55 protein-coding genes and 1 tRNA gene (2 of these 56 only partly in view) are annotated in these 56353 nt (G+C 66.0%); 26 read left to right on the top strand and 30 right to left on the bottom strand.

The window, feature by feature from the left end; genetic code table 11:
* The 3 genes in view from ASG11_RS12050 to ASG11_RS12040 are tightly spaced (each overlapping or abutting the next) and all read right to left on the bottom strand, a layout consistent with a single transcriptional unit that may run on beyond the window.
* Positions 1-12: the 5' end (the start) of an HPr kinase/phosphorylase gene (locus ASG11_RS12050; protein WP_055779471.1), read on the bottom strand. 423 nt of this gene lie to the left of the window's left edge; the window shows 12 of its 435 coding nt (coding positions 1-12); the start codon lies at positions 10-12; its stop codon lies beyond the left edge, outside the window.
* Positions 9-1568, bottom strand: a complete 1560-nt coding sequence (locus tag ASG11_RS12045; RefSeq protein WP_055779468.1) for a sensor histidine kinase — start codon at positions 1566-1568, stop codon at positions 9-11. Before ASG11_RS12045 ends, ASG11_RS12050 begins: the two co-directional genes overlap by 4 nt.
* Entirely contained in the window at positions 1565-2272 is a 708-nt protein-coding gene (locus ASG11_RS12040; RefSeq protein ID WP_055779465.1) for a response regulator transcription factor, read from the bottom strand. Before ASG11_RS12040 ends, ASG11_RS12045 begins: the two co-directional genes overlap by 4 nt.
* 187 nt (positions 2273-2459) lie before the next feature.
* Here ASG11_RS12040 and ASG11_RS12035 point away from each other — a divergent pair, with 187 nt between their 5' ends.
* The 3 genes from ASG11_RS12035 (at position 2460) to ASG11_RS12025 (ending at position 5483) form a co-directional block, all read left to right on the top strand.
* Positions 2460-4067 carry a phosphoenolpyruvate carboxykinase gene (locus ASG11_RS12035; protein ID WP_055779463.1) on the top strand — a complete coding sequence of 536 codons (1608 nt, stop codon included), beginning with the start codon at positions 2460-2462 and terminating at the stop codon, positions 4065-4067.
* Between the two features lie 331 nt (positions 4068-4398).
* Positions 4399-5037 (top strand): hypothetical protein, encoded by a 639-nt coding sequence (locus ASG11_RS12030; RefSeq protein WP_055779460.1) that lies wholly within the window; start codon positions 4399-4401, stop codon positions 5035-5037.
* A gap of 77 nt (positions 5038-5114) precedes the next feature.
* Positions 5115-5483 carry a hypothetical protein gene (locus ASG11_RS12025; protein ID WP_055779457.1) on the top strand — a complete coding sequence of 123 codons (369 nt, stop codon included), beginning with the start codon at positions 5115-5117 and terminating at the stop codon, positions 5481-5483.
* A 10-nt stretch (positions 5484-5493) separates the two neighbouring features.
* Here ASG11_RS12025 and ASG11_RS12020 read toward each other — a convergent pair whose 3' ends face one another.
* Both ASG11_RS12020 and ASG11_RS12015 read right to left on the bottom strand, forming a co-directional pair.
* Positions 5494-5952, bottom strand: coding sequence for an NfeD family protein (locus ASG11_RS12020; RefSeq protein WP_201781312.1), 459 nt, complete (start codon positions 5950-5952; stop codon positions 5494-5496).
* Positions 5952-6932 (bottom strand): SPFH domain-containing protein, encoded by a 981-nt coding sequence (locus ASG11_RS12015; protein WP_055779451.1) that lies wholly within the window; start codon positions 6930-6932, stop codon positions 5952-5954. The genes ASG11_RS12020 and ASG11_RS12015 overlap by 1 nt, the downstream gene beginning before the upstream one ends.
* Before the next feature lie 375 nt (positions 6933-7307).
* Here ASG11_RS12015 and guaB point away from each other — a divergent pair, with 375 nt between their 5' ends.
* The 3 genes from guaB to ASG11_RS12000 all read left to right on the top strand — a co-directional run bounded on the left by guaB (position 7308) and on the right by ASG11_RS12000 (position 10644).
* On the top strand, positions 7308-8765 hold the full coding sequence (gene guaB, locus ASG11_RS12010) for an IMP dehydrogenase (RefSeq protein ID WP_055779449.1): 1458 nt from the start codon (positions 7308-7310) through the stop codon (positions 8763-8765).
* Positions 8766-8922: 157 nt separating this feature from the next.
* A complete protein-coding gene (locus ASG11_RS12005; protein WP_055779446.1) occupies positions 8923-10098 on the top strand; it encodes an RsmB/NOP family class I SAM-dependent RNA methyltransferase in 1176 nt (391 codons plus the stop codon).
* Between the two features lie 33 nt (positions 10099-10131).
* Positions 10132-10644: a tetratricopeptide repeat protein gene (locus ASG11_RS12000; protein ID WP_055779444.1), complete on the top strand. Its 513-nt coding sequence runs from the start codon at positions 10132-10134 to the stop codon at positions 10642-10644.
* Between the two features lie 72 nt (positions 10645-10716).
* Here the strand turns inward: ASG11_RS12000 and rsmA are convergent, their stop codons facing one another.
* The 4 genes from rsmA to ASG11_RS11980 form a co-directional block, all read right to left on the bottom strand.
* Entirely contained in the window at positions 10717-11565 is an 849-nt protein-coding gene (gene rsmA / locus ASG11_RS11995; protein ID WP_055779441.1) for a 16S rRNA (adenine(1518)-N(6)/adenine(1519)-N(6))-dimethyltransferase RsmA, read from the bottom strand.
* Positions 11562-12569 carry a 4-hydroxythreonine-4-phosphate dehydrogenase PdxA gene (gene pdxA / locus ASG11_RS11990; RefSeq protein WP_236697466.1) on the bottom strand — a complete coding sequence of 336 codons (1008 nt, stop codon included), beginning with the start codon at positions 12567-12569 and terminating at the stop codon, positions 11562-11564. The genes rsmA and pdxA overlap by 4 nt, the downstream gene beginning before the upstream one ends.
* A gap of 13 nt (positions 12570-12582) precedes the next feature.
* A complete protein-coding gene (locus ASG11_RS11985; RefSeq protein WP_055779438.1) occupies positions 12583-14064 on the bottom strand; it encodes a peptidylprolyl isomerase in 1482 nt (493 codons plus the stop codon).
* Between the two features lie 92 nt (positions 14065-14156).
* Entirely contained in the window at positions 14157-16406 is a 2250-nt protein-coding gene (locus tag ASG11_RS11980) for an LPS-assembly protein LptD (RefSeq protein WP_055780799.1), read from the bottom strand.
* 185 nt (positions 16407-16591) lie between these two features.
* Between ASG11_RS11980 and ASG11_RS11975 the strand changes: the two genes are divergently transcribed.
* The 4 genes from ASG11_RS11975 (at position 16592) to ASG11_RS11960 (ending at position 19546) form a co-directional block, all read left to right on the top strand.
* A complete protein-coding gene (locus tag ASG11_RS11975) occupies positions 16592-18064 on the top strand; it encodes a leucyl aminopeptidase (RefSeq protein WP_055779435.1) in 1473 nt (490 codons plus the stop codon).
* Positions 18064-18504, top strand: a complete 441-nt coding sequence (locus tag ASG11_RS11970; protein ID WP_055779432.1) for a DNA polymerase III subunit chi — start codon at positions 18064-18066, stop codon at positions 18502-18504. Before ASG11_RS11975 ends, ASG11_RS11970 begins: the two co-directional genes overlap by 1 nt.
* Positions 18505-18591: 87 nt before the next feature.
* Entirely contained in the window at positions 18592-19014 is a 423-nt protein-coding gene (ndk, locus tag ASG11_RS11965) for a nucleoside-diphosphate kinase (protein ID WP_055779429.1), read from the top strand.
* A gap of 13 nt (positions 19015-19027) precedes the next feature.
* Positions 19028-19546, top strand: a complete 519-nt coding sequence (locus tag ASG11_RS11960) for a GNAT family N-acetyltransferase (RefSeq protein ID WP_055779426.1) — start codon at positions 19028-19030, stop codon at positions 19544-19546.
* A 116-nt stretch (positions 19547-19662) separates the two neighbouring features.
* On the opposite strand, the gene ASG11_RS11955 is transcribed toward ASG11_RS11960, so the two are convergent.
* The 4 genes from ASG11_RS11955 to purM are packed head-to-tail and all read right to left on the bottom strand — an operon-like array spanning position 19663 to position 22394.
* Positions 19663-20352 carry a hypothetical protein gene (locus ASG11_RS11955; RefSeq protein WP_055779424.1) on the bottom strand — a complete coding sequence of 230 codons (690 nt, stop codon included), beginning with the start codon at positions 20350-20352 and terminating at the stop codon, positions 19663-19665.
* On the bottom strand, positions 20349-20690 hold the full coding sequence (locus tag ASG11_RS11950) for an MmcQ/YjbR family DNA-binding protein (protein WP_330218903.1): 342 nt from the start codon (positions 20688-20690) through the stop codon (positions 20349-20351). The genes ASG11_RS11955 and ASG11_RS11950 overlap by 4 nt, the downstream gene beginning before the upstream one ends.
* A gap of 29 nt (positions 20691-20719) precedes the next feature.
* Positions 20720-21283 (bottom strand): phosphoribosylglycinamide formyltransferase, encoded by a 564-nt coding sequence (gene purN / locus ASG11_RS11945; RefSeq protein WP_055780798.1) that lies wholly within the window; start codon positions 21281-21283, stop codon positions 20720-20722.
* 4 nt (positions 21284-21287) lie between these two features.
* Positions 21288-22394 (bottom strand): phosphoribosylformylglycinamidine cyclo-ligase, encoded by a 1107-nt coding sequence (purM, locus tag ASG11_RS11940; RefSeq protein ID WP_055779416.1) that lies wholly within the window; start codon positions 22392-22394, stop codon positions 21288-21290.
* A gap of 60 nt (positions 22395-22454) precedes the next feature.
* On the opposite strand from purM, the gene ASG11_RS11935 reads away from it, so the two are divergent.
* Genes ASG11_RS11935 through ASG11_RS11920 form a run of 4 tightly spaced genes read left to right on the top strand, consistent with a single transcriptional unit; the run spans position 22455 to position 28055 of the window.
* Positions 22455-23729, top strand: a complete 1275-nt coding sequence (locus tag ASG11_RS11935) for a hypothetical protein (RefSeq protein ID WP_055779412.1) — start codon at positions 22455-22457, stop codon at positions 23727-23729.
* Positions 23730-23731: 2 nt separating this feature from the next.
* Entirely contained in the window at positions 23732-24385 is a 654-nt protein-coding gene (locus ASG11_RS11930; protein ID WP_055779411.1) for an HdaA/DnaA family protein, read from the top strand.
* Entirely contained in the window at positions 24382-26556 is a 2175-nt protein-coding gene (locus tag ASG11_RS11925) for an RNA degradosome polyphosphate kinase (RefSeq protein WP_055779407.1), read from the top strand. The genes ASG11_RS11930 and ASG11_RS11925 overlap by 4 nt, the downstream gene beginning before the upstream one ends.
* A gap of 14 nt (positions 26557-26570) precedes the next feature.
* Positions 26571-28055 (top strand): Ppx/GppA family phosphatase, encoded by a 1485-nt coding sequence (locus tag ASG11_RS11920; protein ID WP_055779404.1) that lies wholly within the window; start codon positions 26571-26573, stop codon positions 28053-28055.
* Positions 28056-28209: 154 nt separating this feature from the next.
* Here ASG11_RS11920 and ASG11_RS11915 read toward each other — a convergent pair whose 3' ends face one another.
* Both ASG11_RS11915 and rnd read right to left on the bottom strand, forming a co-directional pair.
* Positions 28210-28509, bottom strand: coding sequence for an I78 family peptidase inhibitor (locus ASG11_RS11915; RefSeq protein ID WP_082472731.1), 300 nt, complete (start codon positions 28507-28509; stop codon positions 28210-28212).
* Positions 28506-29681, bottom strand: a complete 1176-nt coding sequence (gene rnd, locus ASG11_RS11910) for a ribonuclease D (protein WP_055780795.1) — start codon at positions 29679-29681, stop codon at positions 28506-28508. Before rnd ends, ASG11_RS11915 begins: the two co-directional genes overlap by 4 nt.
* A 174-nt stretch (positions 29682-29855) precedes the next feature.
* Between rnd and aspS the strand changes: the two genes are divergently transcribed.
* Positions 29856-31658, top strand: coding sequence for an aspartate--tRNA ligase (aspS, locus tag ASG11_RS11905; RefSeq protein ID WP_055779400.1), 1803 nt, complete (start codon positions 29856-29858; stop codon positions 31656-31658).
* Positions 31659-31793: 135 nt separating this feature from the next.
* On the opposite strand, the gene ASG11_RS11900 is transcribed toward aspS, so the two are convergent.
* Positions 31794-32423 carry a carbonic anhydrase gene (locus tag ASG11_RS11900; protein ID WP_055779397.1) on the bottom strand — a complete coding sequence of 210 codons (630 nt, stop codon included), beginning with the start codon at positions 32421-32423 and terminating at the stop codon, positions 31794-31796.
* Between the two features lie 107 nt (positions 32424-32530).
* Here ASG11_RS11900 and lipA point away from each other — a divergent pair, with 107 nt between their 5' ends.
* On the top strand, positions 32531-33457 hold the full coding sequence (gene lipA, locus ASG11_RS11895; RefSeq protein WP_055779394.1) for a lipoyl synthase: 927 nt from the start codon (positions 32531-32533) through the stop codon (positions 33455-33457).
* 136 nt (positions 33458-33593) lie between these two features.
* Positions 33594-34076, top strand: a complete 483-nt coding sequence (locus ASG11_RS11890) for a type II toxin-antitoxin system RatA family toxin (RefSeq protein ID WP_055779391.1) — start codon at positions 33594-33596, stop codon at positions 34074-34076.
* Here the strand turns inward: ASG11_RS11890 and ASG11_RS11885 are convergent.
* From ASG11_RS11885 to ASG11_RS11875, 3 genes are read right to left on the bottom strand one after another with little or no spacing between them, the layout of a single operon-like run.
* Complete coding sequence (locus ASG11_RS11885) at positions 34016-34555, bottom strand: CinA family protein (protein WP_055779388.1); 540 nt, start codon at positions 34553-34555, stop codon at positions 34016-34018. The genes ASG11_RS11890 and ASG11_RS11885 overlap by 61 nt on opposite strands.
* The gene (locus tag ASG11_RS11880; RefSeq protein WP_055779385.1) at positions 34552-35088 is read right to left on the bottom strand and encodes a hypothetical protein; all 537 of its coding nucleotides are present in this window, start codon (positions 35086-35088) and stop codon (positions 34552-34554) included. Before ASG11_RS11880 ends, ASG11_RS11885 begins: the two co-directional genes overlap by 4 nt.
* A complete protein-coding gene (locus ASG11_RS11875) occupies positions 35085-36233 on the bottom strand; it encodes a bifunctional 2-C-methyl-D-erythritol 4-phosphate cytidylyltransferase/2-C-methyl-D-erythritol 2,4-cyclodiphosphate synthase (protein WP_055779382.1) in 1149 nt (382 codons plus the stop codon). Before ASG11_RS11875 ends, ASG11_RS11880 begins: the two co-directional genes overlap by 4 nt.
* Positions 36234-36333: 100 nt before the next feature.
* Here ASG11_RS11875 and dusB point away from each other — a divergent pair, with 100 nt between their 5' ends.
* From dusB to ASG11_RS11835, 8 genes are all read left to right on the top strand, one after another.
* Entirely contained in the window at positions 36334-37332 is a 999-nt protein-coding gene (dusB, locus tag ASG11_RS11870) for a tRNA dihydrouridine synthase DusB (RefSeq protein WP_156363751.1), read from the top strand.
* A gap of 118 nt (positions 37333-37450) precedes the next feature.
* Positions 37451-38512, top strand: a complete 1062-nt coding sequence (locus tag ASG11_RS11865) for a two-component system sensor histidine kinase NtrB (RefSeq protein WP_055779376.1) — start codon at positions 37451-37453, stop codon at positions 38510-38512.
* 13 nt (positions 38513-38525) lie between these two features.
* Positions 38526-39980 (top strand): nitrogen regulation protein NR(I), encoded by a 1455-nt coding sequence (gene ntrC, locus ASG11_RS11860; RefSeq protein ID WP_055779373.1) that lies wholly within the window; start codon positions 38526-38528, stop codon positions 39978-39980.
* A 53-nt stretch (positions 39981-40033) separates the two neighbouring features.
* Positions 40034-42241: a sensor histidine kinase gene (locus tag ASG11_RS11855; RefSeq protein ID WP_055779370.1), complete on the top strand. Its 2208-nt coding sequence runs from the start codon at positions 40034-40036 to the stop codon at positions 42239-42241.
* Between the two features lie 3 nt (positions 42242-42244).
* On the top strand, positions 42245-43618 hold the full coding sequence (gene ntrX / locus ASG11_RS11850) for a nitrogen assimilation response regulator NtrX (RefSeq protein WP_055779368.1): 1374 nt from the start codon (positions 42245-42247) through the stop codon (positions 43616-43618).
* Between the two features lie 208 nt (positions 43619-43826).
* The gene (hfq, locus tag ASG11_RS11845; RefSeq protein ID WP_269083394.1) at positions 43827-44345 is read left to right on the top strand and encodes an RNA chaperone Hfq; all 519 of its coding nucleotides are present in this window, start codon (positions 43827-43829) and stop codon (positions 44343-44345) included.
* Positions 44342-45637: a GTPase HflX gene (gene hflX, locus ASG11_RS11840; RefSeq protein ID WP_055779362.1), complete on the top strand. Its 1296-nt coding sequence runs from the start codon at positions 44342-44344 to the stop codon at positions 45635-45637. Before hfq ends, hflX begins: the two co-directional genes overlap by 4 nt.
* Positions 45630-46274, top strand: coding sequence for a GNAT family N-acetyltransferase (locus ASG11_RS11835; protein WP_156363749.1), 645 nt, complete (start codon positions 45630-45632; stop codon positions 46272-46274). Before hflX ends, ASG11_RS11835 begins: the two co-directional genes overlap by 8 nt.
* Here ASG11_RS11835 and mazG read toward each other — a convergent pair.
* From mazG to ASG11_RS11785, 10 genes are all read right to left on the bottom strand, one after another.
* Positions 46252-46983, bottom strand: coding sequence for a nucleoside triphosphate pyrophosphohydrolase (mazG, locus tag ASG11_RS11830; RefSeq protein WP_055779359.1), 732 nt, complete (start codon positions 46981-46983; stop codon positions 46252-46254). The two genes, ASG11_RS11835 and mazG, sit on opposite strands and share 23 nt — an antisense overlap.
* A 142-nt stretch (positions 46984-47125) precedes the next feature.
* Positions 47126-47734, bottom strand: a complete 609-nt coding sequence (locus tag ASG11_RS11825) for a retropepsin-like aspartic protease family protein (protein ID WP_055779356.1) — start codon at positions 47732-47734, stop codon at positions 47126-47128.
* Positions 47731-48495, bottom strand: coding sequence for an MBL fold metallo-hydrolase (locus ASG11_RS11820; RefSeq protein WP_055779353.1), 765 nt, complete (start codon positions 48493-48495; stop codon positions 47731-47733). The genes ASG11_RS11825 and ASG11_RS11820 overlap by 4 nt, the downstream gene beginning before the upstream one ends.
* 10 nt (positions 48496-48505) lie before the next feature.
* Positions 48506-49282 carry a TatD family hydrolase gene (locus ASG11_RS11815; protein WP_055779350.1) on the bottom strand — a complete coding sequence of 259 codons (777 nt, stop codon included), beginning with the start codon at positions 49280-49282 and terminating at the stop codon, positions 48506-48508.
* A complete protein-coding gene (gene metG / locus ASG11_RS11810) occupies positions 49282-50841 on the bottom strand; it encodes a methionine--tRNA ligase (protein ID WP_055779346.1) in 1560 nt (519 codons plus the stop codon). Before metG ends, ASG11_RS11815 begins: the two co-directional genes overlap by 1 nt.
* Before the next feature lie 52 nt (positions 50842-50893).
* Complete coding sequence (locus ASG11_RS11805; RefSeq protein ID WP_055779343.1) at positions 50894-51874, bottom strand: AAA family ATPase; 981 nt, start codon at positions 51872-51874, stop codon at positions 50894-50896.
* A complete protein-coding gene (gene tmk, locus ASG11_RS11800; protein WP_055779340.1) occupies positions 51871-52497 on the bottom strand; it encodes a dTMP kinase in 627 nt (208 codons plus the stop codon). The genes ASG11_RS11805 and tmk overlap by 4 nt, the downstream gene beginning before the upstream one ends.
* The gene (locus ASG11_RS11795) at positions 52494-53684 is read right to left on the bottom strand and encodes a D-alanyl-D-alanine carboxypeptidase family protein (protein WP_055779337.1); all 1191 of its coding nucleotides are present in this window, start codon (positions 53682-53684) and stop codon (positions 52494-52496) included. Before ASG11_RS11795 ends, tmk begins: the two co-directional genes overlap by 4 nt.
* 28 nt (positions 53685-53712) lie before the next feature.
* Positions 53713-54780, bottom strand: a complete 1068-nt coding sequence (locus tag ASG11_RS11790) for a septal ring lytic transglycosylase RlpA family protein (RefSeq protein WP_168371731.1) — start codon at positions 54778-54780, stop codon at positions 53713-53715.
* A gap of 19 nt (positions 54781-54799) precedes the next feature.
* Positions 54800-55801, bottom strand: a complete 1002-nt coding sequence (locus ASG11_RS11785) for a lytic murein transglycosylase (protein ID WP_055779331.1) — start codon at positions 55799-55801, stop codon at positions 54800-54802.
* A 135-nt stretch (positions 55802-55936) separates the two neighbouring features.
* Here ASG11_RS11785 and ASG11_RS11780 point away from each other — a divergent pair.
* A tRNA-Ser gene (locus ASG11_RS11780) sits at positions 55937-56024 on the top strand.
* A gap of 6 nt (positions 56025-56030) precedes the next feature.
* Here the strand turns inward: ASG11_RS11780 and ASG11_RS11775 are convergent.
* Positions 56031-56353, bottom strand: the 3' portion of a protein-coding gene (locus tag ASG11_RS11775) for a PilZ domain-containing protein (RefSeq protein WP_055779329.1). The gene runs 4 nt beyond the window's last position; the window shows 323 of its 327 coding nt (coding positions 5-327); the start codon falls outside the window, past its right edge — the gene reads right to left on this strand; the stop codon is at positions 56031-56033.

Genomic DNA, 56353 nt, shown 5'->3' with positions numbered 1-56353 from the left:
CTGATCGGTCATTGTCGGTCGGCCAAAGGCAATCTCACCACGAAGCGCGCGCCCCTTACTCGGTCCTCCCGCGACTCCACCGAGATGTCGCCCTGATGCCCCTCGACGATGGTTCGTGCAATAGCGAGACCTAGCCCCGAATGCTTGCCGAATTCCTCGGCTTCCGGCCGCAGCGACTGGAACCGGCTGAACACCTGCTCGCGCGCTTCCTCGGGCACGCCGGGGCCTTCGTCCTCGACCCGGATGCGCAACATCTCCTGCTCACGCGTCGCCGAGATCGATATCACCCCGCCATCAGGCGAAAAGGACACGGCGTTGTCGACCAGATTTTCGAACACGCGTTCCAGCCGCGCCCCCTCGGCCATCACGGTCATGCGTTCGCCCTCCCGGTGATCGTACCGCAGGCGGATGCCGCGTTCGACGCCGCGCGCCTCGCGCTGCGCGAGCAGCCCGGCGATCATCGTGCCGACATCGACCGGTTCGAACTTCGCCCGGCTCAGCTGCGCATCGAGCCGCGACGCTTCGGAAATGTCGGTGATCAGCCGATCTAGCCGGTGCACGTCGTCGCGCACGATTCCGAGCAGCCGCGTCTGCAAGTCTGGGTCCTTGACCATCGACAGGCTCTCCACGGCGGAGCGTAGCGAGGCGAGCGGGTTCTTCATCTCGTGCGTCACATCGGCCGCGAACGCCTCGGTCGCATCGATCCGGGCCCGCAGGCCGAGGCTCATGTCGGACAGAGCGCGTGCCAACATGCCGATCTCGTCGCGGCGAGAGGGCAGGCGGGGCACTACCACTTCGCGTGCGCGCCCCAATCGCACCCGTACCGCCGCGCGGGCGAGCCGACGCAGTGGGCGCACGATCGTGCGCGCCAGAAACAGCGACAGCAGGATCGAGACAAGCGAAACGATGAGCAGCACGACGCTCAGACGGAAACGCTCGACTCGCACCGTCTGGGTGATGTCGGTCGCGTTGGCGGTGGTCATCACCACGCCCTGGCCCGCGACGGCGGCGGCGGCAGTGATGACGGGCGTGCGATCCGGCGCGCGCCACACCGTCGCGGCGATCAGGTTGCCGCTCCGCGCGGTGCGCACGTCGGGCCATGCGAAACCGTCGGCCCGCTCGCGGTACAGCGGCGGCCGCGCTGCGCCGACCACGGTATCGATCATCGCATCCAGGAAGCGCGCCGCCGCCTGCCCGCGCCCCTGCTTGTCCGGATCCCGCAAGACCATGTTGCGCAGGCCCAGCGCGCGCGTGTCGGCCAGCAGCTTGCCGGTCTCGTCGTAAAGCCGCAGCCGCGCGCCGGTATCGCCCGCCAGCCGGAGCATCAGCGCATCGCGCCGATCCGGCTCGACCGATCGCAACGCCTCGGCGATCAATCGCGCCTCGCTGCTTGCCTGCGCGACCCGGCTGTCGACGATCCTGCTGCGATAGGAATCGAGATAGAAGAAACCGCCCGCCAGCAAGGCGAGCGCGAAGATGTTGACCGCAAGGATCCGCGGCGTGAGCGAAACCCGGCCCGACCAGCGCAGGCTCAGTTCGCCGTCGTCATTCGCCGCCGAATTCGTCATTCCTCGGAAAATCGGTATCCCGCGCCATACAGGGTTTCGATGGCGTCGAATTCGGGGTCGATCTGCCTGAACTTGCGGCGCACGCGCTTGATATGGCTGTCGATCGTTCGATCGTCGACATAGATGTCGTCCTGATACGCGGCGTCCATCAACTGGTTGCGCGTCTTCACGATGCCGGGTCGCTGCGCGAGCGTCTCGAGAATCAGGAATTCCGTCACCGTCAGCGTCACGTTGATGCCGCCCCAGGTCACCCGGTGCCGCGCGGTATCCATCGCCAGCCGCCCGCGGGCCAGCTCGCCGGCCGCCACTTCCTCGTCACCGGCCGGGCCGGATTGTGCCAGTTCGGTACGACGCAGGATCGCGCGGATGCGGGCGATCAGCAGGCGTTGGCTGAACGGCTTGGCGATATAATCGTCCGCGCCCATCGCCAGTCCAAGCGCCTCGTCCAGCTCGTCGTCCTTGGAGGTCAGGAAGATCACCGGCGTGGATTGTCTCTCGCGCAGCCGACGAAGCAGTTCCAGGCCGTCCATGCGCGGCATCTTGATGTCGAAAATGGCGAGATCGGGCGGGTTTTCGATCAAGGCCTTGAGAGCCGTCTCGCCATCCGAATAGACCCGCGTGACGAATCCTTCGGCCTGCAGGGCGATCGATACCGACGTCAGAATGTTGCGATCATCATCAACGAGTGCGATCGTTGCCGTCATCGGGTGTCGTCCTGCATTGCGGATGCGTCGATTAGTCGAAACCGTCGGTACGCTCAACTCATTGCGCGGTCTGCGCGCGGTCAGCGTTGTCATCTGGACAGAAGGCTGCTTGGCACGATAAGCGCGAATCACACCATGCAGACGTATGCGGGCAGCAACCGCGCCGTGATTTCAGGAGAGATTCGTTTTGAGCGACCGCATTCCCACCGCCGGGCTTGAAGCGCAGGGCATCGAGACCCGCGCCAACCTGCACTGGAACCTCGTCACCGCACGTCTGGTCGAAACCGCCGTGGCCAAGGGCGAGGGCAAATTGTCCGCCGATGGCCCACTGGTGGTCGAGACGGGCGCGCATACCGGCCGCTCGGCGCAGGACAAGTTCATCGTCCGCGACGCCGAAACCGAATCCGTCGTGTGGTGGGGCAAGAGCAACAAGGGCATGAGCCCTGAGCAGTTCGCCGTTCTCAAGACCGATTTCATGGCCGCGCTGAAGGACAAGGAAGACCTGTACATTCAGGATCTGTTCGGCGGATCGCAGCCTGAAAATCGCGTCCGCGTCCGCGTCGTGACCGAACTTGCCTGGCACAACCTGTTCATCCGCACGATGCTGGTGCGTCCGGCGGAATCCGAACTGCGTGGGTTCGAGGCGGAATATACCATCATCGATCTGCCGAGCTTCCGCGCCGATCCTGCGCGCCACGGTTGCCGCAGCGAGACGGTGATCGCGGTAAACTTCACCGAAAAGCTGATCCTGATCGGTGGCACGCGATATGCCGGCGAGATGAAGAAGAGCGTGTTCGGTCTGCTCAACTATCTCCTCCCGGTCGATGGCGTCATGCCGATGCACTGTTCGGCCAATATCGGCCCGAACGGCGATACGGCCGTATTCTTCGGCCTGTCCGGCACCGGCAAGACGACGCTCAGCGCCGATGCCAGCCGCACGCTGATCGGCGATGACGAGCATGGCTGGTCGGACACCGCGGTGTTCAATTTCGAGGGCGGCTGCTACGCCAAGATGATCCGCCTGTCGGCCGACGCCGAGCCGGAGATCTTCGCCACCACCAAGCGCTTCGGCACGGTGCTGGAGAACGTCGTGATGGATCCCGTGACGCGAGCGCTCGACCTGGAGGACAACAGCCTGGCCGAGAACAGCCGTGGTGCTTATCCGATCGATTTCATCCCCAATGCCTCGGAAGAGAATATGGGGCCGGTGCCGCGTAACATCGTGATGCTGACGGCGGATGCGTACGGCGTGTTGCCGCCGATCTCGAAGCTGACGCCGGATCAGGCCATGTATCACTTCCTCTCCGGCTACACCGCCCGTGTGGCGGGCACCGAAATTGGCGTGACCGAACCGGATGCCACCTTCTCGACCTGCTTCGGGGCTCCGTTCATGCCGCGCCATCCCTCGATCTACGGCAATCTGCTGAAGAGCCGGATCGCCAAGGGCGGGGTGGACTGCTGGCTGGTCAATACCGGCTGGACTGGCGGCAAATACGGCACCGGCAACCGCATGCCGATCAAGGCGACGCGGGCCTTGCTCAATGCCGCGCTCGACGGGTCGCTCAACGATGCCGAGTTCCGCACCGATCCGAACTTCGGCTTCAAGGTGCCGGTCAGCGTGCCGGGCGTGGACAGCGCGATCCTCGATCCGCGCGAAACCTGGGCGAACAAGGCCGAATACGACGCGACGGCGGCCAAGCTGGTCGATCTGTTCGTCGAGAACTTCGCCCAGTTCGCCGAGCATGTCGATGAAGGCGTGCGCCAGGCTGCTCCTAAAACCAAAGAGCCAGCCTGAACTGCCCGATCACCTACGAGAGGTTTTGGGTTGTAATGGATGGCTGACTTGACTTATTGCAACTAAGCTGCGGCGTGGCGATTGCCGGATTGGCGGCCATTTGATTGGCAGCGTCCGGTTAAATCGGCATGTAGCCATTAAGGACGTCCGGCTACGGCTTGTGTTGATATTCACTGGGCAAGTCGGAGAACCAGTTGTTTACCCAGTTAATGCGTTGCTGATTATATTGATGACTGAGTGAAGCTGACCGCTATGCTACTACTTCGCTTATGTTTCTTGCTGGTAGGAGTACGGTTGGGTGCCCTGCTGCTCAATTAATAGTGGTGCTAAAATGACCGAGACTGAACATTATCGGGCCTTTGGATATACGGGACTGCCTGGCCTGTTCCCTTCGATCGTGCTTAACGGCTTTTACGAGCAGATGCGGTGTGAGCTCGGCCTCAGTGAACGGGCGCGCCACTTCACTATGCGCGGCCCGCTTATCAGCAAAGATGCAATCGAAGTCTACTCTAACGTCTATCCCCCGATGATGACGTTTCTGTGGGGTCTGACGCCGCGCATCGCGCAGGCGACGCAATGTGACCTGTTGCCGACCTATGCTTATTTTCGACTCTATCAGAAGGGGGACATCTGCCGCGTGCATTCGGATCGCTTGGCGTGCGAGCATAGTTTATCGCTGACCATCGCCTATGGCGATGATGTGCCATGGGCATTGTCGGTCGGCTCGGACGCGGTCGAGCCGTCCGGTTTGGTGAAGGATGATTTCGAAGGCGCGCCCTATGGATCGGTCGCAATGCATCCAGGAGACGGAGTCCTGTATCAAGGTATTCATCGCCGGCACGGACGACTCTCACCGAACCCCAACAGCTGGTCGGCGCATCTTTTTCTCCACTGGGTCGATGCCAGAGGACGTTATGCCGAACAGGCGTTCGATCGTCCGGCTCTGTCGAACGCAGGTGCAAGTCGGTGAACGTTGGCTGTGACGCCTGAATCCGTTAAACAAAACGAGCGCGCCACCGGGCTCGCGATCCGTTAAAGGATATTGTCATGGGTTTGCTCGACGGATTGCTCAGCCAAGTCACGCAAAACGTGGACATCAAGAACCTCGCGGAGAAGGTCGGTATCTCGCCCGAACAGGCCGAGTCGGCGGTCGCCGCGCTCGGCCAGGCGCATCCGGAGCCTGGCGATACGGTCGAGTCCGCGGCGGCATCGACCGGTCTGTCGTCCGATGTTCTGCAACAGATCGTCAGCCATATCGGTGGCGAGGGGGCACTCGGGCAATTTTCCGCCCTGCTGTCCGCGCAGGGCGGAGATGGGATCATGGGCAAGCTTTCGGGCATGCTGGACCGGGATGGCGACGGCAATCCGCTCAACGATCTGAGCGGGCTGGCCGGCGGATTGTTCGGCAAGAAGTAGAGCAGACCGTTCAGCCGGCGGGGAGGCTCTCCACCGGTTCGACCAGCACTACGCCACCTTCGATCGCGACGACGCGCATCCGTGTTCCGGCCGCGGCATCGGGACCGTGCGCCGGCCAGACGCCATCCGCGACTTTCACCCGGCCACTGCCGCCTGCGATCGGTTGATCGACGGTGACGATCTCGCCGATCAGACGCGCGGCGCGGTCGTTGAGGAGCGGGTCGGAGGTGGCGACGGGGTAATCACGATACCAGCGCCGGCCGATCAGGACCGTAACGCCGCTCCAGATCGCGAACGAGGCGAGTTGCACCGGCACCGGCAGGTCAGGCAGCGCCAGCACCGCGACGCCGGTGATTGCGGCGGCGATCGCCAGGAAGACGAGAAAGATTCCGGGCAGGATCAGCTCGGCCACGCCCATCGCCAATGCGAAGACCAGCCAGGCCATACCCGCGCCGACGCCGTCCAGCATCACGTGTCGCCCTGTTCGAACGGCCCCTTGAAGCGTGCCGGCGGCGTGGCGGGTTTGGGCGGGGTGGGCTGTTCATTGCCGAATGCCGTCTTGGCGAGTTCGCCGATGCCGCCCAACGTGCCGATCAACTGTGTCGCCTCGACCGGGAACAGGATCGTCTTGGCATTAGGGGAGGTGGCGAACTTGCCGACCGCCTCGACATATTTCTGCGCGATGAAATAGTTGAGCGATTGCGCGCTGCCCTGTTCGATCGCGATCGAGACGAGTTCGGTCGCCTTGGCCTCGGCCTGCGCCGCGCGCTCACGGCCCTCGGCATCGCGGAAGGCGGCTTCGCGGCGGCCCTCCGCCTCGAGGATCTTCGACTGCTTCTGGCCCTCGGCGCGAAGAATTTCAGAGGCACGCGAGCCTTCGGCCTCGAGGATGTTGGCGCGCTTCTCGCGTTCGGCCTTCATCTGCCGGCCCATCGCGTTGACGATGTCGGCCGGCGGGCGGATGTCCTTCACCTCGACACGGGTGATCTTGACGCCCCACGCGGCGGTCGCATGATCGACCACGACCAGCAGCCGAGCGTTGATCTCGTCGCGTTTCGACAGGGTTTCGTCCAGATCCATCGAACCCATCACGGTGCGCAGGTTGGTCGTCGTCAGCTGCAGGATCGCGACATAGAGTTCGGACACCTCATAGGCCGCCTTCGCCGCGTCCAGCACCTGGAAGAACACCACGCCGTCCACCGCGACCATCGCATTGTCCTTGGTAATGATCTCCTGACCCGGAATGTCGATCACCTGCTCCATCATGTTCACCTTGCGGCCGACACGGTAGAAGAAGGCGGGATAGAAATTGAAGCCGGGCCGCGCCACTGTGGTGAAGCGGCCGAAATGTTCGATCGTATATTGATAGCCCTGCCGGACGATCTTGATGCTGGTGAACAGGTACAGAAGCACCAAGGCCAGAACGAGTGCGCCTGCGGTCAACCCCATGATCTCGAACCCCTTCAGCGATGTCCCGGCAATTTAGCAGATCGCGGATTTGGCGATAGCGAATAGTGCCTCCGGCGACGGTCGTTCGGAACGTCCCAGCGACCGAAGTTCACACAAGTTCATGCGGTCTGCCCCGTCTGAACCGCAGATCACCGGGTTTAGAACGAAATTTTCGAGGGCAGGAAGATGAGGGTCATAGACCGGCAATTCGATCAACCTATTCCCAACATTACAAGCGTGTCGGCCCGAAGGTATTGCGTATCTCGGGGACCGGATGGAACTCCGGCGGCCGCCGCCGCGCACCCTAGCGCATCCGGCCCCCTTTGATTACATGGCACGCCACGATTCCCTCCCCAACCACGGAACTGGCACCTCATGGACATCCGCCTCGGCCTCACCTTCGACGACGTGCTGCTGTATCCGGCGGAGTCCGATATCGTGCCGAGCATGGCGGATACGCGCACGCAACTGACGCGCGGGATCAAGCTGGACATTCCGATCCTGTCCTCGGCGATGGACACGGTGACGGAAGCCGACATGGCGATCGTGATGGCGCAATTGGGCGGCATCGGCGTGCTCCACCGCAACATGGAGATCGACGAGCAGGTCGCCGCCGTGCGCCAGGTGAAGCGCTTCGAGAGCGGCATGGTGGTCAACCCGATCACGATCGCGCCGACCGCAACGCTGGCCGAAGCGCAGGCGCTGATGACCCGGCACCGGATCAGCGGCATTCCCGTGGTGGAGCAGGACGGCAAGCTTGTCGGCATCCTGACCAACCGCGACGTGCGTTTCGCCGGCAACCCGCACCAGCCGGTTGCCGAGCTGATGACGCACGAGAACCTCGCCACGGTGTCGACCGGTGTGGGGCAGGACGAAGCGCGGCGCCTGCTGCATCAGCGCCGGATCGAGAAGTTGCTGGTGGTGGACGAAAGCTATCGCTGCGTCGGCCTCATCACCGTGAAGGACATGGAGAAGGCGGTCAATTATCCGAACGCGACCAAGGACGCGTCCGGGCGGTTGCGCGTGGCGGCGGCGACGACGGTGGGCGACAAGGGCTTCGAGCGGACCGAGGCGTTGGTCGATGCCGAACTGGACCTGATCGTGATCGACACCGCGCACGGCCATAATCGCGACGTCGCGCGGGCGGTTGAGCGGGTGAAGAAGCTGAGCAATTCGGTGCAGGTGATCGCCGGCAACGTGGCGACGGCGGAGGCGGCGCGGGCGCTGATCGACGCCGGCGCGGACGGGATCAAGGTCGGCATCGGGCCGGGTTCGATCTGCACCACGCGCGTCGTCGCCGGCGTCGGCGTGCCGCAGCTGACCGCGGTGATGGACTGCGCCGCGGAAGGCCACAAGCACGGCGTGCCGGTGATCGCCGATGGTGGCATCCGCACCTCGGGCGACATCGCCAAGGCGCTGGCCGGTGGCGCTTCCAGCGTGATGATCGGATCCTTGCTGGCCGGTACCGAGGAAGCGCCGGGCGAGACGTTCCTGTATCAGGGCCGGGCGTACAAATCGTATCGCGGCATGGGCTCGGTCGGCGCGATGGGCCGGGGCTCGGCGGATCGCTATTTCCAGGGCGACATCAAGGACCAGTTGAAGCTGGTGCCCGAGGGGATCGAAGGCCAGGTGGCGTTCAAGGGACCGGCCAAGGATGTGATCCACCAATTGGTCGGCGGCGTGAAGGCGGCGATGGGCTATACCGGTGCGGCGACCATTCCGGATCTTCAGCAGCGCGCGCGGTTCGTGCAGATCACCGGCGCGGGGCTGATGGAAAGCCATGTGCACGACGTGACGATCACGCGCGAGGCCCCGAATTATCCGACGCGGTAGGTAAAGGGTCACCCCGGACTTGTTCCGGGGTCCACTGTGCCTCACGATCACTCGCCGGTTGGTTTGCGGCCCGGTGGACCCCGGAACAAGTCCGGGGTGACGGCCTTCCTGGTTAATCCTGCCGCTCTTTTCGATATGACGACGTCAGGAACATAGCATGACACCCTCAGCCCGTATCCAGGCAGCGATCGACCTGCTCGACGCGATCGTCGCCGCCGCGCGGGATAGCGGGGCGGCGGCGGATACGATCATCGCCAAATATTTCGCCCAGCGTCGCTATGCCGGCAGCAAGGACCGGCGCGCGGTGCGCGAACTGGTCTATGCCGCGATCCGCATGCTGGGCGAACGGCCGGCGAGCGGGCGGGCGGCGATGCTCGCGCTCGCCGCGGGCGACGCGGAGTTGTCCGCTTTGTTCGACGGATCGACCCATGCGCCCGCCGCGATCGGCGAGACGGAGGTCGCGGCCAAGCCGGGCGTGGCACCCGAGTGGATCGTGGCGAAACTGCTCGCGTCGGGCATCGGCGCGGACGAACTGCCGGCGCTGATCGATCGGGCGCCGCTCGACGTGCGGATCAACCGGCTGAAGCCCGCGCCCGCACCGATCGAGGGCGCGGAGCCGATCCCTGGCCTCGCCGATGCGTGGCGGCTGCCATCGGGCACCAATGTCGAGACGCTGGAAGCGTTCAAGGACGGGGCGGTCGAGGTGCAGGATGCGGGCAGCCAGATCGTCACGCTGGCGGCGGAGGCTTCGGGCGGACAACGTATCGTCGATCTGTGCGCGGGCGCGGGCGGCAAGACGCTCGCTTTGGCCGCGGCGATGGGCGATGCCGGCGCGTTGCTGGCAGCCGATACCGATCGCGCGCGGCTGTCCCGGCTGACGCCTCGCGCGGAACGGGCGGGCGCAACGATGATCGAAACCCGCCTGCTCGATCCGGGCCAGGAGGCGGAAATTCTATCGGATTGGGCGGACAGCGCGGATTGCGTGCTGATCGACGCGCCCTGTTCGGGCACCGGCACGTGGCGGCGCAACCCCGAGGCGCGCTGGCGGCTGACCCCTGAACGGATCGCGCGGCTGGCGAAAACACAGGAGCATGTGCTGGAGGTGGGCGCGGGACTGGTGAAGCCAGATGGCACGCTCGTCTATATCGTCTGCTCGCTGCTGGACGAGGAAGGGGCCGGGCAGGTCGCCGCGTTCCTGGCGGCACATCCCGGCTGGACCAGCGACACGCCCGACCTGCCGGCCGGGCGGGCGCATGGCCCGGGCGTGCGCCTGACCCCGGCACATGACGATACCGACGGCTTTTTTGTCGCACGCCTCCGGCGCGCGTGCTAGCCGATAGCGATCGTGCGCACTCTGGAGAGCATCATGCGTTATTCGTCCGTCGCCGCCGCCGTCGCGCTCACGTTGCTGACGGTGTCGACGTCGCTGCACGGCCAGCGCCCGGAAGAGCAGATCGATCCGCGATCGATGGCGCTGCTGGCGCAGGGTCGCGCGGCGCAGGCGGCCGGCAATCTCGACGGCGCGACCGACCTCATCGAGACCGCGCTGGCGGTCGATCCGCGCAACCGCGCCGGGTTCGTGACCTTGGGCGACGTGGCACAGGCGCGCGGCCTGCCGGGCAAGGCGATCCGCCTGTACCGTGAGGCGTTGTTGCTCGAGCCGAGCGACCGGCTGGCGCTGAAAGGGCAGGGCGAGGCGCTGGTAGCCAAGGGCGCGGTGATCCAGGCCAAGGCCAATCTGGCGAAGATCCGGACGTTGTGCGCGAAGGCGGCATGCCCCGAGGGCAACGCGTTGGCCGCGGCAATCGTGAAGGGACCGCCGGTGCAGACGGCGGCCGTGGCGACGAAGGTGCCGGAGAAGGCGACGGCGAAAGAGTAGGGCTGTTCAACCCAGCCAGCCACCCTATCTTTCGCGATCCATCTGCCGAGGAGAAAGGAGCTGGACCCCGGGTCAAGCCCGGGGAGACGGGGATTGGTTGTTAGCTCGCATCACCCGCGCGACCTCGACGAATTCCGCGACACTCACTGTTTCCGCGCGTCGTGTCGCTTCGATGCCGACGGCTTCCAGCGCGGACAGTGCGCCGGGGACACCTTTCACACTTTGACGCAACATTTTGCGGCGTTGCCCGAAGGCGGCGCCGGTCAGGCGTTCCAGCGTCGCGAAGTTGACGCCCTCGGGCGCGACTTCGGGCACGATGTGCACCACGGCCGACATCACCTTGGGCGGCGGGGTGAAGGCGGAGCGGTGGACGGGCATCGCCAGCTTGGCCGAGGAGCGCCACTGCGCCAGCACCGCCAGGCGGCCGTAAGCATCGTCGTCGGTGCCGGCGACGATGCGGTCGGCGACTTCCTTCTGGAACATCAGCGTCAGGCTCTGCCACCACGGGGCCCAATCGGCCGAGAGCCAGCGAACGAACAAAGCCGTGCCGATATTGTAGGGCAGGTTGGAGACGATGTGCGGCTTGCCCTCGAACAGGGAAGCGGCGTCGATCTCAAGTGCGTCGTCCTCGATCACGCGGAGTTGGCCGGGGAAGGCTTCGCCGAGTTCGGCGAGCGCGGGGATGCAGCGGCGGTCGCGCTCGACGGCGGTGACGCGAGCACCGGCCTGCAGCAATGCGCGGGTCAGGCCGCCGGGGCCGGGGCCGACCTCGAACACTTCCGCGCCCGTCAGATCGCCGGGAATGCGCGCGATGCGGGCGAGCAACTGGCCGTCGAGCAGGAAGTTCTGGCCCAGCGCCTTGCTGGCGTTGAGGCCGTGCCGGGCGATGACCTCCCGCAACGGCGGTAGCGTATCGGTCACAGCAGCCGCGCGGCGCGGCGTTCGGTCGCTTCGCCGGCCATGCGGATCGCGGCGATCATCGCGCCGGGATGCGCGACGTTCTTGCCCGCGATGCCGAACGCCGTGCCGTGATCGGGCGAGGTGCGGACGATCGGCAGGCCCAGCGTGATGTTCACGCCCTCGTCGAAATGCAGCGTCTTGAGCGGCACCAACGCCTGATCGTGATAGCAGCAGATCGCCGCGTCATAGGTGGCGCGGGCGCGGGCGTGGAACATCGTGTCGGCGGCGAACGGGCCGGTCGCGTCGATGCCTTCCTCCCGCAACTGGGCGATGGCTGGGAAGATGAAGTCGATTTCCTCGCGCCCGATCGCGCCACCCTCGCCGGCGTGCGGATTGAAGCCGGCAAAGGCCAGGCGCGGCGTCTCGATGCCGAAATTCTTGCGCAGGCCGCGTGCGGTGGCGCGGCCCTTGGCGACGAGCAACTCGATCGAGAGCAGGCCGGAGACGGTGTCGAGCGGCACGTGGGTGGTGACGGGCACGACGCGCAACGTCGGGCCGGCGAGCATCATCACCGCATTCTCACGCGAGACGCCGCAGCGTTCGGCGACGAATTCGGTCTGGCCGGGATAGGTGAAGCCGATCTGGTAGAGCTGGGCCTTCGACACCGGCCCGGTCACGAGCGCGCTAGCGGCATCGGAGCGTGCGAGACCGGCAGCGACTTCCAGCGAGTGGAGCGCGCACCGGGCACCGTCGACATCCGGGTGACCGGGCGAGATCTGGCCGCCATCGTCGACACCGAGCACCGGAAGCCCGCGCGGGAAGGCCCCCAGCGCCTCGGCGGGGTCGAGGATCGACACGACCGGGCCATCCCACACCGCGACCACGGCGCGGGCATCGCCCACGGCGAAGAACGGCGGCAGGCTTTCCGTATCGCGCGCGGCCCAGGCCTTGGCGATGATTTCCGGCCCGATACCGGCCGGATCGCCCATCGATACTGCCAGTGGCTGGGCAAGCGGCGCGTTCATCGCGGGCGCCCGATCAGCGATATTCGACGATCGCATCGCGGCGAAGATCGCGCAGCAGCTGTTGCGCGCGCAGATTGACGCGCTGTTGCTCCATCTGTTCCTGCAAGCGGCTGGAATTGGGCAGATCGCCGCCGCGCGGCTCGTCCTTGCCGCACAGCACGAGCGCGCGAACGCCGTCCTGCGCCGACCCGAAGGGCGGCGTGGCCTGGCCGACCGCCAGCTTCAGCATGATATCCTGCAGCGCGGGCGGAAGATCGCGGATCGTGGCCGAATCGCTGTCGACCACGTCGCCGCCGAGCGAGGCGGCGACCTTGGCGACGTCGCCGCAGCCCTGCATCGCCTTGGTGGCGGCGGCGAACGCCGCGACGCGCTCGGTCGCCTGCGCCTGGGTGGTGCCGGCCGGGAAGCGCACGGTGATCTGCTTGAGCGCGAGTTTCGCGTCGCGCGGATCGGCGGTGAGCACCTGGCGCTTGTCGACCAGATAGATGACCGAGAACCCGCCGGCGACCGGGATCGGCCCGGCGATCTGGCCGACCTGCATCGCTTCGACGGCGCGGCTGAGTTCGTCGGGCAATTGCGAGCTGCGCACCCAGCCGAGATCGCCATCCACGCTCTTCGTCGTGGCTTCCGAGAAGGTGCGCGCGAAATAGCCGAACGGCGCCTCGCCCTTCTGGATCTTGTCGATCATCTGCGTGATGCTCGCCGAGATCTGCGCCGCCTGAGCCGGCTCGGCATGGATATAGATCTCGTTGACGTGATATTCCTGCGTGCCCTTGGAATCCTGCAGGCGCTTGAGGATCGACTTGACCTCTTCCTCGCTGACATTGACCGTCGGCTCGACCTTGCGGCGCAGGTAGCGCTGCCACGCCAGTTCGCCCTCGATCTGGCGCTTGAGCGAGCGTTCCGAGGAATTCACCTGACGCAGATACGCGCGCATCTGTTCGGGCGACCGGCTGAAATTCTTCGCCACGCCGTTGAAGCTCTGCGACAATTCCGCCGGAGTGATGACGACTTCGCTCGCCTTCGCTTCCTGGATCTGAAGCGTCTCGTCGATCAGCTGGTTCAGCGTCTGCGTGCGCAGGCGCGCGGTATCTTCCGGGCTGAGCTTCCAGCCGTTGATCGCGACGGCCAGCGCGAGACGCTGGTCGACATCGGTGCCGGTGATGACGGTTTCGTTGACGATCGCGGTGGGCTTGCGGACGTTCGGATCGAGCTTCCCGTAGAGCTGCAGATTGTCCGGAATGTTCAGGCCGACATCGGGCACGCCATTGTCGGCCACGGTGTTGTCGGATGCGGCACCGTCCGGCGCCGTGCCATCCGCCTGAGCGGCGGGTGCCTTGGTCGAAGGAGTCTTCGTCGCGGGGGTTTTCGGTGCCGGCGCCCTGGCCTTGGGAGCCTTCTGGGCCATGCCGCCGATCGGCGTGCAGGTTACGGACAGAGCCGCAAGCAAGGCCACCGCGCGGCCGGTTTTCACCGCCTTCGTCACAGAAATCATCACGTGTTCAATAATCCCATATCGTGCCGCCCACATCCCTAGACGACGCCCCGGCGGTACTCCCCCATCCACGATGGCAGGTGAACCGCAGCTTAGCGTCCAAGATTCTTGAATGAAAGCGACAAGAGGAAGCCGTTGCCGGCGCGGGCGTCGCCCGTGCTCTGGTAATCGTGCTTCCAGGTGAAGCCGATCTTCAGGCAATCGTCTTCATAGGAGACCCCGAGGCGGTGGCGGACCGGCGTGAACCCATCGGACACCGACAGCGGATCCTCGTCCCGGTTGGTGAGATCGACCAGCGACGAACCGTAGAGCGACCAGAAGCGCGCGAACTGCACGCGGCCGGCGATGCGGACCTCCTCGCGATCCTGCAGATCCTCGGTCGTGGTGATGTTGCGGTTGAGCTTGAGATAGCCGAGCAGCAGGTAGGTGGCGCGCGACCCGATCGTCGCGTCCAGTTCGTTGCGGCGTATCGCCAGACCGTTCTTGTCGAGCCGGTAGCGATGCGTGAGCGAGACGAAATCGCGATAGCGCACCTCCGTCCGCCCGACGAAATCGGAAAATCGGCTGTCCAGCCCGGTGCCGGGCGGGAAGATGTCCGATCGGGTGCCCAGGCGGTAGCTCTGGCCGATATTGGTGGAGATCGCCACGCCCGGCAGATCGAGCGCGTAATCGGCACCGTAGGTCACGCGCGTGCCGTCGTCGATCCGGTCGTAGCCCGGGAAACGGTTGAGCGCGAACAGGTTCGAATCCTCCAGATCCACGGCGCGCGAATCCTCGTTCGGGATTTCGAGATTCTTGATGTGCGGCGAGGCGACGATCTGCACGCGGGGGGTGATGCGCTGCGTGCCGCCGAGGAATTGCCCGATCAGCGGCCATTTCACGTCCACCGCCACCGCGCCCATCACGCGGCTCTGGACGCCCTCGTCGCCGCGATAGTTGAGCACGCTCGTCGCGAGCGTGTCGCTGGTGTGATAGACGTCGCCGCGGCCGAAGGCGGTAAAGGTGACCTCCTGGCCCCAGCGGGTGAGCTTGCGCAGATCCCAGCGCGCGCTGACGAAGCCGCGCTGCGTGTCCTGCCCGTCGGTGCGGGTCAGCGCGAGCGTATTGGCCTGGAAGGTGAATTTGCCGCCGAGCAGGCCATCGTCCATGCGGCGGCGATAATCGATCTCGGGAATGGCGATCGGCTGCTGGCCCTGGCTGTCGTTGACTCGCACGGTCTGCACGGCCCAGCCGGTGATGCCGAAATAGCTGTTGGCGTCGATCCGCTCGATCCGTGCGGTCGAGCGCAGGCGATCGTCGTAGGAGATATCGTACCGGCGCAGGAAGGTGCGGTCGCTGGCCAGGCGGATCGAGGCGCTGGCGCTCCAGTTCGGATCGAACTGGTAGCGCGCGATGCCGTCGATATAGCCACGGAACGCCATCGACGTGTCGGTCGGATCGAACGTGTTGAGGTCGTCGCTGCGCCGGCTGTAGGTGCCGTAGCCGGTGATGCTGAACGCGCCCTTGCTGTCCAGCGCGGTATATTGCGCCTTGAGCAGCGGCAGCGCGCCGGTGAAGACGCGCGGCGTGATCGTCAGGCCGCGATTGGGCGCGAGGCGAAAATAATAAGGCTGGGCATATTCGAAGCCGTTCGTCCGGCTGTAGCGGAGATCGGGCGAGAGCAGGCCGCTGTCGCTGCCGCCCCCGATCGGGTGGGAAAAGGCCGGCAGCGGTATCGTCGGCAGGCCGAAGACATTGATCTGAGCGCCCTTGTAATAGATCCGCTGGCGATCCGGGCGATAGGTGACTCGCACCGCGGTGATCTTCCACGACGGCTCCTTGGGGCAGCCCTTGGAGGTCGTGACGTTGCACGGCGTGTAGGCTGCGTCTTCCAGCTCGACCTTCTCGTCGGGAAAGCGCGTGCCCTTGCGCGCGGCCAGCCGCCCGCCGCGTTCGAGCACGACGAGCATGTTGTCGACCATGCCGTCCTTCAGCGAATCGGTCAGTTCGATCGAATCGCCATAGGCGATATCCCCGCCGGGATTGGTGACGGCGATGCTGCCGGTGGCGATGACCTTGCCGGTCTGGCGGTTCCACACGACCTTGTCGGCGCGCAACTTGTCGCCGCTGCGCGCCATGCGGACGTCGCCGGTGGCGGTGACGATCTGGGAATCGGTATCGTATTGCAGCGTGCCGGCACTGAATGCGACCTGGTCGTCGGTCGCCGTGGGCAGATCGACCGCGGAGGGCGGCGGCGTGGGTGGCGTCTGAAGGTCTTGCGCCTGCGCGGTCTGCGCGAAAAGCAGGCCAAGCAGCAGGGCGGCGGACGGGGCGCAGGTCGAGAGCAGATCGGAACGCTTCACGTCGGGAAACACACCCCCAGACGCGCCGGAATGACGCGCGAATGCCCGCCCTATCGCACCGGCAGCCCCGCGCCGCAATCGCCGGATCGTTCATGCCGTGCTTTGCCAGCGCGGTGCGGCGGGTCTAGAGCGGACGAATCGTATCAGATCTCCCAGAACCTCCCCCAAAACCTTCGAGGATTCCCATGCATATCGTTCTCTCCACCGCGCCTGCCGATGCCGGCGCCGCGCTCGCGTTGCTCATCGAGAAGGACGGGCTGGAGCGCAGCACGATCGGCGGCCTGGACGCGGCGGCCAAGCAGGTCGTGCTGGGCGCGGCCAAGGGTGGCCGCTTCGATGGCGAGGCCGGGGCGGTGATCGAGGCGTTCGTCGGTTCGGGCGAGGGCGTCCGGCGCGTGCTGTTGCTGGGCGTGGGAGCCGGGAGCGAGGCGGATTACGAGCGGGCCGGTGGCGCGCTGATCGGCAAGCTGCTGACCTCCGGCGTGGACGGCGTGACGGTCGATTTTTCCGGCGCCGGCGCGACGGCCAAGGCGGCGGCGCGCTTCGCGGGCGCGGCGGCGCAGCGCGGCTGGCGTCATGACGTCTATCGCACCAAGCTGCCCGAGAAATCGAAGCCGACGCTGACCACGATCACGCTGACCGGCGTGCCCGAGGGCACCGATGCCGCCTGGACCGACCAGAAGGCGGTGACCGAGGGCATGGAGCTGACCCGCACTTTGGTGGCCGAGCCGCCAAACGTGATCTACCCCGAGACCTTCGTCGCCAAGGTGTTGAAGGAGATCGAGGGCCTGGGGATCGAGGTTACCGTGCTGGACGAGGCCGCGATGGGCGAACTGGGCATGGGCTCGCTGCTCGGCGTCAGCCAGGGGTCGGCGAAGGATGCACGGCTGCTCGCGCTCAAGTGGAGCGGGAAGGGCGCGGGCGATCCCGATCTGGCCCTGGTCGGCAAGGGTGTGACTTTCGACACCGGCGGCATCTCGATCAAGCCCGGACCCGGCATGGAAGACATGAAGTGGGACATGGGCGGCGCGGGTGCGGTGGTCGGCGCGATGAAGGCGCTGGCGGCGCGCAAGGCAAAGGCCAATGTAATCGGCGTGTGCGGTCTGGTGGAGAACATGCCCGACGGCAATGCGATCCGCCCGGGCGACGTGCTGACCAGCATGTCCGGCCAGACAATCGAAGTGCTGAACACCGATGCCGAGGGTCGGCTGGTGCTGTGCGATTGCGTCACCTGGGTGCAGCGGACGCACAAGCCAAAGACGATCGTCGACCTGGCGACGCTGACCGGGGCGATGATCATCGCGCTCGGCAACGAACATGGCGGCGTGTTCGCCAACGACGATGCGCTCGCGGAGCAACTCTTGAAGGCTGGCCTCGCCAGCGGCGACAAATTGTGGCGCTTCCCGCTCTCGCCGACCTACGACAAGCTGATCGACAGCCCGATCGCGGACATGAAGAATGTCGGGCCGCGGGGCGCGGGATCGATCACCGCCGCGCAGTTCATCCAGCGCTTCGTGGATGCGGGCGTGAAATGGGCGCATCTCGACATCGCTGGCATGGTGTGGTCGGACAAGCCGGGCCCGAACTACGACAAGGGCGCGACGGGGTACGGCGTGCGGTTGCTCGACCGGTTCGTGGCGGACAATTTCGAGGGCTGATGCAGGTCGATTTCTACCACCTCACCGCCACGCCGCTCGACCGGGCCTTGCCGCAGATCGCGGAGAAGGTGCTGGCGAGCGGTGGGCGGTTGCTGATCGTGTCTGACAGCGCACAGCAGCGTGGCAGCCTCGACCGGTTGCTGTGGGCCTATAGCGCCGAAAGCTTCCTCCCCCATGCCGAGTCAGGCGGGGAGGGGGATGCCGCGCAGCCGGTGTTGCTGAGCGCGCATCCGGACCCGGCCAATGCCGCGCGCAACATCGCCTTGGTCGATGGCGTGTGGCGCGACGAGGCGCTGCGCTTCGACCGGGCGTTCCATTTCTTCGACGCGGACCGCATCGACGAGGCGCGGGTCGCGTGGAAGGCGCTGGCCGAGCGCGACGGGGTCACGCGCAACTACTGGAAGCAGAACGAAGGTGGGCGGTGGGAGAAGGCGGCCTGAACGTGCCGGGCGCGCTTGCATCGCCGCCCGCGCCCGACTAGGGAACCGCCACTTTCCGCTATCACAGATTTAAGGAGCTTCACGGTCATGGCCGCGAACCGCACGTTTTCGATCATCAAGCCCGACGCCACGCGTCGCAACATCACCGGCGCCGTCACCAAGATGCTGGAGGAAGCCGGCCTGCGCGTCGTCGCCTCGAAGCGCATCCAGATGACCCGCGAGCAGGCCGAGGGCTTCTACGCGGTGCACAAGGAGCGTCCCTTCTTCGGTGAACTGGTCGATTTCATGATCTCCGGCCCCGTCGTCGTTCAGGTGCTGGAAGGCGAGAACGCCATGCAGCGCAACCGCGACATCATGGGCGCGACCAACCCGGCCAATGCCGATGCCGGCACGATCCGTAAGGAACTGGCCGAATCGATCGAGGCGAACACGGTGCACGGTTCGGATTCGGACGAGAATGCCGAGATCGAGATCGCCTACTTCTTCAAGCCCGACGAGATCGTCGGCTGAGGATTGGGCTGAGATGAAATGGCGCGTGCGACGGGCGGGGGCGGATGACGCGGCCCTCCTGTCGCTCGTCGCCAATGCCGCCTTTCTCGATACCTATGCGCAGTCGCTGGACGGCGGCGACCTGCTGGCGCACTGCGTGAAGAACAACAGCGCCGACGTATTCGCGCGCTGGCTCGGCGACCCGGCATGCGTCGTCACGGTCGCCGAGGTCGAGCCGGGCTTCGCGCCGCTCGGCTATGCGGTGATCACCCCGCCCGATTTTCCGATCGATCTGCAGCCCGGCGATGTCGAGCTGCGCCGGATCTACACCCTGCGGCAAGCCCATGGCAGCGGCATCGGTGCCGCGTTGATGGCCCGCGCCCGGGACGATGCACGCGCTGCGGGCGGCGAACGCCTGCTGCTCGGCGTCTGGGAGCATAATGCGCGGGCGCGGGCGTTCTACGAACGACAAGGGTTTGCGGTGATCGGCTCGCGCGAGTTCGTGGTCGGCAGCGAAGTGCATGTCGACCCGGTCTACGCGCTGGACCTCTGATCTACCGTCATCCCGGACTTGATCCGGGATCCAACTCTGGTTGAGCGCAACGATGATCGTAGGGCGCGGCGCGTGTTGCACGTTGGATCCCGGATCAAGTCCGGGATGACGACCCTCTACTTAGCGACTTTCGGTTTCTCCGCGGCCCAGATCGCATCGAGCCGTGCCGCCGAGCCCGTCCGCTCACGCAGTTTCAGCCCCTCGACGCGCAACGCACGCCCGGCCAGGAAGCGGCCCTCGGTCTTCCAAGTCACGTCGTAGATCGCGCTGTCCTTGCGCTCGACATCGCCGTCCCAATACTGCGCGGCGATCAGGACGGGCAGGCGACCTTCGCGCTTGTCCGGGCCGCCATCGGTGAGGTCCAGCAACGGGCGCGAGAACCAGCTCGCCTCGATCTTGGGATCGACATCCGTCTGCGCCGCGACGCCGAGCGCCTTGGGGAAGGCGATATCGATCGATTGCACGTCATGCGTGGCATCGGCCAGGGTCAGCCGGTCGCCGCTACCGCTGGCCTTCAACATCACCAAGGTGCGGACCTTGGCTTCGCTCGCGCGTTCGGCCTGCTTGGCAGTGTCGTCGGCGCGGCGATCGGACCAGGTCATCCACAGGCCCAGAGCGGCGATGACGAGCCCGGCGACGCCAACCAGCTCGGCCAGGCTGACCCAGCGGCGGCGCGTCGCGGCGGCTTCCGCGCGATCGACCACTTGCTGTGCGACGGCCTCGACCGAAGGCGGGGGCGGGGCGATCGCGTCGGTCGGGCCCTGGGGAACTTCGGGAACCGGCGGAGGCGGCGTTTCCGCGCTCATCGCCCACCCGCCTCGAGCAGGCGGCGCGGGGCGGCGAGTTCCCAGCTGATCGCGATCCGGTCCGCCACCCGGTCCCAATCGACCTCGCCGTCCAGCCGCATCGCGACCCAGCCCGAGGGCCCGAGATAGGGCGGGGCGTAGCAGAAATCGCGATCGCTCTCGATCAGCATCTGCTGTTCGTCGAGCCCGGTCGTCTTGACGATCGCGATCGTCTCGTTGTCTCCGTGATGGTCGTGCCAGAAATAGGCGAAGGCCTTGCCCTGTTCGATGAAGAAGCCGGGCGAACCGTGCGAAGGCTTCTCGTAGGTCGATGGGAGCGACAGCGCGGCATCGCGCACTTTCGCCAAGACGGATTCAGGATCGGGACTCATAACGTGGCGAAGTCTGCCAGAACCGTCGGGTAAAGGCGATGCTCCGCGGCGAGCACCCGTTCAGACAACGTATCGGGCGTGTCGCCGGGCAGGATCGGTACCGCGGCCTGGCCGAGAATCTCGCCGCCATCGAGTTCCTCGGTGACGATATGCACCGAGCAGCCGGCGGTCGCATCGCCGGCTTCGATCGCGCGGGCGTGGGTGTCGAGGCCCTTGTATTTCGGCAGTAGCGAGGGGTGGATGTTGACGATCCTGCCCCGCCAGCGCGCGACGAAATCGTCCGAAAGCAGCCGCATATAGCCGGCGAGCGCGATGATCTCGACGTTCGCGCCGCGCAGCGCGGCGTCGATCTTGGCTTCGTATTCGGCTTTGGGCATGCCCCTGGGAGATTGGGCGTAGGTCGGGATGTCGTGCGCGGCGGCCCAGGCGAGGCCGGGGGCTTCGGGGTTGTCGGACGCGACGAGCGCGATGTCGTAGGTCGCTCCCGATGCGCGGGAGGCCTGGACGAGGGACATCATGTTCGAGCCCCGGCCCGAGATCAGGATGCCGACCCTCGTCATGCCGTCACGCATCGTGCGTGGCGCTCCACGATGCGCGGGCGCCCCAGGTTTCCAGGCTGCCGGTGACGGTGCAGCCGGTGTCGCCAGCCTCGATCGCGCCGATCTCGAACACCGTTTCGCCGGCCGCTTCCAGCGCGGTCTTCACATCCGCCGCCACTTCCGCCGCGACCACGACCGCCATGCCGATGCCGCAGTTGAAAGTCCGCGCCATCTCCTCCGGCTCGATCGCGCCTTGTGCCTGAAGGAAGGACATCAGGCGCGGCTGGGACCAGGCGTCGGCATCGATCCGCGCATGCACGCCCTCGGGAAGCACGCGAGGAATGTTTTCGAGCAGGCCGCCGCCGGTGATGTGCGCGAGGCCCTTGATTCTGCCCCGCTTCAGCAGCGGCAACAGGCTCTTCACGTAGATGCGTGTCGGAGCCATCAGCGCGTCGATCAGCAACGTCTCCTGATCGAACAAGGCCGGACGATCGAGCTTCCAGCCCTTGTCGGCGGCCAGCCGGCGGACCAGCGAAAAACCATTGGAATGCACGCCCGACGACGCGAGGCCCAACACCACGTCTCCGGCAGCGATCTCGCGGCCGGTAAGAACCTCGGTCCGCTCCACCGCACCCACGCAGAAGCCCGCCAGATCGTAGTCGCCAGGCGCATACATGCCCGGCATCTCCGCCGTCTCCCCGCCGATCAGCGCGCAGCCGGCCTGCAGGCAGCCCTCCGCGATCGAAGCGATCACGCGTTCGGCGACGGCCGGCTCGAGCTTCGCCGTGGCGTAGTAATCGAGGAAGAACAGCGGCTCGGCGCCCTGCACGATCAGATCGTTGGCGCACATCGCGACGAGATCGATCCCGACGCCGTCATGGGCGTCATGCTCGATCGCCAGCTTCAGCTTGGTGCCGACGCCATCGTTCGCCGCCACCAGCAGCGGATCGACGAATCCCGCCGCCTTCAGGTCGAAGAAGCCGCCGAACCCGCCGAGATCGGCATCCGCACCCTTGCGCCGCGTCGATTTCGCAAGGGGGCCGATCGCGCGGACCAGCGCGTTGCCCGCCGCGATCGACACGCCTGCTTCGGCATAGGTGTAGGGACTGTTGCGTCGAGGATCTTCTGCCATCCACGCCGCCTAGCCATATCCTGCTTGGATTTCCACGCCTGCTTCGCCAAAAGGGCCGCAATGTCGGTTGTTCATTCCTCGCGCGGTTTGCGTTTCGCCCTGACGCTCGCGCTCATCGCGACCGGCGGGGCCGTGTTGGCGCAAGGCGACACTCCGGCGGCGGACAGTGCACCGCTGGCCGCGGCGGACGGATCGGGCAGTTACGAGGTCGGCGGGATCGACGTCGACGTGACGGGCAAGACGGCCGAGGCGGCGCGCTATGCCGGCTGGCGACTGGCGCAACGCAAGGGCTGGATGATGCTGTCGCAGCGGCTGGGCGGCAGCGGCGGCGGGCTTTCGGACGGCGCGCTGGACGCCATGGTCTCGGGCATCGTGGTCGAGAACGAGCAGATCGGGCCGAACCGCTATGTCGCGCGGCTGGGCGTGTTGTTCAGCCGGGCACGGGCCGGATCGATCCTGGGCGTCGCCGGATTGGGCCAGCGCTCCTCGCCGATGCTGGTCGTGCCGCTGCAATATTCGGGCGGCGTGGGCCAGGTATTCGAAAAGCATAGCGACTGGCTGGATGCGTGGACGCGGTTCCGGTCCGGATCGAGCAGCGTGGACTACGTACGGCCTGCCGGCACCGGACCCGATTCGCTGCTGATCAACCTCGGCCAGATCGGGCGGCCGGGGCGGATGTGGTGGCGGTCGATCCTCGACCAATATGGCGCGATCGACATTCTCGTGCCGTCGGTGCGGTTGTATCGGCAATGGCCTGGCGGCCCGGTGATCGGCGTGTTCGAGGCGCGGCACGGGCCGGACAATGCGATCATCGCGCGGTTCACGCTCCGCGTCAGCACCGGCGACGGCCTGCCGGCGCTGCTGGATGCCGGCGTGAAGCGGATGGACGAGGCGTATCAGGGCGCGCTGCGCGACGGGCGGCTCTCGACCGATGCCGGCCTGTCCTATTCGCCGCCGACCGAAGAGGTGCCGCCGGCCGACGATGCCGCGCTGGCCGAAGCCGCCGCAGCGGCGGCCGTCGCGGCCGACCCGACATTGGCGACGACGGCCAGCACCGTCGTCAGCGTGCAGTTCGATACGCCGAGCGCCAACGCGGTTTCCAGCGCGGAGGCGGCGGTGCGCGCCATTCCCGGCGTGCGGACGGCGCTGACCAGCAGCCTGGCACTTGGCGGCGTTTCGGTGATGCGTGTCGGTTTCGATGGCGACCCGGCGGCGCTGGTCACCGCACTTACCGCGCGCGGTTGGCAGGTGCAGGGTAGCGGCACGACGCTGCGCATCCGCCGTCCCTTGCTGCCGCCCCCCAGCGTCGGGGCGGCGGACAACAGTACGGGTTGAGGATGACGGGGAGCCAGATCGCCCTGCCGTTCGAATGGCCCGCCGATCCGCGCGACGACGAATTCCTGGTCAGCGACTCCAACGCTCGGGCGGTGCAACTGCTCGAACATTGGGCGTCATGGCCGGTGATGAGCGTGGTGCTGGTCGGCCCGCGCAAGTCCGGACGCAGCCTGCTCGCGCGGATCTTCGCGGCGAAGAGCGGCGGTACGATCATCGACGACGCCGAGCGCCAGCCCGAGGCGACCATGTTCCACGCCTGGAACCGGGCGCAGGAGGAGCGGCATCCGCTGGTGATCGTGGCCGACGTCGCACCGCCGGAATGGGTGGTGAAGCTGCCCGATCTCCGGTCCCGCCTTGCCGCGAGCCCAGTCGCGCGAATTAACGCGCCGGACGACGTGCTGATGCAGGCCCTGTTCGAACGGCAATTTCTGCGCCGAGGGCTGGATGCCCGCCCGGACCTGATCCAATGGTTGCTCACCCGCGTGGAAAGGAGTCACATTTCGCTGCTACGCGCGGTCGACGTGCTCGATCAGGCGGTGCTGGAGCGGCGGAAGCGCTTGTCGATTCCGCTGGCCCGGGCCACACTGACCGAAGCCAGTTTGATGATCGATCCCGCGCCGACCCTGCCATTTCCGACTTCATCCGAGGTTCCATGACCCGCCCAGCCCATATCGCGCGCCTCGACGAGGATGACGACGACCAGTTCGTCGGGACGGAAGGCAGCGAGCGCTACTTCAACCGCGAGCTTTCCTGGCTAGCGTTCAACCGCCGCGTGCTGGAGGAAGCGCGCAACGCCGCGCACCCCCTGCTCGAGCGGGTGCGGTTCCTGTCGATCTCCGGCTCCAACCTCGACGAATTCTTCATGGTGCGCGTGGCGGGCCTGAAGGGGCAACTGGTGCAGGATGTCGATCGCCGGTCGGCCGATGGCCTCACCTCGGGCCAGCAATTGGCGGCGATCGTGGCCGAGGCCGACGAACTGATCGAGAGCCAGCGCTCGGTGTGGCGCGAATTGCGGCTGCAACTGAGCGAAACCGGCATCGACGTGCTGGGATCGCGCACGATCGACGAGATGCTGACGCCCGAGGAGGTCGCCTGGCTGGAGAAGCAGTTCAAGGAACAGATCTTCCCGATCCTCACCCCGCAGGCGCTCGACCCGGCGCATCCCTTCCCGTTCATGCCCAACAAAGGGCTGGCGGTGATGTTCGATCTGGTGCGGCTGTCGGATCAGGAGCCGATCCGCGAACTGGTGATGCTGCCGAGCCAGATGCCGCGCTTCGTGCGCGTGCCTGGCGAACGGGCGCGGTACGTGGCGGTCGAATCGCTGGTAAAGCGCTTCGCGGCTTTGATCTTCCCTGGCTACACCGTGGCGGGCGGGGCGGAATTCCGCGTGCTGCGCGACAGCGATCTGGAGATCGACGACGAAGCGGAGGATCTGGTCCGCTACTTCGCCAATGCGATCAAGCGGCGGCGGCGCGGGCGCGTGATCCGGCTGGAACTGGAAAGCGGCATGCCGCACGATCTGGGCGATGCGTTGCGAGCGGAACTGGGCGAACACGCCTTCGTCACCGAAAGCGGAGCGTTCCTCGGCGTCGGCGATCTCGATTCGATCGTCGACGAGGATCGGCCCGATCTCAAATTCCCGCCCTATTCGCCGCGCTTCCCGGAACGGATCCGCGAATTCGGAGGCGATTGCTTTGCAGCGATCAGCGCCAAGGACATCGTCGTCCACCACCCGTACGAGACGTTCGAGGTGGTGCTGGCCTTCCTGAAGCAGGCGGCGAACGATCCGGACGTCGTGGCGATCAAGCAGACGTTGTACCGCGCCGGCAAGCAGCCCGCCGTGATCAACGCGCTGATCGCGGCGGCGGAGGCGGGGAAGTCCGTTACCGCCGTGGTCGAGCTCAAGGCGCGGTTCGACGAGGAGCAGAACATCGTCTGGGCCTCGGCGCTGGAGCGCGCGGGCGTGCAGGTGGTGTACGGCTTCATGGAATGGAAGACGCACGCCAAGATCTCGATGGTCGTGCGGCGCGAGGGGACGGCCTACCGCACCTACTGCCATTTCGGGACGGGCAACTATCACCCGATCACCGCCAAGATCTACACCGATCTCAGCTTCTTCACCGCCGATCCTCGCATCGGCAACGACGCCGCGCAGATGTTCAACTACATCACCGGCTATGTCGAACCCGAGGGGATGGCGCTGGTCAGCCTGTCGCCGCGCGACCTGCGCCCCCGCCTCGTGACGCTGATCGATACCGAAATCGCCAATGCGCGCGCCGGCAAGCCCGCCGCGATCTGGGCGAAGATGAATTCGCTGGTCGACCCAGCGGTGATCGAGAAATTGTACGAGGCGAGCGGTGCCGGGGTGGAGATCGACCTGATCATCCGCGGCATCTGCTGCCTGCGTCCGCAGGTGCCGGGTCTGTCCGATCATATCCGCGTGAAATCGGTGATCGGGCGTTTCCTGGAACACAGCCGGATCTGGGCGTTCGGCAACGGCAAATCGCTGCCCAACGACGACGCGCAATTGTTCATCTCGTCGGCCGACTGGATGCCGCGCAATTTCGACCGGCGGGTGGAATATATGCTGCCGATCCTGAACCCGACGGTGCACGACCAGATCCTGGATCAGGTGATGGTCGCCAATCTGATCGACAACGAGCAGAGCTGGGACCTGAAGGCGGACGGCAGTTACGTACGCGAGATTCCGGGCGACCGGCCGTTCAACCTGCACCGGTATTTCATGACCAATCCGTCGCTGTCCGGGCGTGGCGCGGCGCTCAAGGGCAAGTCGGTTCCGAAACTGTCGCTGCGACGCGGGCACTGAGCGGCGTGACATCCATGTTCCGAAAGCCCCGCGGCGAGGCGGAGATCGCGCCACGCACCGGGATCATCGACATCGGATCGAATTCGATCCGTCTGGTCGTCTATCAGGGGCCGGAGCGGCTGCCGGCGATCCTGTTCAACGAGAAGGTGATGGCCGGGCTGGGCCGCGGGCTGGCCGAAACGGGGGCGATCGCGCCTGAGGGCATGAGGTTGGCCAAGGAGGCGCTGGCGCGCTTCGCCGCCGTCTCGCGCGAGATGGAGGTGACCCGGCTGCGCACGGTGGCGACGGCGGCAGTGCGCGACGCCTCGAACGGCGCGATCCTGCTGAATGCCGCCCGCGATCTCGGGCTCGAGGTCGAATTGCTGTCCGGCGAGCAGGAAGCGATCGCGGCCGGGCACGGCGTGATGTCGGCGATCCCGCAGGCGGACGGTATCGTCGGCGATCTCGGCGGCGGCAGTCTCGAACTGGTCCGCGTGAAGAAGGGCGAGGTCAGCGACCGGGTGTCGTTCCCGCTCGGCGTGCTGCGCATCGCGGCGATCCGGGGCAAGGGGCCAGGGGCGCTGGAGCGGCAGGTGCACAAGCTGCTCAAGGGCGCGGACTGGCTGGGGCGCGGCGCGGGCCTGCCGCTGTATCTGGTCGGCGGATCGTGGCGCGCGCTCGGTCGGCTCGACATGCACCTGTGCAGCTATCCGCTGCCAGTAATCCACCAATATGCGATGGCCCCGGCGGCGATCGCGCGGATGGGGCGGACGATCGCGCATGTCGACAAGCATTGGCTGCGCGCGGTGCCGGGCCTGTCGTCGGCGCGATCGGCGACGCTGGGCGACGGGGCGGCGTTGCTGACGGTGCTGCTGAAGCATCTCGGCAGTTCGACCACGATCGTGTCGGCGTTCGGGCTGCGCGAGGGGCTGCTCTACGGCGCGCTCGACGCAGCGTGCCGCGTTCAGGATCCGCTGATCGTGGCGACGCGGGACGAAGGCAGGGTGTTCGGGCGCTTTCCCGAACATGGCGACCTGCTCGACCAGTGGATCGCGCCTTTGTTCGATCGCGACCTGCCGGCGATGGCGCGGCTGCGGCATGCGGCGTGCCATTTGTCCGACGTCGGTTGGCGGGCGAATCCCGAATTTCGCGCCGAACGCGGCGTGGAGATCGCGCTGCATGGCAATTGGGTGGCGATCGATGCGCGGGGGCGGGCGCTGATCGCGCAAGCGTTGTTCACGTCGCTGGGCGGGGGCACCAACACGCCCGAGCCTTTGCCGACGCTGGCGCCACCCGCCGATCTGAAACGCGCGGTGGCCTGGGGGCTGGCGATGCGCCTTGGGCAACGGCTGAGCGGCGGTTTGGCCGGGCCGCTGCAACGCTCGCGACTGAGCGAGGATGGCAGCGTGGTGGCGCTGCATCTGTCGGGGGATGACCGCGCCTTGTACGGCGATGCGGTCGAGCGGCGGCATGTCGCGCTGGGCAATGCGGTCGGGCGGAAGGCGGTGGTGGCGGGTTAAGCGCTACTGTCGGCTTCATCCGTCGTGCTGAACTTGTTTCAGCATTCAGGCGCGGTCGCCAGCCCCCCAAGGACGGTATCCGTTTTGGCGAATGACCGCGCATGGATCCTGAAACGAGTTCAGGATGACGGCGAGTTTGGGTGGGCGTTGCGTCTTACCCGCAGCTGATCCGTTCCGCCTCGCCCTTTAGGCCGACCCACACGTTCACGCGGTCCGCGCGGAATTCCATCGTCACGCGCATGTCCGGCGTGATGCGCCGGGCGAGCGCGGCTCCTGACTGGCGGCGGACCTTGGCCACCAACGCCGGCGTCGCGGGCTGGCCGACGAAGCGTTGCGCCGGGTCGGCTTCGCAGGCGCGGGGCGGACCGGGCAGGGGGCGGGGGTGGCCCTGCATGCATCCCGTCAGCGCGCCGGCCAGCGTCAACGCGCCGATCGTCACTGCCACGATCCTCATGCCTCGTCCTCCGTCAACGTCATCTTGAGCTTGCCGTTCACGACCGCGAAGGCCAGCCGCCCCTCGACCAGATCGAGCGCATCGCGGCCGAACTGCTCGAACCGCCAGCCCGTGAGAATCGGGAGGTTTTCGCGTACGCCCGATGCCAGTGCCTCCAAATCCTCGCTGCGGGCGAGCAGGCGCGGCGCGACATCGATTTCCTTGGCGCGGATCTTGAGCAGCAGCTTGAGCAGATCGGCGACCAGAGCTCCGTCCTTGCCGAGGCCCGGCTTGCGATCGTCGCGCTGCGGCATTTCCTCCGCGCTCATCGGCACGGCACTGTCCAACGCGGCCATCAGGCGGCCGCCGATGTCGTTGTTCGCCCAGGTGGCCGAAAGGCCGCGAACCTTGGCGAGGTCGGCCTGCTTGCGCGGCGGATGGCCGGCAATGTCGGCGATCGTCTCGTCCTTGACGATGCGGCCGCGCGGCAGATCCTTCTGGCGCGCCTCCATCTCGCGCCAGCGAGCGAGCGCCTTGAGGCGGCCGAGCAGATCGGGCTTGCGGCCGGGGACGCGGATGCGCTTCCATGCCTCTTCGGGATCATTGGCATAATTGGCGGGATCGCCGATCCGCTCCATTTCCTGATCGAGCCACGCGCCGCGTCCGGTCTTGCGCAGGCGGGCGAGCATCTTGGGGAATATCTCGGCCAGATGCGTGACGTCGCCGATCGCATATTCGATCTGCCGCGCGTCGAGCGGGCGACGCGACCAGTCGGTAAAGCGCGCGCCCTTGTCGACCGTGATGCCGAGATAGGCATCGACCAGATTCGAATAGCCGATCTGTTCGCCCTGGCCGAGCGCCATCGCCGCGACCTGCGTGTCGAACAGCGGATAGGGCGTCTTGCCGGTCAGATTGTAGATGATCTCGAGATCCTGCCCGCCGGCGTGGAAGACCTTCAGCACCTCCTGATTCTCGGTCATCAGGTCGAGCAGCGGCTTCATGTCGAGGCCGGGGGCCATCGGATCGATCGCGGCGGCCTCGTTCACATCGGCGATCTGAATCAGGCACAGTTCGGGCCAGAACGTGTTCTCGCGCATGAATTCGGTATCGACGCACACGAAGTCTGCGGTGGAGAGGCGGGCGCACAGATTGGCGAGTGTCGCGCTGTCGGTGATGAGGGGGTGGATATGCATCGCGGCGCTATAGCGACAGGACGCCGCCTTGACAAAGGGCGGCTGGAAAGGGAAGCGCGACCCCATCCATTCAACCGTCATCCCAGCGCAGGCCGGGATCTCCGTGGGGCGAGCGTCACGCCCACCCCATGAGACCCCGGCCTTCGCCGGGGTGACGAAGCGAGAAGAACGATCATGCACGCCTATCGCACGCACACCTGCGCCCAGCTTCGCGCCGCCGATGTCGGAACCTCCGTCAAGCTTTCCGGCTGGGTCCACCGCAAGCGCGATCACGGCAATCTGCTGTTCGTCGATCTTCGCGACCATTACGGCATCACCCAGATTGTGACCGACAGCGACAGCCCGACGCATGCCGTGCTCGACAAGTTGCGCGCGGAATCGGTCGTGACGATCACCGGCGATGTCGTGGCGCGGTCGGCCGAGACGGTGAACGCGAACCTGCCCTCGGGCGAAATCGAGATCCGCGCGCGCGACGTGGTGGTGCAATCCGCAGCGCAGGAATTGCCGATGCCGGTGTTCGGCGAGAACGAATATCCCGAGGATATCCGCCTGCGCTACCGCTTCCTCGATCTGCGGCGCGAGCGGCTTCACGCCAATGTGATGCTGCGCTCGAACGTCATCTCGTCGCTGCGCCGGCGGATGATCGGGCAGGGCTTCACTGAATTCCAGACCCCGATCCTGACCGCGAGCAGCCCCGAGGGCGCGCGCGACTATCTGGTGCCGAGCCGCGTCCATCCGGGCAAGTTCTATGCGCTGCCGCAGGCGCCGCAGATGTTCAAGCAGCTGCTGATGGTCGCCGGGTTCGATCGCTATTTCCAGATCGCACCGTGCTTCCGTGACGAGGATGCCCGCGCGGATCGCTCGCCGGGTGAATTCTACCAGCTCGATTTCGAGATGAGCTACGTCACGCAAGAGGATGTTTTCGCGGCGATCGAGCCGGTGCTGCACGGCGTGTTCGAGGAATTCGCCGACTGGCAGGGCAAGGGGCGCACGGTCAGCGCGCTGCCGTTCAAGCGCATTCCGTACCGCGAATCGATGCTGAAATACGGCAACGACAAGCCCGACCTGCGCAATCCGCTGGTCATCACCGACGTGTCGGACCTGTTCAGGGGATCGGGCTTCGGGCGTTTCGCTTCGATGGTCGAGGGCGGCGACGTGGTGCGCGCGCTGGCCGCGCCGAACACGCACGAAAAGAGCCGCAAGTTCTTCGACGAGATGAATTCGTGGGCACAGTCCGAGGGCTTCCCGGGTCTCGGCTATGCGACGCAGAAGGACGGCGTGTTCGGCGGCCCGATCGCCAACAATCACGGGCAGGACGGCATGAAGGCGATCGCCGAGGCGCTGGGTCTCGGCCCCAACGACGGCATCTTCTTCGCGGCCGGCAAGGAAGCCTCGGCGGCGAAGCTCGCCGGGCTGGCGCGCACGCGCGTGGCGGATCAGTTGGGGCTGATCGACGACAAGCGCTTCGAATTCTGTTGGATCGTCGATTTCCCGATGTTCGAATATGACGAGGACGCGAAGAAGGTCGATTTCAGCCACAACCCGTTCTCGATGCCGCAGGGCGAGATGCAGGCGCTGGAAACGATGAACCCGCTCGATATCCTGGCCTATCAGTACGACATCGTGTGCAACGGCATCGAATTGTCGTCGGGCGCGATCCGGAACCACAAGCCGGAGATCATGTACAAGGCCTTCGAGATCGCCGGGTACACGCAGGCCGATGTCGATCTCAACTTCGCCGGCATGATCAACGCCTTCAAGTGCGGCGCGCCACCGCATGGCGGCTCCGCGCCGGGCGTGGACCGTATCGTCATGCTGCTGGCCGACGAACCTAACATCCGCGAGGTCATCACCTTCCCGATGACGCAGAAGGCGGAGGATCTGATGATGGGCGCGCCGAACTTCGCGACCGAAAAGCAGTTGAAGGAGCTGAACTTGAAGACGGTCGCGCCGATCGGGGTGAAGCCGGGCGAGTAAGGCAGTTGGGTCGGCAGTGACCGCCCCCAGCGTCATTCCAGCGCAGGCTGGGATCTCTGCGGGGCGAGTGCCGCGACTGCCCCATGAAGATCCCAGCCTGCGCTGGAAGGACGGTTTTGAGATCCCGGGACAGTCTCAAGCCGGCGCGAATTCTCCGTCATCGCCCATCACGTGCAGCACGCCGTCGGCGATCGCGAAATAGGCGCCGCGCAGCCGCAGCTTTCCGGACGCTTCGCGTTCGGGGACGAACGGGAAGGTGCGCAGATTGGCGAGCGACACGCGCACGGTCTCCAGTTCCAGCGCCTTGACGGCCTCGGGACCGCTGCCATGCTCGGCGACGATTCGGTCGCGCGCCTCGTCCAGCATGTCGACCCAATGCGCGATGAAACCGCCTTCGCCGGGCGGCTGATCGGCGAAGCGCCGCGACAGAGCGGCCGATACGCCACCACACGAACCGTGCCCGAGCACGAGGATGTCGCTCACCTCCAATTGCGTGACGGCGAATTCCAGCGCCGCGGATACGCCGTGACGGCCCTTATTGTCCTCGAACGGCGGCACGAGGTTGGCGACGTTGCGCACGACGAACATCTCGCCGGGCGACGCATCGAAGATCTGCGTCGGATCGACCCGGCTGTCGGAACAGGCGATGACCATCACCTTCGGGCTCTGCCCCTCGCGCAATTGCGCCCAGCGCTCGCGCTCATGTTCGTAATCGTCGGCGCGGAATCGCTGATAGCCGGCGAGCAGATCGGTATATTCGGTCATCTCTGATCCTCATTGGGTGATGGGCAGGCGATAGAAAACGCCATGCCGCGAAAAGGTCCGTCAGGCGGCGTGTTGTGTCGGTCGTACTCCGTCGCTATCTCACGCGCATGAACGAGATGACTCCGCTCGCACCTGTCCCGCGTCAGCGCAAGCCGGACTGGATTCGCGTCAAGGCCCCGACCAGCACCGGCTTTGCCGAGACCAAGGCGATGATGCGCCGTCTGGGCCTCAACACGGTGTGCGAGGAAGCGGCCTGCCCGAACATTGGCGAGTGCTGGACCAAGAAACACGCGACGGTGATGATCCTCGGCGACACATGCACGCGCGCCTGCGCCTTCTGCAACGTGAAGACCGGCATGCCGCGCAAGGTGGATGCGTTGGAGCCGCAGCATACCGCGGACGCCGCCGCCGAACTCGGCCTGAGCCATATCGTCATCACCTCGGTCGATCGCGACGACCTGCCGGATGGCGGCGCATCGCAATTCGTGAAGGTAATCCAGGCGTTGCGCCGCACGACTCCCGATACGACGATCGAAATCCTCACACCGGATTTCAGAAACAAGGCGCAGGCCGCTGTGGAGTCGATCGTCGAGGCCGGGCCGGACGTCTACAACCACAATCTGGAGACGGTGCCGCGGCTCTACCCGACGATCCGGCCGGGCGCGCGCTATTACGCGTCGTTGCGGCTCCTGGAGAGCGTGAAGCGGCACGATCCGTCGATCTTCACCAAATCGGGCATGATGATGGGCCTGGGCGAGGAGCGGATGGAGGTGCATCAGGTGATGGACGACATGCGCAGCGCCGATGTCGATTTCCTCACGCTCGGCCAATATCTCCAGCCAACCCCACGCCATGCCAAGGTGATCGATTTCGTCACCCCGCAGGCGTTCGACGCCTATGCCGCAATCGCGCGCGCGAAGGGCTTCCTCTTGGTCGCATCGTCGCCGCTGACCCGCTCGAGCTATCACGCCGGGGACGATTTCATGCGCCTGCGCGCGGCGCGTGAGGCGAAATTGGCCAAGGTTTCGGCATGATCATCCTCCCCGGCACGGGGAGGGGGACCGCGACGCGAAGCGGCGTGGTGGAGGGGGCGTGCCGGCAACGGTGCGCTCGTGGAGAGCCCCCTCCGTCATGCTTCGCATGCCAGCTCCCCGTGCCGGGGAGGACCTGATGCCCCGCCACTCCGAAACCCGGCGTCTGCCCTATAGCTGCGAACAGATGTTCGATCTGGTCGCGGATGTCGGCCGCTATGCCGAATTCCTGCCCTGGGTCACCGCGATCCGGGTGCGATCGAACAGCACGACCGAGTTGGTCGCCGACATGATCGTCGGCTTCAAGGGGCTGCGCGAGACGTTCACGTCGAAGGTCGAGAAACAGCGGCCCTCGGGCATCAAGGTCGATTATCTCGACGGACCGCTCAAATATCTGCGCAACGACTGGGTGTTCCGGCCTGATGGCGACAGCGGCTGCTTCGTCGATTTCACGGTCGATTTCGCGTTCAAGAACCGCGTGTTCGAGATGCTGGCGGGGCAGGTGTTCGGCGCGGCGCTACGCAAGATGATCGGCGCGTTCGAGGAGCGTGCGGCGGTGCTTTACGGGGCCTCGGCGGCTTCCGGCGGCAACAACAGTTCGAGCGCGCACAGCGCCGCCTGAAGGCGCACGCCGCCGCGCCCGATATTGCCGAACTGCTTGCGATCGGCGATGATATTGGCCGGATCCGCGCCCTTCTCGGCGCGCGCGAACACGACGGTGCCGACCGGTTTCTTGTCCGATCCGCCCTCCGGCCCGGCGATCCCGGTGATCGCCACCGCGACATCCGCGCCGCTCCGCTCCAGCGCGCCCTGCGCCATGCTCCAGGCGACCGCGATCGACACCGCGCCGAAGGTTTCCAGCACATCGGAACTGACGCGCAGCAGATCGAGCTTCGCATCGTTCGAATAGGTCACGAAACCGCAGCCGAGAACTTCGGACGAGCCCGAAATCTCGGTCAGCGCCGCGCAGACCAGCCCGCCGGTGCAGCTTTCCGCCACGCTGACGCGGCGGCCGATGGCGAGATTCCGCTCCACCACCTTGCGGGCGGCCTCGACCAGCTCGGCCGGCAGGATCGTGTCCGCGCTCACATCAGGCGTCATGGCTTCGGCTCCGCGCAGATCGGCAGATCGGGCACGCCTTTCGCGCCCTTTCGCCCGTCCGCCTTATGCTCCTTCAGATACTGAAGAGCGGTTACGATCAACCCCGCCGTGTTGCGGGGCGGCAGCGGCTGGAGCAGCGACGCCATGCGATCGATCTTCCCGCAATCGCCGACATCGATGCGGCCGACGATCTGCGACACGGCCAGCGTGGTGAGCATCTGGCGCGCGACCTGCGTGTTGAGCAGAGGTTCGATGATCGGATCGGTCAGCTTCAACAGTGCCTTCTGCGCGAAGGGCCAGGCGCGATCGGCCTCGGCCTGATATTTCGCGATCAGCGGCGCCGAATTGGCGCGAACGAAGGCGGAGGGGGGCAGGGCCGTGGTGCAGATCCGGGCGGTTTCGCGCAGGATGTCGGGCAGGGCGACGAGCGCGAGCGACTCGGCCTCTTCGGGTTTGAGGCAGCGCATCGGCTGTGCGCCGGCCGGTGCCGCGATCAGGCTGGTGGCGAGCAGAGCGGCAAGAGCGTTTCTCATGCCGGGATTCGGATCGTCGCCATGGCCTGCGCCGCGATGCCTTCACCTCGCCCCGTAAAGCCGAGACGTTCCGTGGTCGTGGCCTTCACGCTCACCTGACGCGAGGTCAGGCCGAGCAGGCTGGCGATGCGGGCGCGCATCGCCTCGCGGTGCGGGCCGATCTTTGGGGCTTCGCACATCAGGGTCAGGTCGATGAAGTCGATGATCCCGCCCTCGGCGCGAACGAGACTGGCGGCATGTTCGAGAAATTGCGCGGAATCGGCACCCTTCCACTGCGGATCGCTCGGTGGAAAGTGCGTGCCGATGTCGCCGGCCGCGATCGTGCCGAGCAGCGCATCGGTGATCGCGTGGAGCGCGACATCCGCGTCGCTATGGCCGGACAGGCCCTTGTCGTGCGGGATCAGCACGCCGCCGAGCCAGAGTTCCTCGCCGAATTCAAGCCGGTGGACGTCGAAACCGCTGGCGTTGCGCGAGATGAGCGAGCCAGCGTCGTGGCGCGCCTCGGCGGCGGCGAAATCGGCGGGGTAGGTGATCTTGTCGAGCATGATATCTCCTTCGACCATCGCGACGCTGCCGCCAAGCCGTCGCACCATCTGCGCGTCGTCGGTCGGTTCGTCGAAGGTCCAGTTGCGGTGGGCGTCGAGGATGGCGGCGAAGCGGAACGCCTGCGGGGTCTGGACGCGCCACAGGCCGGTCCGGTCCACCGTCTCGCCGAGTGCCGCATCGCCGCGCGCCAGCGTATCGGCGACCGGCAGAGCGGGCAGGGCACCTTCGGCCTCGGTCAACGCGGCGATCAGGCGATCGATCACCGCGGCGGACAGGAACGGGCGGGCGGCATCGTGGATCAGCACGGCGTCCACATCGCTGTCGGCCAGGGCTTCGAGCCCCGCCAGCACCGACAGCCGGCGGGTCGCGCCACCGGTGACGCTGGTCGCGCCTGGCACGGCATGGGCCAGCATTTGTTCCTGGCCTTCGCCGATCACCACGACGATGCGCGAGATCGCCGGGTGCGCGCCGAGCGCGACATGGCTGTGCGCAATCATCGGTTTGCCGGCGATCGTCACGAACTGCTTGGGCAATTCGCTGCCGCTACGCGCGCCGGAACCGGCGGCGACGATGATGGCGGCGGTGTTGGGGGAGGACATCGGCTTCGCCTAGCCCAAGCCGAACCGCGTCGCCAGCCTTGCCATATCGAGCCCGTGGCGCTACTGCCCGTTTTTCAGGCACATTATGAAAACACCCCCTTTGAAGACTCTGGCTCCCATTCAGGTCGGCCCCGTCCGGATCGACCGTCCCGTCGTGCTCGCACCGATGACCGGCGTCACCGACCTGCCGTTCCGTACGCTCGTCCGCCGCTACGGCTCCGGGCTGAACGTCACCGAGATGGTCGCCAGCCAGGCGGCGATCCGCGAAACGCGTCAGTCGCTACAAAAGGCCGCATGGCATGCCAGCGAAGACCCGGTGTCGATGCAGCTTGTCGGCTGCACGCCGCACGAGATGGGCGAGGCGGCCAAACTGTCCGAGGATCGCGGCGCGGCGATCATCGACATCAACATGGGCTGCCCGGTGCGCAAGGTGACGAACGGCGATGCCGGTTCGGCACTGATGCGCGATCTGGACAATGCCGCGGCGATCATCAAGGGCGTGGTCGAGGCGGTGACGGTGCCGGTGACACTGAAGATGCGCATGGGCTGGTGCCATGACAGCCTGAACGCGCCGGAACTGGCAAAAATCGCGCAAGGGCTGGGCGTGAAGCTGATCGCCGTGCACGGGCGCACGCGGAATCAGATGTACAAGGGCAGTGCCGACTGGGCCTTCATCCGCAAGGTGAAGGACGCGGTGGAGGTGCCGGTGATCGCCAATGGCGACATCAACACGATTGAGGATGCCGAGGCGGCGCTGGAACAGTCCGGCGCGGATGGCGTGATGATCGGGCGCGGCGCTTACGGCCGGCCGTGGTTCCTGGCGAAGGTGATGGAATGGTTCTCCACCGGACGCCACATCGCCGATCCCGATCTTGGGGAGCAATATGACGTCATAGCTGAGCATTACGACGCGATGCTCAGTCATTATGGCAACGAAGTCGGCGTCAACATGGCGCGCAAGCATATCGGCTGGTACACGCGCGGCATCCACGGCTCGGCCGAGTTCCGCAACCGCGTCAACCAGATCCCCGATCCCAAGGTCGTGCAGGCGATGCTTGCCGAATTCTACGCGCCGTATCGCAGCCGCGCCGCGGCGTGATCGCCCTCTTGCTCGTCATCCCCGCGAAGGCGAGGATCCCGCTGCCTTGCCCCGCACCAAGTAGAAGAAGCGTCATCCCCGCCTTCGCGGGGATGACGTTGGGGTTCTGGTCGTGGTGATGAAAGAGCAGGCACCGGGTCCGGGGTTCGCCGAGCTTTTCGCGGCGCTACCGGTCGCGGTGATGGTGATCGATCCGCAGGGCAACATCGCGCATGCCAATGCCGATTGCGAGACGTTGCTCAACCTGTCGGAGCGCGCGATGCTGGGCCAGCCGCTCGAGTCCGTGCTCCGGTCGCCGCGCGACCCGGCCGCGCGCGACGATCACGGCTTCGCGGCGTTCGACAGCGAAATCGAACTGGCGCGCGGCGGCAGGGTGCGGGCCGATTTCATCGAGGCTCGGGTGGCCGATCATCCCGGCTGGCGCACCATAACGCTGCATCATGCCGCCACCTCGCGCAGGCTCGGCCACAGCGCCGATCGCGCCTCCGCCGCGCGCGCCGCCGTCGGGGCGGCGGCGATGCTGGCGCACGAGATCAAGAACCCACTGTCCGGCATTCGCGGCGCGGCGCAGTTGCTCGGGCGGGGCACGGACGGCGACGAACTCACCACGTTGATCGTCACCGAGGTCGATCGTATCGCCGCATTGATCGACCGGATGCAGGATTTTACCGACACGCGCCCGCTGAAACTGGCACCGGAGAACATCTATCCGTTGCTGGATCACGCGCGCCGCGTCGCGACCGCCGGTTTCGCCGCCAAGGTGACGATAGAGGAAAGGTTCGATCCGTCGCTGCCGCCGGTGCTGGTCGACCGCGACGCGATCCTGCAGGTGGTGCTGAACCTTCTCAAGAACGCCTGCGAAGCGATGATCCTCCAGGCCGATGCGCGGATCACGCTCGCCACCGCGTATCGGCACGGCATGGCGGTGAGCGCCGGGCCGGGTCGCCCGCGCCAGCCGCTGCCGATCGAGATCTGCGTGATCGACAACGGCCCCGGCGCCCCGGCCGAAATCTCCGAACATCTCTTCGATCCGTTCATCAGCGGCAAGCCGGAGGGGCAGGGGCTGGGCCTGGCGCTGGTCGACAAGCTGGTCCGCGATATGGGTGGGATCATCCAATATGCGCGCGAGGGGTCGCCCGAGGCGACAGTGTTCCGCATTCTTCTGCCCCGAGGGCATTGATGAAGGGCAACAAGTGACTAAGGCCGGCAATATCCTGGTGGTGGACGACGATGCGGCGATCCGCACCGTCGTCGCGCAATCGCTGCGCCGCGAGGGGCACCGGGTGACCTCCGTCGCCACCCTTGCCGAGCTGGAGGTGCAGCTGGCGATCGCCATGCCGGACGTGCTGATCTCCGACGTCGTGCTGCCCGACGGCAATGGGCTCGACCGGATCGCGCGCCTGACGGTAGAGCACCCCCATCTGCCGGTGATCGTGCTGTCGGCGCAGAACACGCTGAGCACCGCGGTGCGCGCGACCGAGGTCGGCGCATATGATTATTTGCCCAAGCCCTTCGACCTGGACGCCTTATCGCGCGCCGTGCTGGGGGCGCTGGCGCGCGATACCGGCGGGCCGATCGATCCGGTGGGGGAGGATGACGCCACCCTGCCATTGATCGGGCGATCGGCGGCGATGCAGGACGTGTACCGTATCATCGCGCGTGTCGTGTCGAACGATCTGACCGTCCTGATCTCGGGCGAATCCGGCACCGGCAAGGAACTGGTGGCGCGGGCGATCCACGATCTGGGGCCGCGCAAGCGCTTCCCGTTCATCGCCATCAACATGGCGGCGATCCCGCGCGAACTGATCGAGGCGGAACTGTTCGGGCACGAACGCGGCGCGTTCACCGGTGCTCAGACCCGCTCCGCAGGACGGTTCGAGCAGGCGGCGGGCGGCACATTGTTTCTCGACGAGATCGGCGACATGCCGATGGATGCCCAGACCCGTTTGTTGCGCGTGCTGCAATCGGGGGAGTTCACCACCGTCGGCGGCGCGCGGACGATCCGCGCCGACGTCCGCATCGTCGCGGCGACCAACAAGGATCTGTCCGGGCTGGTGGCGAGCGGGCAGTTTCGCGAGGATCTGTTCTACCGACTGAACGTGGTGCCCGTCCTGCTGCCGGCGCTGCGGGCGCGGCGGCAGGACATCGCTCTGCTTGCCCGGCATTTCCTCGACAAGGCGGCGGAAAGCGGTTTGCCGCGCAAGCAGCTCGAACCGCAGGCGATCGTCTCGCTCGAGAATTACGACTGGCCCGGCAACGTGCGCGAGCTGGAGAATATCATGCGGCGCATGGCCGTGCTGGCGCGCGACGAGCGGATCGACGCCGGCGAGGTGCGCGCGATGCTAGGCGCCACCGCCACGCCGCGGTCTCAGTTCGATGGCGATGCGGGGATCGAGGCGGCGGTGCAGGCGCGGCTCGAACGCCTGGCACGCGAGGAACCGGCGGTGCTGGACGATGGCACGCTCTACGATCGGATCATCGGAGAAGTAGAACGCCCGCTGATCGAGGCGATGCTCGCTCGCCATGGCCAGAACCAGTTGCGCGCTGCACGCGCGTTGGGAATCAATCGTAACACGTTGAGGAAACGGCTCGATACATTGGGCATCGACCCTGCCGCCGGGCGTCCGGGCGAGAGCGCGACGGGATAGGCCGACGATAAACTGTGTTCTAATGGCCACAATTGCGTTGTACTAAGGCCACGATGACGGCCGAAACCATAACGATGGAAGCCCCGACAGCGACGAACCACCGGTTCAGCGTGATGCCCTTCGTCGAACTGGTCGTGCTCATCGTCGCGATCGCGATCGCGGTGGGGAGTTATTTCCTGCTCAAGTCCAGTGGGACGCCACAAAACATCCTGACGCCGCCGGTCGTCGCCTTCCTGCTGGTCTCCAACCTGCTGCCCGGAATCGCGTTGCTGGTGCTGCTGGGCCGGCGCATTGCGGTGCGGCGCGCGGCACGATCGCCGATCGGTGGCAGGGCCAGGCTGCACGTCCAACTCGTCGCGATGTTCTCGCTGATCGCCGCCGTGCCGACCTTGCTGGTGGTGATCTTCGCCTCCTTGCTGTTCCAGTACGGCGTCGAATTCTGGTCGTCGCAGCGCACCGCCGCCTTGGTCGGCAACGCCCGGTCGCTGGTGCAGGAGAATTTCCAGCGCGAGGTGGAGCGCGTCGAGGGCAATGCGATCGCGATGGGGCCGGATCTGGTCGGCTATCTCCAGACCATCCCGATCGATGCCAAGCGTTTCCAGGAATTGCTGTTCCTTCAGACCTATAATCGCGAACTTTCCGAAGCTATGATCGTCCGCAAGGGCGAGGCCAACCCGTTGATCGTGCTCAACCCGTACGGCCGATCGACCGAGAACATCATCAGCCGCGCGGTGATGGACCGGCTGGATCGCGGTGAGCAGGTCGTGCCGATCACCGACAACAAGCGAGTCGGCGCGGCGGTGAAACTGGCGTTCGGCAAGGATACGTACCTCTACACTTCGCGACTGATCGAGGATCGGCTGGCGGTACAGCTCAAGCGCGGCGACGCGATCATCGCCGATTACAGCGCGTTGCAGACCCGCTCGCGTGCGCTGCAGCTTCGCTTCAATGCGGCGCTGATGGTCGTGTCGCTGCTCATCGTTGGCATAGCGGTGTGGATTGCGTTGGTCGTCGCCGATCGGCTGGTGCGGCCGGTCGGCGAGTTGGTCGCGGCGGCGCACAAGGTGGCCTCGGGCGATCTTACCGCGCGTGTGCCCCGCCCGGGCACGAACGACGAGTTCGGCACGCTGGCCAACGCCTTCAACGTGATGACCGACCGGTTGCAGGCGCAGACCGGCGCGCTTGAAAGCCGCCGGGCGCTGATCGAGGCGGTGATGTCCGGGGTCAGCGCGGGAGTCGTCTCGATCGCCGGCGATGGCACGATCCGGCTGATCAACCGGTCTGCGGCGGAATTGCTCAACACCGGCGAGGATAGCCCTGTAGGACGCCAACTGGCCGATATCGCCCCCGAACTCGCCGCGTTGATCGATACCGATCAGCGCGATGCGATCGTCGAGGTCGATGCGCATGGCGAGGCACGCACGCTGGCGGTGCGCATCGCCCGCGCCGCCGCCGGGCCGATCCTCACCTTCGACGACATCACCCAGCAATTGCTCGATCAGCGCCGCGCCGCCTGGTCGGACGTCGCGCGCCGCATCGCGCACGAGATCAAGAACCCGCTGACCCCGATCCAGCTCGCCGCCGAACGCTTGCAGCGCCGCTACGGCAAGCAGATCGTCAACGACGACGGTACGTTCGCTCGCCTGACCGAGACGATCATTCGCCAGGTCGGCGATCTGCGCCGCATGGTCGACGAATTCTCGTCCTTCGCGCGCATGCCCAAGCCGCTGTTCAAGCGCGAATCGCTGGTGGACATCGCCCGCCAGGCGCAGTTCCTGCACGAGGTCGCGCATCCCGGCGTTCGGGTCGCGCTGGAGCACGATCGCAAAGCGATCGATCTGGTATGCGATCGGCGTCAGATCGGGCAGGCGCTGACCAATATCGTCAAGAACGCGATCGAGGCGATCGAGGCCAGGGACGCCGAGGATGGCGAGGTCATCATGACCCTGTCCGGCGATCCGGCGCGGCAGGTGACCGTGGAGATTTCCGACAATGGCGTCGGCCTGCCCGCCGCGCGCGACCGCATCGTCGAACCCTATATGACGACGCGGGCGCGCGGTACCGGGCTAGGACTCGCGATCGTCAACAAGATCGTCGAGGAGCATTGCGGCACGATGACCTTCGCCGACCGCGAGGGCGGTGGCACCCTCGTTACGATGCGGTTCGATGCCGCCGCGCTCGCCCGGCTCGACACCGGCAGCGACGCCGAAGACGAAGACGATGTCGGCCGTCGCCCCTCAGACCTCAAGATACGGACATAAATCATGGCGCTCGACATCCTCATCGTCGATGACGAACGCGATATCCGGGAACTCGTATCGGGTGTCCTGGAAGACGAAGGCTATGATGCGCGCACTGCCGCCGACAGCGACGCCGCGCTGGAGGCAATCGCCGCCCGGCGTCCGTCGCTCGTGTTGCTCGACGTTTGGCTGAAAGACTCGAAACTCGACGGGCTGGATCTGCTCGACGAGATGAAGCGCCGCGATCCGTCGATTCCCGTGCTGGTCATCTCCGGGCACGGCAATCTCGATACCGCCGTCGCCGCGATCCGGCGCGGTGCGGTGGATTTCATCGAGAAGCCGTTCGAAGCCGAACGCCTGCTGCTGATGGTCGCGCGGGCGACCGAGACCGAGCGGTTGCGCCGCGAAGTGGCGACGTTGCGCGCCTCTGTCGGCCGCGACGACGATCTGACCGGCAATTCGACGGCGATCAACGGCGTGCGCGCGACCTTGAAGCGCGTCGCCTCGACCGGCAGCCGGGTGCTGGTGATGGGCGGGGCGGGGGTCGGCAAGGAGGTCGCCGCGCGGCTGCTCCATGGCTGGAGCCAGCGCACCGACGCGCCCTTCGTGATCGTCAGCGCCGCGCGCATGACGCCCGAGCGGGTCGAGGAGGAATTGTTCGGCGTCGAGGAAAGCGGCGGCCTCGTCCGCCCCGGGCTGCTCGAACAGGCGCATGGCGGCACCCTGTTTCTGGACGAGATCGCCGACATGCCGATCACCACGCAGGCGCGGATCCTGCGCGTGCTGACCGACCAGAGCTTTACGCGCGTCGGCGGGCAGCGCGTGGTAAAGGTGGACGTGCGCGTCGTCTCGGCCACGGCGCGCGATCTGATGCAGGAGATCGCCGAAGGCCGGTTTCGCGAAGATCTCTATTACCGCCTCAACGTCGTGCCGGTGCTGATCCCCGGTCTGTCCGAGCGGCGCGAGGATATCCCGGCGCTGGTGATGCATTTCATGGCGCATTACGCCAACGAACGCCGGGTGCCGACACCGGAAATTGCGCCGGATGCGATGGTCGCGCTGCAAAGTTACGAATGGCCGGGCAACGTCCGCCAGCTTCGCAACGTCGTCGAGCGCACGATCATCATGGCGCCGGGCGACCGGATCGGGCGGATCGACCTCGATCTGCTGCCGGCGGAGGTGCTCGGCGATCCGGGCGAGATGGGCGGGGGCAGCAACGCGATCATGGGTTCGCCCCTCAGGGAGGCGCGCGAGACGTTCGAGCGGGAATATCTGCGTGTGCAGATCCGGCGCTTCTCCGGCAACATCTCGCGCACGGCGCACTTCATCGGCATGGAACGTTCCGCGTTGCACCGGAAGTTGAAGCTGCTGGGGATCACGGAAACACGTGAGGATTAGCACCTGCCGTCCTCCCAGTGCAGGCTGGGACTTCAAGACGCAGGCAGACCGAACGCCCGCTGGGAACCCGTCCAGCGTCGGGGTGACGGACGAAGCGGCGACGAATAGTCTGCTGACCGGTAGACGTTGGCGCGCGGCATCCCTAGATTGCACCCGTACGGCAACGCACCCGTGCAATCCGACGCCGGGAAACGGCGCAAAGCGGGAAATTCCCGCCAAGAACAAGGATCGACCGATGGCCGACAAGCAGACTTCCCTTCAGGACCTGTTTTTAAACGCGCTCCGCCGCTCGAAGACGCCGGTGACGATGTTTCTCGTCAAGGGCGTGAAATTGCAGGGAATTGTCACCTGGTTCGACAATTTCTCTGTGCTGTTGCGTCGCGACGGGCAGAGCCAGCTGATCTACAAACACGCGATTTCCACGATCATGCCGTCGGGCAGCGTCGATGTCGCCGCGATCGTCAATGCCGTCGGCGAGGCGCAGAAGCGCGCGCCGCTGTTGCAGGAAATCTTTCTCAACGCCGTGCGCAAGTCCGAAGACAGCGTAACGATGTTCCTGGTCAACGGCGTGATGCTGCAGGGGCAGATCGCCGCATTCGACCTGTTCTGCATGCTGCTCCAGCGCGACGGCATGTCGCAGCTCGTGTACAAGCATGCCGTCTCGACGATCCAGCCGGCACATCCGCTCAATCTCGCCGATGAGCAGGCGGATGGCGACGACGATTGAGCACCACGGGTTTCGAACGGGATAAGGATGAGTTCGCTCGCGGCGCACGATGCGTCGTGGTGTTTCCGGAACATGGCATCTCATCGCGCGACGTGGCGGCCAGGCTCGAAGAAACGGCTGGGCTCGCCATGGCGATCGGCGTCGTGGTGGCGGACAAGGTTTCCTACCGCGTGCGCGCCGCGCGCCCCGCGACCCTGATCGGCAGCGGGCAGGTCGAGATGCTCGCCGCCACGGTGCGGATGGAGGAGGCCGACCTCGTCGTGTTCGACGCCGCGCTGACGCCGGTGCAGCAGCGCAATCTCGAAAAGGAACTCGGTGCCAAGGTGATCGACCGGACGGGTCTGATCCTCGAAATCTTCGGCGAACGCGCCGCGACCGCCGAGGGTCGGTTGCAAGTCGAACTCGCGCATCTCGATTATCAGGCCGGTCGCCTCGTGCGCAGCTGGACCCATCTCGAACGCCAGCGCGGCGGCTTCGGCTTTCTCGGCGGCCCGGGCGAAACCCAGATCGAGGCCGACCGGCGCCTGATCCGCGACCGCATGGCGCGACTGAAGAAGGAACTAGAGCAGGTCAGCCGCACGCGCGGGCTGCACCGCGACCGGCGGCAACGCGCGCCATGGCCGGTGATCGCCTTGGTTGGTTATACTAATGCCGGAAAATCCACGCTTTTCAATCGCCTGACCGGTGCCGACGTCATGGCGGAAGACCTGCTTTTCGCCACGCTCGACCCGACGCTGCGCCAGATCAGCCTGCCGGGCGTGGACAAGGCGATCCTGTCCGACACGGTCGGGTTCGTGTCCGAACTGCCGACGCAGTTAGTCGCCGCGTTCAAGGCGACGCTCGAGGAGGTGATCTCCGCCGATCTGCTGATCCACGTGCGCGACATCGCGCATCCCGACACGATGGCACAGCGCGACGACGTCGAAGCGGTGCTGCGCGACATCGGTGTGGACGATACCACGCCGCGGATCGAGGCGTGGAACAAGCTCGATCTGCTGGACGAGAACGACCGCGTCGAATTGCTTGGCGAGGCGGAACGGCGCGAGGATGTCGTGGCGATCTCGGCGTTGAGCGGGGAAGGGGTCGCGGTCCTGCTCCACACGATCGCATCATTGTTGACCGCAGGCCATCGCCGCTACGCGATCACGCTCGACGCCGGCGACGGCGCAGGCGCGGCCTGGCTCCACGCCCATGGCGAAGTGCTGGCGCAGGACGTGGCGGGCGATACCGCGTCCTACGACGTACGGATGGCGCCCCGCGATTACGAACGGTTCCTGCAACGCGGTGAATGATTTGCGGGCCGATCCCGATCTGGTCGCGGCCTGGGTCCGCGGCCGGTCGATCGCCAGGAGCCAACCAGAACCGACATCCTATCACGACGGCTGGTGCGCAGAGATCGGCAGCGACACGGAGCTTCGACGCTATGTCTTCGCCGGGGCATCCGACACTGTGGCCAAGCTGGCGCGAACGATCGATCGGCCACGGATATTTCTCAAGGCGTGCATCGAGGACCGGGCGCTCGCGGCGTTACTTCCACCACAATGGCGGATCGGCGATCCAAGTTGGATGATGACCGGGCCGGCGGCAATCGCGGTGCCACACCTGCCACCCGGTTACACGATAATTGTCCGGCGGGGGACCGGCATGATCGAGGTGCGGATCGAAACGGCTGACGGCCTGCTGGCCGCCAGTGGGTATGGCGCCGAGACGGACGGTGCTTTCGTCTACGATCGCATCGTAACCCAGCCTGGGCATCAGCGTCGCGGGCTCGGCGGACTGGTGATGGGCACGCTCGCTGCGGAACGGCGATCACCGGCATCTGAGAACGTGCTGGTCGCGACCGATCAGGGTAGGGCGCTGTATCTCGCTTTGGGGTGGAAGGACCACGCGTCCTACGCGTCGGCGGTCATTCCCGATCCGGCTGCTTGACCGAAACCCACAGCGCCTCCTTTTTCTCAAGCGGCAAGGCTGAGAAACGGTCGCCAGCTCTCGCTTCCATCGCCTTGAACCGCAATTCGAATTTCGCGTTCGCCCCGCGCAATGCGGCCTCGGGATCGATCCCCAGATGTCGCGCCCAGTTGACCACCGAAAAGAGCAGGTCGCCGACCTCACCCTCTTGCTCGGCAGCCGTGGCCGCGTCAATCTCGGCGATCTCCTCAAACAGCTTGGCGCGCGCGCCGCTGGCATCGGGCCAGTCGAAACCGGTGCGCGCGGCGCGTTTTTGCAGCTTTTCGGCGCGAAGCAGGGCGGGCAGACCGATCGCCACGCCGTCCAGCGCCCCGACCGGAGAGTCGGGCTTACCCTTGGCCGCGCGTTCCTCCGCTTTGATCTTTTCCCATTGATGATGGCCGCCATTCGCTGCGTTGCCGAAGATGTGCGGATGGCGGCGCTCCATCTTGTCGCAGATGGCCGCCGCGACATCCTCCAGCGCGAAGAGGCCGGCTTCCTCGGCCATGCGGCTGTGGAAGATCACCTGGAGCAGCAGATCACCGAGTTCGTCCTTGAGATCGCCCAGATCGCCACGCGCGATCGCATCGGCAACCTCATAGGCTTCCTCGATCGTATAGGGCGCGATCGACGCAAAATCCTGCGCACGATCCCATTCGCAGCCCGAAACCGGATCGCGCAACCGCGCCATGATCGCAACCAGCCGCTGGATCTCGGGAAACCGGATTGGATCGGAAGGGGGAACGGAGCCGGAGGAGCCCCCTGTCGCTTCAACCATCTAAAAGTCCGATAATATACATTATGTTAAATCTGCTGACGTTTCGCGTGTGGGTTCAATTATCCGATCCCTTCGGCTCCAAAACCAGCATTTCCCCCTCGACCCGCCAGGATTTGAGCCGCGACAGGAAATTCATTCCGATCACGTCGGTGTCGCTGAATGCCGGCGATACCACCGCCGGCAGATCGATCGCCTGAATGCCGCCGATGTCGAGCTTGGCGATCGTCGCGTGTTTCGCGGTGACCGGGCCGTTGGCGGTATCGAGCACCGCCGGCATGATGCTCTCGCTCAAATCCAGGCCCGCCGCTTCCGCCGTGGCGGACGACAAGGCCGTCGTGGTCGCGCCGCTATCGACCAGCATACGCCGCGCAACGCCGTTGACCGACACCGCCGCCCAGAAATGCCCGTCCTGCGCCATGCGGATCCGCACCGTCGATCCGGACACGGATTGGTCGCTGATGCCCAGCGTATCCGCGATCGGCTGCAGCATGGGCGCAACGCGACCCCAATTGCCGACGATGACGATCAGCACGCCGAAGATCGCCACCCAGGCCAGAACCATCTTCATGACGCTACCGATCGGCAAGCGCCGTGCCATCAGCGCCGACACGGGCAGGATCAACATGAGCGCCAGATACGCGACGTCGGCACCCCGGTCGCTCATGCCGTCAATTCCAAGCCGTCATACCCAGGCTCCACCCCGTCGGGCAACTCCGCCACAAGCGCGGCATAGTCCATCGAATGGTCCATATGGATCAACGCCGACCTGCCTGGTCGCAGCTCCCTGATCCAATCCAACACTGCCGAGAGTTCGGGATGGGACGGGTGAGGAGACCTGCGCAGGGCGTCGACGATCCAGATGTCCAGATCCTGATACAGGGCTCGCATATCATCGGTTAAGATATTGAAATCGGTGGCATAACCGATCGACTTGCCGGCGCATGCAAAGCGCAGGCCGGCGGAATGGATATTGCCGTGCGGCTGATCGACGACGCTTAGCCGGATATCCCCGATCTGCAATTCATCGGGCAACACCTCGCCGGCGACGGTCGGCGGATAGCCCGTGCGCCCGCTGAACGCATAAGCGAACCGCGCGGTCAGATGATCGAGCGTCTCCGCCCGCGCCAATCCGCGCACCGGCACGCCCTTCGCATGATACACTTGCCGCAGATCGTCGATGCCGTGGCAATGATCGGCGTGATCGTGCGTCCAGATCACCGCATCGACATCGGACACGTCGGCGGCAAGCAGCTGTTCGCGCATGTCCGGGCTGGTATCGACCAGGATGCGCGTGGTCGCCGACTCGACGAGAATCGAAGCCCGTGTGCGGCGGTTGCGCGGGTTCGTCGGATCGCACACGCCCCAATCATTGCCGATACGGGGAACGCCCGACGAGGTGCCGGAGCCGAGGATGCGAACCTTCACGCGACAGCCTTCATGCGGCCGTCTTGGCGAAGAGCGTGTGGAAATTCCGCGCGGTCGCCTCGGTCAGTCGCTCGACGCTCTCGCCCCGCAAATCCGCCAGAAACTTGGCAGTGTCGGCAACGAACGCCGGCTCGCCGGTTTTGCCCCGGTGCGGCACGGGCGCGAGAAACGGAGCGTCGGTCTCGATCAGCAGCCTTTCAAGCGGCAGGCGTGCGGCGGTTTCCTGCAGATCCCTGGCGTTCTTGAACGTCACGATGCCGGAAATCGAGATGTAGAAGCCGAGGTCGAGCGCGATGTCGGCAAACGCACCGCTGGCGGTGAAACAGTGGATGACGCCGGGATAGGCCCCCTTCCCCATCTCTTCGCGCAGGATCGCCCCCGTATCCTCTTCGGCATCGCGGGTATGGACGACGATCGGCAACTGCGTTTCGCGGCATGCCGCAATGTGCGCCCGGAAACTGATCTGCTGTCGTTCGCGGTCACTATGGTCGTAATAATAATCGAGCCCGCTCTCCCCGATTCCGACCACGCGGGGATGGCGCGCGCGCGCCACCAGCTTGGCGGTATCGATGTGCGCGTGCTTGTCCGCCTCATGTGGATGAATGCCGACCGTGGCCCAGACTTCAGTCTCACGCTCGGCCGTGGCGAGAACATCGTCCCACTCGCTCTCCCGCGTTGCGATATTGAGCATGGCGGTGACGCCACGCGCTCGGGCGCGTTGCAACACGGCCTGCTGATCCTCGGCCAAGCCCTTGTAATTCAGATGACAATGGCTGTCGGCGAGCATCAGGCGGCTTCGGTTGGGAGTTCGAGGCGTGGGAACAGGCCGACCGGCTGATCGATCTTGAAGTCGCTTTCGGCCATCGGCGAATACCAATGCGATCCGATCGCGCTGAAGGTGCGCAGATCCTCGGCGATCCCCATGCGATCAAGCAGAATCTTCGCGCTTGCCGGGATGATCGGGGCGATCGCCACCGTCAGCTGCGCGATGCAGATATACAGCACGGCCAGCACCGTCTCCATCCGGGCAGGATCGGTCTTGCGCAGCGCCCACGGGGCCTGCTCGTCGACATAGGCGTTGCACGCATAGACTGCCTGCATCCACTGCTCGATGCCCTGCGATAGCGCCAGGTCGCCAAAGGCTGTCGGCATCGTACCACGCACTGCCTTGTCGACGACATCGAACAGCGCATCGTCGGCCGGATCGAGGCCATGGATTTCCGGCAACCCGCCGCCGCAATTCTTGAAGATCTGCGACAAGGTACGCTGCGCCAGATTGCCGAAGCTGTTGGCCAGTTCGGCATTCACCCGCGTGACGATGGCGTCTGCGGAATAGCTGCCATCCTGCCCGAAGCTGACTTCGCGGAGCAGGAAATAGCGTAGCGCATCGACGCCGAACGCGTCCGACAATCCGATCGGATCGACGACGTTGCCGATCGACTTCGACATCTTCTCGCCACGGTGGAGCAGGAAGCCGTGACCGAATACGGCCTTGGGCAAAGCCAGCTTCGCGGACATCAGGAACGCCGGCCAGTAAACGGCATGGAATCGCACGATATCCTTGCCGATCAGATGCAGATCGGCGGGCCACCATTTCGCCAGCGCGTCCGCATCGTGGGGATAGCCCGCGCCGGTCAGATAATTGGTCAGCGCATCGACCCAGACATACATGACATGCCCGTCGCTGCCCGGCACCTTGACGCCCCAATCGAAGCTGGTGCGCGAGACCGACAGGTCCATCAAGCCACCCTCGACGAATTTCACCACTTCGTTGCGGCGGCTTTCGGGGCGAATGAAATCGGGGTTGGCCGCGATGTGGTCCAGCAGCGGTTGCTGGTATTTCGACAGGCGGAAGAACCAGCTTTCCTCTGCGGTCCAGTCGACCGGCGTACCCTGGGGCGAGAGCTTGACGCCCCCTTCCCCCTCGGTCAGTTCCTTTTCCTCGTAGAACGCCTCATCGCGGACCGAATACCAGCCTTCGTAGCGGCTGAGATACAGGTCTCCGGTGTCGGCCATCGCTTGCCAGATCGCTTGGCTGGCCCTGTGGTGACCGGGTTCGGTAGTGCGGATGAAACGATCATAACTGATGTTCAGCGCGTCGTTCATCGCACGGAAATAGCCCGACATTTCGTCGGCAAGATCGGAAACGGCAACGCCCTTGTCGCGCGCGGCCTGGACCATCTTCAGGCCATGTTCGTCGGTGCCGGTCTGGAACTTCACATCGCGCCCGGCCTGGCGGTGAAAACGGGCGATCGCGTCGGCGGCGATCGCTTCGTAGGCGTGGCCGATATGGGGGCGTCCGTTGGGATAGCTGATCGCGGTGGTGATGTAATAGGGTTCGGCCATGGCGTGGCTCTAGCGCGGTTTTGGGGGGACTGGAACTGCTGCGATAGCAGATTCAACGCGGTGCGAGCGTCGCCACAAATCCAGCCATCTCGAACACCGTCGCCTGCGCATCGAGTGAAAGGCCCCGCGCACTCGCGGCCAGCGACCGTGCCGCATCATAACTGTCGAGCGCGGTTCGCAAGGCCGCCCCCTGCCGGCCCGGGGCGCTGGCGGCGATGAAGGCAGGCGCACGTTCGAGGAAGGCTTCGTATCGTGGTTGGGCGGCCTTCGGGGCGAGCGACTTGGCGAGCTTCGAACGCTGGGCGTTGCTCGGATCGCCGTCGCGGGCGATGGCCGCCATCGCGCTGTCGAGCGCGGCCATGTCCAAGCCGGCAAAGCCCAAAGCCCGACCCGGCGAACCTTGCCCCGCCGCGATCAGGGCGGCGATCTCCGCATTTGGCGCGTTGGGCTGTTGCCCGCGCAGCACCTGTTCCATCGTACGATCATCGAGCGATTCGAAACGCAGCAGACGGCAGCGGGAACGGATCGTGGGCAGCAAACGCCCGGGCGCGTGGCTGATGAGCAGGAAGATCGTGCCCTGCGGCGGCTCCTCCAAATTCTTGAGCAAGGCGTTGGCACCGGCGCGTTCGAGATCGTCGATCGCGTCGATCAGGATCACACGGCGCGAGGACATGCTCGGCGTCACCGCGAACAATGGCTGCAACGCCCGCACTTGGGCGATCGGGATCGAGCGGGCGAGATCCTGACCGGGCTTGTCGGCGTCCTTGGGCGCGCGGGCGAGCTCGCGATAGTCGGGGTGCGATCCGGCGGCGATCAGGTTGCGCGTATAATTGTCGGCCGGGACGTCATAACCCGGCGGCAACGGGGATTTGGCCGCGCCGTCCGCCAGCAACCGCAGGGCCGCGATCCGCGCGAAACTGGCCTTGCCCACGCCTTCCGGCCCGGCGAACAGCCAGGCGTGGTGCAGCGCACCGCTGTCCATCGCCGCGGCGAAGGCGGCGTGCGCCGCCGAGTTGCCCAGCGGCAGGCTCATGACAACAGGTCGGCAAGGCCCGCCAGCAGCGCTTCCGTGACCGCTTCGGCGCTGGCCGACGCGTCGATCAGCCGCACCCGATCCGGCTCGTGCTCGGCATATCCCCGAAAGGCCGACGCGACCGCGCCGTGAAACTCGTCGCCGCGCGCAGCGAAGCGATCCGCCGCCGCGCCGTCCCGCACTTCGGCGCGCGCACGGCCCTGCGCGACCGGTACTTCCAGCACGAAAGTGCGATCGGGCAGCACTCCGCGCGATCCAAAGCCGTGCAGCGCCAGCACCGCGGCGTCGTCGATCCCGCCCGCCACGCCCTGATATGCGCGACTGCTGTCGATGAAACGGTCGCAGATCACCCACACGCCCGCGCCCAATGCCGGCTGGATCGTCTTCTCGACATGATCGGCACGTGCGGCGGCGAACAGCAGCGCCTCGCTATGCGGGCTCCACCGAGCGACCTCACCCGACATCAGCAAGCCCCGGATCGCCTCGGCACCTTCGCTGCCGCCCGGTTCGCGCGTGACCAGCGTCTCGACGCCGCGCGCGGCCAGCGCCTCGGCGAGCCTGCGAACCTGCGTGGATTTGCCCGCTCCCTCGCCGCCTTCGAGCGAGATGAAGCGGCCCCTCACCCGCCGAACAGACCCTTGAGCCCGGCCCAGGCGCGACCGAAGAACCCGGCCTCGCCCACATCGCTCTCGGCGACCAGAGGCAGCGTCTGCGACGGCAGGCCCGGCGAGGTCACGACCAGATCAGCGATATGCTGCCCAGCCTTGATCGGTGCCTTGATCGGCCCGTCATAGACCACGCGGGCCTGCAAAGCCGGCGACGCGCCGGACGGCAACGTCACGGCGAGATCGGTGCCTGCGACAAGGCCGACCGTCGCGGCATTGCCTAATTGCACCTCGGCCGTCTCGACCTTGCGGCCCTTGCGCACGACCGGCTTGGACTGCCAGGCGCGGAAGCCCCAATCCATGAACTTGACCGATTCCTGGATCCGCTGGTTGGCACTGGTCAGCCCGGCCATCACCATCACCAGGCGGCGGCCGTTCTGCATCGCCGACCCGGTGAAGCCGTAGCCGGCTTCGTCGGTGTGCCCGGTCTTCAGGCCATCGGCACCGGCGACGCGGCCGAGCAGCGGATCGCGATTCGCCTGCGTGATGTCCGCCCCTGCCCCCAGCGTCTTGCCCCAGGTGAAATTCGGCAACGAATAGAACTTCTTGTAGAGCGCCGGATGATCCTGGATCGTGGCCGCGGCGAGCTTCGCCAGATCGCGCGCGGTGACATAGGTCACGCCATTGTCGGGCCAGCCGTTCGACGTGCCGAAATGGCTGTTGCTCAGGCCGAGCCGCTTGGCCGCCTCGTTCATCCGATCGGTGAATGCCGCTTCGGTGCCGGAAATCCCCTCGGCCAGCACGACGCAGGCGTCGTTGCCGGAGAGCGTGACGATCCCCTTCAGGAGATTTTCGACGCTGACATTCTCGCCGGTCGACAGGAACATCGTCGAGCCCGCGGCCGGGCCATGCCATTTCTGCCACGTCTCCGGGCGCACCGGGAAGGTCTGGCCGAGTTTCAGCTCGCCTTTCTTGAGCATGTCAAAGGCGACGTAGACCGTCATCATCTTGGCCATCGAGGCCGGCGGCATGCGACGATCGGCGTCCTTGGAGAACAACACCGCGCCGGTCGTCAGGTCGGTCAGATAGGCGACCGGGGCCGGCGTCGGGAAATCGGGTGCCGCCGCGATGCCCGCGCTGGCGAAGAGCAAGGCCGGCGTCAGGACGCTGGCAGCCAGGAGTTTCTTGATCGGCAGATTCTTCATCGACAGTCCGTGACGCTTAAGGGTGAACTCAGTTCGTTTGCACGATACGAGCATCCCCATAGCCCTGCCGGGCGACGCCGTCACGCGCGGCTTTCGCCGAAGCGGTATTTGCATACGGCCCGATCTGTATGCGGTAGATCGCCCCGACGCGCTGCACGCGCCCGTTGAGCCGGGTGGCGAGCGCCTTGGCTTTCGATTCGTTGGACAACGCCGCAACCTGCACGAAGATGCCCGAAGTGGAGATCGGAGCCGGTATGGGCTGTGGTTCGGGGCGTGCCGGTGGCATGTCCGTCATCGGAAGGGGCCTTCGGGCCGGACGCGGCTTCGGCGCAGGGATGGACGCAGCGGCCGGTCGTGCAATCGGCATGGCCCGTAGCGGCAATTTCCGGCGCAACGCCGTCAGCAGGGATTGCGGCGCATCGATTCGCGGCGAGGCTGGATGACCCGAACGGAGCGCCATCAGGTCGGGTGGAGTCGCATTCACCAGACGGACGCGCACCGGAGCGGCGGCGGTCACGCCGAGTAATTGTGCCGCGCCGCGCGACAGATCGATTTCCAGATCACGCTGGCCCGGCCCGCGATCGTTGACCAGCGCGAGGATCGTGCGGCCGGTATCCAGTGCGGTCACCTCGACGATCGACCCCAGCGGCAGCGTGCGATGCGCGACGGTGATCGCATTTGCGTCGAACGGCTGACCGGATGCGGTGTTGCTGCCCTGCATTTCTTCGCCATACCAGGTGGCGTAGCCGACCGTGTCGTAGCGCTGCGCCTCGCCCGAAGTGCCGCGCGGGCCGGTGCTGGCGGCGACCGCCGGGGGCATGTCGGTCGGTTGGGATTGGCCATCCGGTACGGGCGCTGGCGGCGGTGCGTCATAACCGGCGCCGGTGCGCGGCGGGTGTGCCTGTCGACGGGCCGGTTCGGGTGCGAAATCTTGTGCGGGAACACCGGGTTCGGGCGGGTAATCCCCCTGCAGCACATGGCCCGCTCGGTCCAATTCGGGTGCCGAGGCGGGCGGCGCATCGCGAAGACCGGCGGGCGCGTTCGCTATACGCGGTACGTCGGCGAATACCGCCCCACCGCACCCGGCGAGAACCATGGTGAAACCTAGAAAGATCTTAGTGTTCGACAGCATCCGCGAGCAGCCCGACTGAAAGTGCGTAAAAGTTCGAGCAATTGTAATCGAGGATGACCCGATAATTTCCGGTTAGCAGGTATGCGGTTTTTCCCGGGCCATCGGGTTCGAGCAACGTCGCCAGCACGCGATCGTCCGGCCAGGTACGCGTCTGCGGGCTGATCCCCAATGCACGCCACTCGCCGATCGTCTTCCAGCCGCTATGCCGTGCGAACACCCGTTCGCAGCGGGGCGAGATCAGCCGGTTGGCGATGCCGGACCGATCGAACTGGGCGGGCACGGTCACGGCCAGGCCCCAGGGCTGGCCGCGGCGCCATCCGGCGTTGGTGAAATAATTGCCGATCGAGGCCAGGGTGTCGGCCGGGCTGGTCCAGATATCCGCCCGCCCGTCGCCGTCGCCGTCGCGCGACAGGCGCAGATAGACCGAGGGCAGGAATTGCGGCCCGCCGGTCGCTCCGGCCCAACTACCCTTCAACTGCGATACCGGCACGCCGCGATCGACCATCTGCATCGCGGCGATGAATTCGTCCGCGAACAACTGCCGCCGCCGCCCTTCATAGGCGAGCGAGGCGAGAGCGCGCGGCAGATCGAAGCCGCCCATCACCACGCCGTAGCTCGTCTCATGCCCCCAGATCGCGACCATCACCGATTCGGGCACGCCCGTCTGATCCTCGATTCTTTGCAGCCGCCAGCGTTGCGACTGATAGGCGCTCCGCCCGCGCGCGATTATCGCCGCGCCGACATGCTGGGCCTGATACGGTGCGAAATTGGGCACGGCTGCGTTGGGGCTGGCACCGGGCTGCGCGCGATCCAGTTCGATCACGCGGGTGTTGAGCGTCAGCGTCGGCAAGACCATATCGAGCGTGCGCGCGCTGACGCCCTTGGCGATGGCCTGAGCACGGAGCTGGACGAGATACGCCTGAAAGCCCGCTTCGTCCTGTGCCGCCGCCGGCCCGCCGCTGAAAACGAAGGCCGCCGCAGCCATCGCCGCGCCGACCCAGAACTTCTTTCTAAACCGTCCCCACATACCGCGACCTTGCCACACCGTGTCGGCGACATGAACCCCCGATGGTCGCAGTGCTTGCACAAAGCGGCGCAGGGCGATTATGCGGACGGTGCCGGAAGGGTGGCAGAGTGGTCGATTGCAGCGGTCTTGAAAACCGCCGATGCGCAAGTATCCGTGGGTTCGAATCCCACCCCTTCCGCCAGATCCGTCAGGTGACGGGCGTCGCCAAGGCCGTCAGTTCGTCGAAGGCGTGGGTGTCGAGCGGGTGGCCGAAACGGCAGCCGGCCTCGAAATCGTCGGCCCACATCACCGTGGCCGCGACCTGCCCGATCAACGGCAAGGTCAGCCAGATCGTGTCGCCCTTGCGCATCGCCGAATAGGTCTGGAGCCGTGCGCCGTGGATCGTGAGATCGGTGACCTTGCACAAGGTGCGATAAAAACCGCCGCGACCGACGCGCGCGTTGATCGATACCGGAGCGCGCGGGGCACGCCGGTGTCCGGTTACCTCGGCGGATTCGAATTCGGCGGCGA

The organism is Sphingomonas sp. Leaf357, assembly GCF_001423845.1.
GTDB lineage: Bacteria > Pseudomonadota > Alphaproteobacteria > Sphingomonadales > Sphingomonadaceae > Sphingomonas.
The sequence above is the reverse complement of the archived record's forward strand: the minus strand, read 5'-3'. Positions and strand labels throughout refer to the sequence as shown.

Excerpts from the sequence above, each read along its gene's own strand:
- ASG11_RS11890 (WP_055779391.1), top strand. The coding sequence starts at position 33,594 with ATGCCCCGCCACTCCGAAACCCGGCGTCTGCCCTATAGCTGCGAACAG.
- ASG11_RS12025 (WP_055779457.1), top strand. The coding sequence starts at position 5,115 with ATGGGTTTGCTCGACGGATTGCTCAGCCAAGTCACGCAAAACGTGGAC.
- ASG11_RS11955 (WP_055779424.1), bottom strand. The coding sequence starts at position 20,352 with ATGAGCGCGGAAACGCCGCCTCCGCCGGTTCCCGAAGTTCCCCAGGGC.
- ASG11_RS11920 (WP_055779404.1), top strand. The coding sequence starts at position 26,571 with ATGTTCCGAAAGCCCCGCGGCGAGGCGGAGATCGCGCCACGCACCGGG.
- ndk (WP_055779429.1), top strand. The coding sequence starts at position 18,592 with ATGGCCGCGAACCGCACGTTTTCGATCATCAAGCCCGACGCCACGCGT.
- ASG11_RS11875 (WP_055779382.1), bottom strand. The coding sequence starts at position 36,233 with ATGTCCTCCCCCAACACCGCCGCCATCATCGTCGCCGCCGGTTCCGGC.
- ASG11_RS11960 (WP_055779426.1), top strand. The coding sequence starts at position 19,028 with ATGAAATGGCGCGTGCGACGGGCGGGGGCGGATGACGCGGCCCTCCTG.
- ASG11_RS11930 (WP_055779411.1), top strand. The coding sequence starts at position 23,732 with ATGACGGGGAGCCAGATCGCCCTGCCGTTCGAATGGCCCGCCGATCCG.
- ASG11_RS11865 (WP_055779376.1), top strand. The coding sequence starts at position 37,451 with ATGAAAGAGCAGGCACCGGGTCCGGGGTTCGCCGAGCTTTTCGCGGCG.
- ASG11_RS12005 (WP_055779446.1), top strand. The coding sequence starts at position 8,923 with ATGACACCCTCAGCCCGTATCCAGGCAGCGATCGACCTGCTCGACGCG.
- ASG11_RS11925 (WP_055779407.1), top strand. The coding sequence starts at position 24,382 with ATGACCCGCCCAGCCCATATCGCGCGCCTCGACGAGGATGACGACGAC.
- ASG11_RS11975 (WP_055779435.1), top strand. The coding sequence starts at position 16,592 with ATGCATATCGTTCTCTCCACCGCGCCTGCCGATGCCGGCGCCGCGCTC.
- ASG11_RS12040 (WP_055779465.1), bottom strand. The coding sequence starts at position 2,272 with ATGACGGCAACGATCGCACTCGTTGATGATGATCGCAACATTCTGACG.
- ASG11_RS11885 (WP_055779388.1), bottom strand. The coding sequence starts at position 34,555 with ATGACGCCTGATGTGAGCGCGGACACGATCCTGCCGGCCGAGCTGGTC.
- ASG11_RS11805 (WP_055779343.1), bottom strand. The coding sequence starts at position 51,874 with ATGAGCCTGCCGCTGGGCAACTCGGCGGCGCACGCCGCCTTCGCCGCG.
- purN (WP_055780798.1), bottom strand. The coding sequence starts at position 21,283 with ATGACGAGGGTCGGCATCCTGATCTCGGGCCGGGGCTCGAACATGATG.
- ASG11_RS12015 (WP_055779451.1), bottom strand. The coding sequence starts at position 6,932 with ATGGGGTTGACCGCAGGCGCACTCGTTCTGGCCTTGGTGCTTCTGTAC.
- mazG (WP_055779359.1), bottom strand. The coding sequence starts at position 46,983 with ATGGCGCGGTTGCGCGATCCGGTTTCGGGCTGCGAATGGGATCGTGCG.
- ASG11_RS11935 (WP_055779412.1), top strand. The coding sequence starts at position 22,455 with ATGTCGGTTGTTCATTCCTCGCGCGGTTTGCGTTTCGCCCTGACGCTC.
- ASG11_RS11985 (WP_055779438.1), bottom strand. The coding sequence starts at position 14,064 with ATGATTTCTGTGACGAAGGCGGTGAAAACCGGCCGCGCGGTGGCCTTG.
- metG (WP_055779346.1), bottom strand. The coding sequence starts at position 50,841 with ATGGCCGAACCCTATTACATCACCACCGCGATCAGCTATCCCAACGGA.
- ASG11_RS11825 (WP_055779356.1), bottom strand. The coding sequence starts at position 47,734 with ATGAGCGACCGGGGTGCCGACGTCGCGTATCTGGCGCTCATGTTGATC.
- ASG11_RS11795 (WP_055779337.1), bottom strand. The coding sequence starts at position 53,684 with ATGAAGAATCTGCCGATCAAGAAACTCCTGGCTGCCAGCGTCCTGACG.
- ASG11_RS11970 (WP_055779432.1), top strand. The coding sequence starts at position 18,064 with ATGCAGGTCGATTTCTACCACCTCACCGCCACGCCGCTCGACCGGGCC.
- ASG11_RS11790 (WP_168371731.1), bottom strand. The coding sequence starts at position 54,780 with ATGGTTCTCGCCGGGTGCGGTGGGGCGGTATTCGCCGACGTACCGCGT.
- ASG11_RS11915 (WP_082472731.1), bottom strand. The coding sequence starts at position 28,509 with ATGAGGATCGTGGCAGTGACGATCGGCGCGTTGACGCTGGCCGGCGCG.
- ASG11_RS11855 (WP_055779370.1), top strand. The coding sequence starts at position 40,034 with ATGACGGCCGAAACCATAACGATGGAAGCCCCGACAGCGACGAACCAC.
- ASG11_RS12030 (WP_055779460.1), top strand. The coding sequence starts at position 4,399 with ATGACCGAGACTGAACATTATCGGGCCTTTGGATATACGGGACTGCCT.
- purM (WP_055779416.1), bottom strand. The coding sequence starts at position 22,394 with ATGGCAGAAGATCCTCGACGCAACAGTCCCTACACCTATGCCGAAGCA.
- ASG11_RS11815 (WP_055779350.1), bottom strand. The coding sequence starts at position 49,282 with ATGCTCGCCGACAGCCATTGTCATCTGAATTACAAGGGCTTGGCCGAG.
- ntrX (WP_055779368.1), top strand. The coding sequence starts at position 42,245 with ATGGCGCTCGACATCCTCATCGTCGATGACGAACGCGATATCCGGGAA.
- pdxA (WP_236697466.1), bottom strand. The coding sequence starts at position 12,569 with ATGAACGCGCCGCTTGCCCAGCCACTGGCAGTATCGATGGGCGATCCG.
- aspS (WP_055779400.1), top strand. The coding sequence starts at position 29,856 with ATGCACGCCTATCGCACGCACACCTGCGCCCAGCTTCGCGCCGCCGAT.
- ASG11_RS11785 (WP_055779331.1), bottom strand. The coding sequence starts at position 55,801 with ATGGCTGCGGCGGCCTTCGTTTTCAGCGGCGGGCCGGCGGCGGCACAG.
- ASG11_RS12020 (WP_201781312.1), bottom strand. The coding sequence starts at position 5,952 with ATGCTGGACGGCGTCGGCGCGGGTATGGCCTGGCTGGTCTTCGCATTG.
- ASG11_RS11880 (WP_055779385.1), bottom strand. The coding sequence starts at position 35,088 with ATGAGAAACGCTCTTGCCGCTCTGCTCGCCACCAGCCTGATCGCGGCA.
- ASG11_RS11900 (WP_055779397.1), bottom strand. The coding sequence starts at position 32,423 with ATGACCGAATATACCGATCTGCTCGCCGGCTATCAGCGATTCCGCGCC.
- ASG11_RS12045 (WP_055779468.1), bottom strand. The coding sequence starts at position 1,568 with ATGACGAATTCGGCGGCGAATGACGACGGCGAACTGAGCCTGCGCTGG.
- guaB (WP_055779449.1), top strand. The coding sequence starts at position 7,308 with ATGGACATCCGCCTCGGCCTCACCTTCGACGACGTGCTGCTGTATCCG.
- lipA (WP_055779394.1), top strand. The coding sequence starts at position 32,531 with ATGAACGAGATGACTCCGCTCGCACCTGTCCCGCGTCAGCGCAAGCCG.
- rnd (WP_055780795.1), bottom strand. The coding sequence starts at position 29,681 with ATGCATATCCACCCCCTCATCACCGACAGCGCGACACTCGCCAATCTG.
- ASG11_RS12000 (WP_055779444.1), top strand. The coding sequence starts at position 10,132 with ATGCGTTATTCGTCCGTCGCCGCCGCCGTCGCGCTCACGTTGCTGACG.